We start from the raw sequence: 56,512 nt of genomic DNA on the forward strand, positions 1-56,512 counted from the left end.
GCCCGGCCATCACGCCATAGGCGCCGTCGAACTTGCCGCCGGTCGGCTGGGTGTCGAGATGGGAGCCGGTCATCACCGGCGGCCGGGACGGATCGCGGCCCTCGCGGCGGGCGAAGACGTTGCCGAGCTGGTCGACCTTGATCGTGCAGCCCGCTTCCTTCGCCCAGCGCACGAACAGGTCGCGCCCCTGCCGGTCGAGATCGGTCAGCGCGATGCGGCAGACGCCGCCCTTCTCCGTGCCGCCGATCTGGCCCAGCTCCATCAGGCTCGACCACAGCCGGTCGTGATCCACACGCAGATTGGGACGGTCGCTGGCGGTCATGGGCTACGGACTCCGGGGTGGGACAAGCCCAGACCATAGCAAATGCCAGCCAGCGAAACGAAGCGCTTGAGCGCACCTGCGTCGTCTTGCATGGGTTGGGGCCAGGAGGAAATTCATCGCATGCTTCCGCTGTCCGACACGCTCGTTCTCGACCTGACGCAGGTCATCGCCGGCCCCACCGCCGGCCAGATCCTGGGCGACATGGGGGCCGACGTGATCAAGGTCGAGCCCCTGAACGGCGAGCACTTCCGGCCGCATTTCGGCGGAGCGTGGGTCCCCTCGATGAACCGCAACAAGCGGGGCCTGGCGATCGATCTGCGCACGGACGGCGGCAAGGATGTGCTGATGCGGCTCGTCAAGAAGGCCGACGTGTTCATGGAAGCCTTCACCCCGGGCGTTATCGACAAGCTGGGCTTCGGTTGGGATGTCGTCTCCAAGGTCAATCCGCAGGCGATCTATGCCTCGATCTCGGGCTACGGACAGACCGGCCCCTACGCGCCGCGCGCCGGCTACGATCCCTGCATCCAGGCCGAGATCGGCCTGATGGATGCGACCGGCCCCTACCAGGGCGAGATGTGCCGCGTCGGCACCGCGCCGATCGACTATTCCACGGGCCTCGCCTGCGCCGGCGGCATCGCCTTCGCACTGCTGCACCGGATCAAGACCGGCAAGGGCCAGCGGCTCGACCTGTCGCTGTTCGACGTCGGCATGCACCTGATGAGCCACTGGATCACCAACCACGGGCTGACCGGCGAGAACCCGGAGCGCATGGGAACCTCGAACACGATCCTCTGCCCGCTGCGCGTCTTCCCGACCAAGACGCAGCCCGTGTTCGTGGCCGGCACCAACGACGCCTTCTGGCGCCTCCTCTGCACCGCGCTCGGCCGGAAGGACTGGCTGGACGACGAACGCTTCAAGACCAACGCCGGCCGCGTCGCCCATCGGGCACTCCTCGAAGGGATGATCGAAGCCTATTTCCTCGAGCACACGGCCGACGAGCTGCTCGAAAGACTGATCCCCGCCGGCATGCCCTGCTCTGCCGCCTACAAGGTGAGCGACGTGATGGCGAGCGAGCATGCCAAGGCGCGTGGCAGCGTGCTGGAGATCGACTATCCGGGCATCGGCCCGGTGAAATCGGCCGCCAACCCGATCAAGCTCTCCGCTGCGCCTGTGGAAACGCGCCAGAAGTCGCCCGCCGTCGGCGAACACACGGTCGAGATCATGCGCGAGGTGGGCTATAGCGATGACGAGATCGCCACCCTCAAGACGGCCAAGGCCATCGCCACGACCTGAGGTCCTCCCGTGAAGATCGTCTATTCCGAGAAGCACGCGCAACACGATCCGCAGCACTTCGTGGTGCGCGGCACCAAGCAGCGCAGCGCCGAGCAGCCCGAACGCGCGACGCGCCTGCTGACGGCCGCCACGGAAGCGGGACACACGATCCTGTCGCCGCGTTCCTATGGTCCGGCACCGGCGGCCACCGTGCATACGCCGGATTATCTCGACTTCCTGCAGATCGCCGCGCGCGAATGGGCCAAGCTGCCGGGTGCGGGTCCGGAAGTGGTGCCCAACGTCCATCCGGCACGCGCCCATGCCTCCTATCCGAAGGCGCTGGCCGGCCGCGCCGGCTGGCATCAGGTCGATACGGGCTGTCCGATCGGGCCGCATACCTGGGAGGCCGCCCTCGCCGCCACCGAGGTCGCCGCCACCGTGGCCGACATCGTGCTGGAGGGCGAAAGCCACGCCTACGCGCTCTGCCGCCCGCCGGGCCATCACGCCTATGCCGACATGGCCGGCGGCTTCTGCTTCCTGAACAACACGGCGGTCGCGGCGCAACGCCTGCGCAGCCGGCACGAGCGCGTGGCGATCCTCGATGTCGACGTGCATCACGGCAACGGCACGCAGGGCATCTTCTACGAGCGCGACGACGTGCTCACCGTCTCGATCCACGCCGATCCCGACCACTACTATCCCTTCTTCTGGGGCCACGCCCGCGAGCAGGGAGACGGCAAGGGCCAAGGCTTCAACCTCAACCTGCCGCTGCCGCTCGGCTCGCCGGACGCGCCGTGGCTCGAAGCCGGCGACAGGGCGCTGGCGCGCATCAAGGAATTCCAGCCGACGGCGCTCGTGGTGGCGCTCGGCCTCGACGCCAGTGAGAGCGACCCGCTGCAGGGGCTCAAGGTCACCGGCGCGGGCTTCCACGCCATGGCCGAGAAGATCGCGCGCCTCGGCCTGCCGACGGTGCTGGTCCAGGAAGGCGGCTATCTCGGCGACGATCTCGGCCGCAACCTCGTGCAGTTCCTGGCCGGCTTCGAGAAGGGACGCAGCTAGCGGCTCATGCTCAACGCGGCGGCGGCCAGCTCCGCGATCGCAACGTCGCGCTTCGGTATGGCGCCGTCCTCCAGCATCCAGACGACGGACAGGCCGGCCAACGCGAGCGTCCATTGCAGCAGGCGGGTGCGATCGAGTGACGCCATCTCGACGATCACATCGACCTGACGGATGAATCGGTCCGGTCTCAGCGCGATCTCGTCGTCTGGATTTCGCAGGAGATTGACGTAGTCGAAGGTGCGCTCACCGAGGAGTCCCTTGGGATCGATGGCGATCCAGCCACGCGCGCCCGCATCCAGCACATTCTCGTGATGGATGTCGCCGTGCAGCACACGAGGCTCGCGCTGGTTGGCCAGCAGATCGCGGGCAACGGTGCGGGCCCCGGCGATCAGCTCCCCGCGATCCGATGCCTCCAACAACGGCGCGAACCAGACCTCGAGCGGCACGAGGTCGGCAGGCGGCGGCGCTCGATGATCGTGCAGACGTCTCGTAGCGACGCAGAGGATGCGCGTCGCCTCGTCGTCCTTGTCGCCGCCCGCCCGGGCCATCGCAGCCAGCGAACGCGAGCCGGTGGCGCGTTCGAGCAGCAGCACGCCGTCATCCTGGGCCAGCACATGGGCCGCGCCATTGCCGCTCCACCAGGCCATCAGCCTGCCGCCGCGCTTCTCTTCCGGTTCGTGCGCGATCTTCAGCATCGCCGGCACGCCAGCGCAGCGTACGGGCAGGAGAAGACTGCTGCGGGTCTTCAGCGGCTCGCCGTCGGCCTCGAGAGTCCAGCGCGCAAGCCAAAGTGCGGGGTCTACCGGCTCAATCCCCGCCATTCCCGCCGACGACGTAGACGGTGAGTTTCTCGGGCAGCGTGTCGTGCGCCACCTCGATGGTGCGGCGATCGGGCCAGATGAAGACGGCGTCCTGGTCGCGCATCAGTTCCTCGAAGCGCGCGACCTGGCCGCGTCCCCAGTAATGCATGGGCAGCACGATGCGCGGCTGGATCTGGCGAACGACCTCGACCATCACCGGCAGGCCGACCGTGTAGGCGCCGTCGATCGGCACCATCAGCACGTCGATGCGGCCGAGCTCGTCGAGATGGTCCTTGGTCAGCCGGTGATGCAGGTGGCCGAGATGGGCGATGCAGAGATCGCCGATGGTGAAGGTGAAGATCGAGTTGCCGTTGATGCGCGCCGAGCCGCCGCCCCAGTCGCGCGCGTTGGTCGGCAGGTTCGCGACCTTGAGATCCTTCAGCTCGACGTCGTGGCGCGCCTCGGTGTCGCCGGCCTCGGTCGGCCAGCCGCGCAGCACGTAGGTGATCCCCTCCTCGGGCGTGTCGGTGTAGTGGGTGGAGTGCGCATTGTTCATCGTCACGATGTCGGGCTTGCGGCCGAAACCGTTCAGCCCGTTGTAGTCGGTGATGGCGCGCACGCCCTGCGGCGTGTCGATCTCGAAGCTGGCATGGCCGAGAAAGGTGATGATGGCGCGGCTGGCCGTATCCGCCGCCATCCGCGCGCCGTCGAGCGAGGCCATCTGCACGCCGCGGCCCTGCAGGGTGGGACCGAGTTCGACCAGGTTCTTCGAACAGCGGGCCAGCGCGGGGCCCGTCAGCAGGGCGAAGGCGGTGGCGCAGAGGGCGGCGAGGGACAGACGAAGAGTCATGGAGCCTCCGGAACAGGATGGCAGCTTCTCTCCGGATGCACTCGATATGCCAGCCCTTAGTCCCGTTGACTCACGATTGTGAAGCAACTAGAACAAAACAAGAACATTAATCCTCAGCCCGTTCCACCCGACCTGACGAGGGGGCGATGCCGGTCATTTCCCCGAATGTCTTTGCTTCTCCTGTTTCCCGGGCCGTTGCGGCCAACGACGCGGCTGCGTCGGTGCCGGCGACCTTGCGCGAAAAAGTGCGCCGGCTCGAGAGGGCGAACAGCGTCCAGAGGAGCGGCCGCGCCGCCTCGGTGAAGCTGGGAATTCCCGCCATCGACTCCCTGCTGCCCGAAGGCGGGCTGCTGACCGGCGCCCTGCACGAGATCGAGGCCGGCCCCGGCCCTTCCGGCCGCGTGGCACCGCACGACGGCGCCGCCCTGGGATTTGCGGCCCATCTGCTCGGCCGCTTCGGGCCGGGCACGATCCTGTGGTGTCGCCGCGCCGCCGGCCCATCCGACGCCATGCCCTACGCACCGGCGCTGTCTTCCTGGTTCGAGCCGGCGCGCCTGCTGATGGTCACGGCGCGACGCGACGAGGATCTCTTCTGGGCGATGGAGGAAGGGCTGCGCTGTCCCGGCATCGCCGCCGTGCTGGGCGAGACGCGCGCGTCCGATCCGACCGCCGGCCGCCGCCTGTCCCTCGCCGCCGAAAAGAACGGCGTTCCTGCCCTGCTGCTGCGCGCGCAGCCCGGAGCCCCGCAAAGCGTGTGCGCGACGCGCTGGCGGATTGTCTCCGCTCCCTCGGCCTCGACGCCGGGCCTCACCGATGTCGGTGCCGCGCGCTGGCGCGTGGAATTGCGGCGCAACCGCTTCGGCACGCCGTCCGCCGACGAAATCCCGTCCTGGCTCCTGGAGTGGAACGATGAAACGCATTGTCTCGCTGTGGTTCCCCAAGCTCTCCACGGACCGGCGGGCGCGCGCTTCGAAGAAAGACTGGTCGGATAGGGCTGCCGCCACCGTCGTCTGGCACGAGGGCTGCCCGCGTCTGGTCGCCATCAATCCGCACGCGCGGGCCGCCGGACTCCGTCCGCGCATGCGGCTGGCCGATGCGCGCGCGCTCCTGCCGGATCTCGTGACAGAGGCGGGCGAGCCGCAGGCCGACCTGCGTCTGGTCGAGGCGATCGCGGGCTGGTGCGACCGCTACACGCCCTGGGTGGCGATCGATCCGACGGGCGGCGCGCTCGCCCCGGACGTCGAAACGGCCTGCAGTGCCGGCGGATTCGGCGGCGATGCCGGCCTGCTGCTCGACGTGACCGGCTGTACGCATCTCTTCGGCGAGGGCGAGAGCGGCGAACGGGCGCTGCTGGCCGATCTGGTCACGCGCCTCAGCCGCCGCGACCTCTCGTGCCGGGCCGCGATGGCCGACACAGCAGGCGCCGCCTGGGCGCTGGCCCGCTTCGCCGAACGCCAGGCCGATCTCTTCTGCCCCGCCCGCGGCCAGCGCGATGCTCTCGCCGCCTTGCCGGTCGAGGGGCTGCGCCTTGAGCCGCCGATCCTGGAGACCCTGCTGAAACTCGGCCTGCGCCGCATCGGCGATCTCTACCCCATGCCGCGCGGGCCGCTCGTCCGCCGCTTCGGCGACCAGCTGCTGCGCCGCGTCGACCAGGCGCTGGGCACACTCGACGAACCGATCGAGCCGCGCCGCCTGCCGCCCGCTTTCCGCACGCGCCTCGCCTTCGCCGAGCCGATCGGCCGGGCCGAGGATATCGCCGCCGCGACCAGCCGCCTTCTCGCCGCCCTGTGCCGGCAGTTCGAGCAGGCCGGCGTCGGTGCGCGCCAGCTGGAGATCGCGCTCTACCGCGTCGACGGCTCGGTGGACCGCACCTCGATCGGCACCAGCCGGCCCAATCGCGACAATCCGAAACTGATGAAGCTGTTCGAGGAGAGGCTGGGCCAGCTCGATGCCGGCTTCGGCGTCGAATTGATGATCCTCTCCGCGCCCGAGGTCGAGGCGTGGAGCGGCACGCAGGACGCGCTCCCGGACCAGGACTCGCCCGGCATCGCCTCGGGCATGGACGGCACGATCGATCTCGCCGACCGGCTGGCGCTGCGCCTGGGTGCGGAGAATGTCGTGCGGCTGCTGACCCGCGACAGTCACCTCCCCGAGCGCGTCCAGATCGCGGCCCCCGTTTCGTCGAGCCCTGCCGCCGAGGGGGCGTGGCGCCGAATCGCGAACCTCAAGAACGCGCGGCCGACGCGCCTGCTGCAGCGACCCGAACTCGTCGAGGTCACCGCCTTCGTCCCCGACGATCCCCCTTCGATGTTCCGCTGGCGGCGGCATGCGCACCGCATCGTGCGCGCCGACGGGCCAGAGCGCATCGCCGACGAATGGTGGCGGCCGAGGCCCGACGGCAGTCGCCCGCCCGCCGCCACCCTGCCGCCGGTGCGCGACTATTACCGCGTGGAAGACGATGACGGCGGCCGCTTCTGGCTGTTTCGCGACGGGCCCTATCAGCCCGCCGCCAACGGCCAGCCGACGGCGCGCTGGTTCCTCCATGGTTTCTGCGCCTGAAGGGGGTGAGGGAAATGGAAGACGCAACAGAGACGGCAAAGGCGACGAACAAGCGCGGCATCACGCTCACCATTCGCGGCCTCGACACCGCGATCATCGACCGCCTGAAGGTCCACGCGCGTGCCAAGGGCCGGTCGCTCGAGGCCGACCTGCGCGACCTGCTGACCTATGCGTCGGGCCAGCCGCTGGTTCTCGACGCAGTGGCCGAGGCCGACCGCATCGCCGCGATGACGCCGCCGGCGCGCGTCGCCCCGATGGGAGGCGGCAAGTGATCGTCGTCGTCGATCCCGGCGTCGCCATCAAATGGTTCGTCGAGGAGCCGCTGCGACCGCAGGCGCGTTCGTTGCTGGCCAACCGGCACGAGGTGATCGCGCCCGACATCCTGATCGCGGGTGTCGCCGAGCTGGCGTGGAAAAAGACGACAAGCGGCGAGATCACGGTGGAGCAGGCCGAGCCCATCGTGCGCAACATCGCGCTGCCGTCCTTCGTCTCGGCCTTTGTCGAATCGCCGCAGCTACGCAATCGCGCGCTGGCCATCGCCCTGCAATGCAGTCGGCCGGTGCACGAATGCTTCTATGCCGCCTGCGCTGAATCGGCCATGGCCCCGCTGGTCAGCGCCGACGAGGAATTCCTGCAGGCGCTGAAGAACGAGGGCATTCCAGTACGCGTCGTACCGCTCGCCCGGGCGGATGAACTCATCGATCCCTGAGCCATGGACTACGCCGAGCTGCAGGTCACGACCAATTACAGCTTCCTGCGCGGCGGCTCGCATCCCCAGGAGCTGGTCGAGCGGGCGATCGAACTCGGCCATACCGCCATCGGAATCACCGACCGCAACACGCTGGCGGGGGTGGTGCGCGCGTTCGCGGCCTCGCGCGACGAGGAGAACCCGAAGGATCCGGCGTGCGACAGGATCAGGCTGCTGGTCGGCAGCCGCCTCGAGACACGCGACGGCTGCTCCCTGCTCGTCTATCCGACCGATCTCGAGGCCTACAAGCGCTTGTCCCGCCTGCTGACCCTGGGCAACAGGCGCGCGGAGAAAGGCCAGTGCGACATCGGCTTCGAGGATCTCGCCGGACATGCCGAGGACCTGCTGGCGATCGTGCTGCCGCCGCGCCGGCCGGAGGAACCCGCCTTTCTCGACCGGCTGCAGAAGCTTGCGGCGCTGTTCGCCGGCCGCTGCTATCTCGCGGCCTCCATGCTCTATCGCGGGGACGATGCGCGCCGCCTCGCCCTGCTCGACGATCTTGCGGACCGGCACGGGATCAAGCTCGTCGCCACCAACGACGTGCACTATCACGTGCCCGAACGACGCGCGCTGCAGGACGTGGTGACGGCCATCCGCCTCGGCTGCACCGTCGAGGCGCTGGGATTCCGCCGCTTCGCCAGCGCCGAGCGGCATCTCAAGTCTTCGGCCGAAATGGCGCGCCTGTTCCGCCGTCATCCGCACGCCATCGCCGCCACGCAGGAAATCGTGCAGCGCTGCTCCTTCTCCCTGCGGCAGCTCACCTATCAGTATCCCGTCGTCTACGAAGGCGGCGAGACGCCCATGGACAAGCTCATGCGCCTGACCTGGGAAGGCGCGAACTGGCGCTATCCCGGCGGCGTTCCCGAGAAGGTGGCGGGTACGATCCGCAAGGAATTCGCGCTCATCGACCTCAAGAAGATCGCGCCCTACTTCCTGACAGTGCATGAGATCGTGATGGAGGCGCGCCGGCGCGGCATCCTCTGCCAGGGCCGCGGATCGGCCGCCAATTCCGCGGTCTGCTACTGTCTCGGCATCACCTCGGTGAATCCCGACGAGACGGACGTCCTGTTCGAGCGCTTCCTGTCGAATTCCCGCAACGAACCGCCCGACATCGACGTCGATTTCGAGCATGAACGGCGCGAACAGATCATCCAGTGGATCTACGATACGAAGAGCCGGCACCGCGCCGCGCTGGCGGCCACGGTGATCTCCTTCAGGAGCCGCAGCGCCATCCGCGAGGTCGGCAAGGTGCTGGGCCTCTCGCCCGACACGGTGGGGGTGATGGCCGACACCGTCTGGGGCATGGGCGCCAGCGGCGTGAAGGCCGAACATGTGCGCGAGGTCGGCCTCGATCCGGCGGACCCGCGCATCATGCTGGCGCTCGAACTGTCGTCCGACCTGTGCGGCTTCCCGCGCCATCTCTCCCAGCATGTCGGCGGCTTCGTGCTGACCGAGGACCGGCTCGACGAACTGGTGCCGATCCAGAATGCGGCGATGGAGAACCGCACCGTCGTCGAGTGGGACAAGGACGATCTCGACGCTCTGGGGATCTACAAGGTCGACGTGCTGGCGCTCGGCATGCTGACCGCGCTGCGCAAGAGCTTTGCCCTCGTCGAAAAGCATTACGGAGAGAAGCTCACGCTCGCCATGCGTCCGGACGACAAGAATGTGTACGAGATGCTGTGCCGGGCAGACTCGGTGGGCGTCTTTCAGGTCGAGAGCCGGGCGCAGATGTCCATGCTGCCGCGCCTGAAGCCCCGGCAGTATTACGACCTCGTGGTCCAGGTGGCGATCGTGCGGCCTGGCCCCATCCAGGGCGGCATGGTCCATCCTTACCTGAGGAATCGCGCCAATCCCGACGCCGTCGACTATCCCGGGCCAAAGCTCAGGAAGGTACTCGAGCGAACGCTGGGCGTTCCCCTGTTCCAGGAGCAGGCGATGCAGATCGCCATCGACGGGGCGGGCTTCTCGCCGGAGAGGGCCGACGAGCTGCGTCGCGCCATGGCGACGTTCCGGCACAACGGCACCATCTACAAGTTCAAGATGCCTTTCATCGAGGGCATGAAGAAGAACGGCTACGGAGAGGATTTCGCCGAACGCTGCTTCAAGCAGATCGAAGGCTTCGGAGAATACGGCTTCCCCGAAAGCCACGCCGCCAGCTTTGCCATCCTGGTCTATGCTTCGTCCTACGTGAAGCACTACTACCCGGAGGTCTTCGCCGCGGCGCTGCTCAACTCCCAGCCGATGGGATTCTACGCGCCCGCCCAGCTGGTGCGCGATGCGCGGGAGCATGACGTCGACGTGCGCCCCCCCGACATCAATGCCAGCGACAGCGACTGCACCCTGGAGCCGGGAAAGAGCAATCGCTGCGCCCTGCGGCTTGGCTTGTGCCAGGTGACGGGGCTTTCCAAGGAGGCGGCCGATCAACTGGTCGCGCGACGCGGCGACCAACCCTATCGCGATCCCGCCGACCTGTGGCGGCGCAGCGGCCTCACCAAGCGGCAGATCGTGGCGCTGGCCCGGGCCGACGCCTTTGCCTCCCTGGGGCTGACGCGCCGCGACGTGTTGTGGGCGGTGCGCGGCTTCCCGGAGGGACAGTTGCCGCTGCTCGACACGCAGCCCGAAGCACGCGACCTCGAGCCCCCCGTCACCCTGCCAAGGCTGACCCTCGGCGAGCAGGTGGTGGACGACTACAGCAGCTTCTCGCTGTCCCTGCGCTCGCATCCGATGGAACTGCTGCGCGCGACCTTCGCGGAGCATGGGTTCTCCAGCACCGAGACGTTGAAGACGGCGAAGAACGGCGCGCTTCTCACCCTGGCCGGCCTCGTGCTGGTACGGCAGAGGCCGGGAACCGCCTCGGGCGTGGTGTTCGTCACCCTGGAAGACGAGTTCGGCGTGGCCAACCTCGTGGTCTGGCCCAAGGTGTTCGACTCCCATCGGCGTATCGTGATGGGGGCGCGCCTGATGGGCGTGCGCGGCCGCGTCCAGTGCGAGGGGAAAGACGACTACAAGGTGATCCATCTCGTCGCCGAGGAAGTGTGGGATCTCTCGGCCGATCTCGATTCGATCTCGGAACTGGACCTGTTCCACCTGACCAATGGCCGTGGCGACGCCGTCGCCACGGGCTCAAACGATCGCCGGGTGAAGACGCCGGAAGCCAACGCGACCCGCCACCGCTCGAGCCGGAGCGGTACCGCCAAGCCGGATTACGACCGCAACCGCATCGTGCTCGAACGGCCGAAGATCAGGATCGCGTCACGCGACTTCCACTGAAGCCGCCGCCCACCCTGCTTCGTCTCGATCGGGCCCTACTTCGTCTCGATCAGGAGTGACAGAAGACGCCGCATCGTCGGCATCAGGAACAGCATGATCGGGAACGCGACCATCCAGGACGCCATCCACGATTCCATCCAGCGGGCGAACATGCCCGGCTCGAAGCCGATGGCGCGAATCGTCGCGATTCCGGAAACCAGGAAAGTCATGACGAAGGTCAGCGCCAGCGGCATGGCGATGTGCATCGTACGGGCAGGGAGTTTCTTCACGGCGGGCCGGACAATATGGTACGGGCTTGGACCTCGTCCATCCCCGTCGCGGAAGCCCTCCCATGTCCCTTGCCCTCCCGTTCCAGACCGCCAAGCAGCTCGCCGCTGCGGTCCGGAAGAAGAAGATCGGCTGCCTGGAACTGCTCGACCTCTATCTGAAGCGGGTCGAGGCCTACAATCCCGAACTCAACGCCATCATCGCGACCGACATCGAGGGCGCCCGCAAGCGCGCCAAGGCGGCGGACCGCGCCGTCAGGGCCGGCAAGAAGCTCGGCCCCCTGCACGGCGTGCCCATGACGATCAAGGAATCCTTCGACGTCGCGGGTTTCCCCACCACCTGGGGCGATCCGGCCTTCAAGGACACGGTCGTCCAGCAGAACTCGCTGGTCACGCAGCGCATGCTGGATGCCGGCGTCACCCTGTTCGGCAAGAGCAACGTGCCGCTGAACCTCGCCGACTGGCAGAGCTACAACGAGGTCTACGGCTCGACCAACAATCCCTGGGATCTCGGCCGCACGCCGGGCGGCTCCTCGGGCGGCTCGGGCGCGGCGCTGGCCGCCGGCCTCACCGGCATCGAGGCGGGCAGCGACATCGGCGCCTCGATCCGCAACCCGGCCCATTATTGCGGCGTCTGGGGCCACAAGCCGAGCTGGGGCGTGGTCTCGCCGAAGGGCCATGCGCTGGCCGGCGCCGTCGCCTATGGCGATATCGGCGTGGTGGGGCCGCTGGCCCGGGGCGCGGAGGACCTCGAGATCGCGCTGACGGCGATGGCGGGCCCCGATTCGATCGACGGCCGTGGCTGGACGCTCAGCCTGCCGCGCTCGAAGAAGACGAAGCTGCGCGACTTCAAAGTGGCGGTGCTGCTGACCGATCCCAATGCCGAGGTCGACGATTCGGTGCAGGAGCAGATTTCGAAGCTCGCGGCCTTCCTCGCCAGGAACAAGGTCAAGGTGAGCGACAAGGCGCGGCCGGCCATCGACACGACGGAACTGAACGACGTCTATATCCGCCTGCTGAGGGCGGCGACCTCAGGCCGCATGAGCGACGCGGTCTACGAGCAGGCCGTGAAGGATGCGGCCAGCCTGCCGGCCGACGACATGAGCTACTTCGCCCAGATGCAGCGCGGCAATTCCCTGCCGCACCGGAGCTGGCTGCAGCTGAACGAGAAGCGTCACAAGATGCGCTGGGCCTGGGATGCCTTCTTCCAGGACTACGACCTGATGCTCTGCCCTGTCGCCGTGACGGCGGCCTTCCCGCACGACCAGGCGGGCCTGCGCCACAAGCGCACGATCGTCGTGAACAACAAGAAGGTGCCGGTCGTCGACCAGATCTTCTGGGCAGGCTACTCCGGCGTCACCTGGCTGCCGTCGACCGCCGCCCCGATCGGCCAGAGCAAGGAAGGCCTGCCGATCGGCGTGCAGATCATCGGACGCCAGTACGGCGACTACGAGTGCATCCAGTTCGCCAAGCTGCTGGAGAAGGAATATCGCGGCTTCGAGCCGCCGCCGGCCTATAGCTGAGCCCAGGAGACAGAATGTCCAAGGATATGGATCTCAAGAAGCACATCCGCTCGATTCCCGACTTCCCCAAGCCGGGCATCCTTTTCTACGACATCTCCACCCTGCTCGCGCATCCCAAGGCATGGCACACCACGATCGAGCGGCTGGCCGATCTCATCCGGCCGCACAAGCCCGACGTGCTTGCGGGCATCGAATCACGCGGCTTCCTGCTGGCTGCGCCGCTGGCGCTGGCGCTGGGCACGGGCTTCGTGATGTTGCGCAAGAAGGGCAAATTGCCGGGCATGACCGTGCGCCACACCTATGCGCTCGAGTACGGGACGGACACGATCGAGATCCAGCAGGATGCGGTGCACAAGGGCGCACGCGTCGTGCTGGTCGACGACCTGCTGGCGACCGGCGGCACGATGGCCGCTGCCGTCGAACTGCTGGAAAGCGTCGGCGCCGTGGTGCCCACGGCCGCCTGCATCATCGAGCTGACCTTCCTCGAGGGTCGCAAGAAGCTGAAGCCGCCGGTCGAAACGCTGCTGCAGTACGACAGCTAGACGCGCGGCACCGCTTTCCGCTCCGCCGCCAAACCGGCTAGCATGGCGGCGGGAGGAACCAGATGTTCTCAGTGTCCGCGTGCTTCTCCGAGACCTATGCGGAGGCGCGCCCCAAATTCTGCGCCGCCGCGGCCGAGGCCGGCGGCTCCCTGCGGTCATGGCTCAATCCCAAGGCACGCGGGCCGGGCGGCGAGCGGCTGTTTCTGGATACGGCGCGCTTCGGTGCGGCCGACGCCGCGAACATGCTGGTACTGATCGCGGGAACGCACGGCGTCGAAGGCCACTGCGGTTCGGGCGCCGAGATCGCGTGGCTCAAGTCGGGCGGCCCGGCCCGGCTCCCGCCCGACACCGGCGCGCTGCTCATCCACGCGCTCAATCCGTATGGTTTCGCGTGGACCCGCCGCGTCACCGAAGACAATGTCGATCTCAACCGCAACTTCGTCGACCACGACAAGGGCTACCCGGGCAACGACGGCTATCTCGCCATCGCCGACGCTGTCCTGCCGCTGGCCTGGGACGAAGTCAGCCGGGCCGAAACGGAACGCGTGTTCGCGGCCTATGCCCAGAAGCACGGCGCCTTCGGCCTGCAGGGCGCGCTCAGCGGCGGCCAGTACACCCATCCCGACGGAATCTTCTTCGGCGGCACGACCCCGACCTGGAGCAACCGGACGGTGCGTGCCATCGCCCGCGAGGAACTGTCGCGGGCCCGCCGCGTCGGCATCATCGACTTTCACACCGGCCTCGGCCCGTTCGGACATGGCGAGCTGATCTGCGCCGTGTCGTCCACCGCCAGGTCCTTCGCCCGCGCCAAGGCCTGGTATGGCGAGGAGATGACCTCGCCCGAAGGCGGCACCTCGACCTCGGCGGTCGTCGTCGGGGTCATGACCGACGCCTTCCCGCAGGAACTGCCCGATGCCGAGGTCACATCGGTCGCCCTGGAATACGGCACCTATCCCGTGCCCGAAGTGCTCACCGCCTTGCGCGGCGACAACTGGCTGCATCATCGCGGCGATCTCGGCTCGGAACAGGGGCGGGCTCTCAAGGCCGACATCAAGGAGCGCTTCTTCCCTGCCGGCGACAAATGGCGGGAGATGGTCTGGGCGCGTGCCGATCAGACGATCGGCTGGGCCCTCAAGGGGATGACCGGGGGATGAGCCTCGCCGAGGCGAGCGGGGATACCGCGCGGCAGAGGCTGCAGAAGGTCCTGCAGCAGACGCCGCTGTTCGCCGATCTCGATCCCGAGGCTCTGAAGGTCGTCGAACGCGAATTGACGCTGCTGGTGCTGCCTGGGGGCGCTTCGCTCTTCCGCGTGGGCGAACCCGCCGATGCGGTATATGTCGTCACCAGCGGCTGCCTTGGCGTCTTCCGCCACGAATCGCAGGCCGAAGCACTCGAACCGATGCTGATCGCCGAGGTTCCGCCCGGCAACCTGGTCGGCGAGATGTCGCTGCTGTCACAGGGCAAGCGAACGCGCAGCGTCGCCGCACTGCGCGACAGCGAAGTCTGGCGGCTGCCGCAGACCAGCTTCAACGCGCTCACCTCGCATCACCCCGAAGTGCTGCCGGCACTGATGCGCAGCGTGGTTTCGCGCAATGCCGCCGACGCCGACGCGGGCAAGCGTCGCCGCCAGCCGCGAACCTTCGCCCTGCTGCCGAGCGGGCCTGACGTTCCGGCGGCGCGGTTCGCCGTCCTGCTCGCCAATGCACTCGGCCGCATCGGAAACCAGGTGCAGATGCTGGGATCGGAATCGCTCGACCAGGAACCGGAATGGTTCGCGCGCTGCGAGATGGAATCGTCGTTCGTGCTCTACCGTGCCGATCCGACGTTGACGCCGTGGACCGAACTCTGCCTGCGCCAGGCCGACTGCCTGGTCGTGATGCGCAATGCCGACAACGATGCTCCGACCAGGGTGCCGTTCGAGATCGAGACGGCGCAGAGCGGCGCGGTCTTCCATCGCCGGCGCGAGCTGGTGCTGCTGCACGAGGGGCGGGATCCCGGCGCGGGCTCGACCGCGCCCCTGCTGGCGGGCGGCCTCTACGGCCATCACCACCATGTCAGGCTCGATATCCATGCCGATGTCGACCGGCTGGCCCGGATCCTGACCGGGCACGCCGTCGGCGTCGTCATGGCGGGTGGCGGCGCGCGCGCCTTCACCCATATCGGCGTGGTCAAGGCGTTGCGCGAAGTCGGCGTGCCGATCGACCTCGTCGGCGGGACCAGCATGGGGGCCATCGTCGCCGCCGGAGTCGCCTCGCGCTGGAACGACGAGGAGCTCGACGTGCGGTTCCGTCGGGCCTTCGTCGACAACAACCCGCTCAGCGACTACACGGTCCCCCTGATCTCCCTGTTCGCTGGCCGGCGCGTGACGCGTCTCCTGCGCATGGCCTTCGACGAGAAGGACATCGAGGATCTGATCCTCCCCTACTATTGCGTGACCGCAAACCTCACCACGTCAAAGGCCGACATCCACACTGTCGGACGGCTGTGGCGGTGGCTGCGGGCATCTGTGTCGATCCCCGGCGTGATGCCGCCGTTCAACGAAGCGGGCGAAGTCCATGTCGACGGCGGTGTGATCGACAATTTCCCGGTACGCGCCATGCAGCGGCTGGGACGCGGCATGACGATCGGCGTCGACATCGACACCGGCGGTGCGCTGGCCGCCGGTGAGGGCGTCATGGAACCGTGGTCGGCGTGGGAGTTCTTCAGCCGCCTCATCTGGAAGCGCAACGAGACCCTGCCCATTCCCTCGATCGTGCGCATCCTCCTGCGCTCGGCCCTGGTCGCCAGCACCTCGCGCGCCGCAGAGGATCGAAGCGCCGCCGAACTCCTGATCGTGCCGCCGATGACCCATATCGACCTGCTCGACTGGACCAGCTTCGACGCGGCCATCGAGGTCGGATACCGCACGACGATGGAGGCCATCGAGAAGGCCCGCACCCTCCCCGTGGGCGCGCGCCTCTTCCTGGCGTGAGTCGCGGCCCTTCCTGACGGCGCCGCAGCCGTGCTGCTTCTCTTTTACCCCACGGTTAACTACAAAGACTCCATGACGACAACCAGCGACCGGCTCACCGCCACCTTTTCCGCGCTTGCCGACCCGACCCGCCGGGCCATCCTGGCCCGGCTCGCGCTCGGCGAGACCTCGGTCGGGGAACTGGCCGAGCCGTTCGACATGTCACTGCCGGCGATCTCGAAGCATCTCAAGGTGCTGGAACGCGCCGGCCTCATCGCCCGCGGACGCGACGCACAGCGCCGCCCCTGCCGTCTGGCGGCCGCGCCCCTGCAGGAGATCTCCGACTGGGTCGCCAGCTATCAGCGCTTCTGGGAGCAGCGGCTCGACCGGCTCGAGGCCTATCTGGAACAGAACCAGCCGGGCCCGCCGTCCCGACGGAAAGGGAAACGGACCGATGCCCGCAAGAGCAGGTGAGGCAAAATTTCAGAAGCGGGAGATCCGGCGGAACCGGATCCTGCCGGCCCCACGCGCGCCGATCTTCCGCGCGTTCATCGAGTCGGATGGAGGCAGGATGTGACGAACGGCGACGCGCGGCATCTCGCGACCCTGCGGGACCTCAACCGTGAGTTCGTCCGGTCGGTCGACCAGGCCGATGTGCAATGGTTCGACCGCAACCTGTCGCAGGACTTCTTCAACACCAATCCCGACGGCACGCTGATCGACCGGGCGGCCTTCCTCGCGCAGATCGGGCGCGGATCGCCGGTGAAGGGTCTGCGCGAGCATGACGTGAAGATCCGCCTGCTGGGCGACTTCGCGATCATCCACGCCCGCACCAGCTTCACGAGGGCCGACGGCACCCCGGGCGGCGGCTGGTACACCGACGACTGGCGACTGGAGGCGGAGGGCTGGCGCTGCGTGTCGGCCCACGTCAGTCGCTCCTGACCCCCTCGGACGCCCTGTCGCGCGGTCCTGCCGCCGATACGTCACTGGCTGCCTGGCGCGTTGTATTCGCGTGCTTCGTGTCGGCGGTCTTCGCCTGGGGCTTCGGCTTCTACGCCCACGGCATCTATCTCGTCGAACTGCAGCGCCAACACGGCTGGTCGACCGGCTTCATCTCCTCCGTGGTCACCGCGCACTATGTCCTGGGCGCCTTCCTGCTGCCGCGTATTGCCGAAGCGATCGGACGCTTCGGTCCGCGCGCCGTCTTCCTGACCGGGCTATCGATTACGACCGCGTCGCTCCTGCTGCTGCCGTCGGTCACCCAACCGTGGCAGCTCGTCGCGCTCTACATCGTCATGGCGCCGGGCTGGAACGCGACCAGCGTGGCGCCGATCGCCGCCACCGTCGGCCAGTGGTTCGACCGCAAGCGCGGCCTCGCCCTCAATCTCGCGCTGAGCGGCGCCACGGTGGCCGGCCTCGCCGTCACGCCGGTCCTGCTCGCGGCGATCCCGCGGCTCGGCTTTGCCGATGCGGAGCGGCTGCTGGTCGCGATCGGCATCGTCCTGGCCGCCGGCAGCGTCGCCCTGTTCGTGCGCAAGGGCCCCCTGTCACCGAAGCCCGCGACCGTGCGCACCCATCGGCTGGCACCGATGCGCCAGTGGCATTTCTGGAGCATTTCCGCACCCTTCGCCTTCGTCCTGCTCTCGCAGGTCGGCTTCCTCACCCATCTCGTCCCGCTGGTCACGGCACGTTCCGAAGGCGGCGGCCCGTCGATCGATCCCGCGCTCGCCGTCGGCATCAACGCCGTGACGGCGCTGGTCGGCCGCCTCCTGCTGGGTCTCGTCATCGACAGGCTGGAACCGCGACGCGCTTCGGCGATCTGCTTCCTGGTGCAGGTCGGCGCCATCGCGGTGCTGGCCTGGGCGCAGGCGCCGCTGCTGGTCTACGGCGCCTGTGCCGTCTACGGCCTCTCGGTCGGAAACAACATCACCCTGTCGCCGATGATCGTTCAGCGGGAGTACACGCCCGACCAGTTCCCCGCGATCGTCGCGTTGTCGACGGCGGTGGTGCAGACCCTCTATGCCTTCGGTCCCGGCCTGCTCGGCATCCTGCGCGATCTGTCGGGCGGTTACGGACTGCCTCTTTTTCTCTGTATGGCCCTCAACATCGCCGCGGCGGCGCTGATCCTGGGGCGTCCCCGCCGGCCGGTTCGGCCAGCCTAGGACAGGAACTTCAGGCCATTCACGACCTTGTCGATGGTCTTTCTCGGTGCATGCACGCCTATGCCCACGAAGTTCATGGCATCCGCCGGTGCCACGGCGACCACCGCGCGGTTGTCGGCATCGTTGGTCGTCCCGAACATCGGCTCGATGTAGATCGCCGGCACCAGTTCGCGCGAGAGCGCGCGCTGATGGGTGCGCTGCAATTCTTCCAGCGTGGCCCCATAGACGAACATCGGCTCGCGGATCAGCGCGGTGTAGATCCGGCCCGCCGCATCGCGATAGGGCTCGCCCATCAGATGGGCATGCGTGCCGGCGAGACCGCCTGCCAGGAAAGCGGAAACGTTGGCCATCTGCCAGGCAGCCAGGTCCTTGCGCAGGATGAGGGCAGTCTTGGTTTCGTAGATCATGCCGCCCATATGAGGCATGCTGGCGCCACCGTCTTGAACATTCGTGCATGTCCACCGACCAGATACGCCTCGACCAGCCGACCGACGGTCTTCAACGACTGGCGGCGCGGTTCAGCGGCCACGCCTACGACCTGCACCGGCACGAAACCTACGGCATCGGCCTCACCCTCTACGGCGTGCAGCAGTTCCATTATCGCGGCAGCCTGCGGGCGAGCCGGGCACGGCAGGTGCTGGTGCTGCATCCCGACGAGCCGCATGACGGCCATGCCGGCGAAGGCGGCGCCTTCGCCTACCGCATGCTCTATCTCGATCCGGCGGCGATATCGCAGGCGCTCGACGGCGCCGGCCCGCCCTACGTGGCGGAACCCGTGGCCCATGACGAGGCGACGGCCCGTGCAATCGACGAGGCCTTCGTCGACTTTCCCCGGCAACTGGAGCCGATTGCCATCGACGCTCTGATCGGCCGCTTCGCCGACCTGATGGTCCGGCGCAGCGACGGCGAACGGCGCCGCTCCCGCCGCAACGTCGCGCTGCGCGCGGTGACACGCGCCCGCGATTTCCTGGTGGCCGAATCGCACCGCGTGGTCGGCTCGGAAGAACTCGAACGCGTGAGCGGCCTCGACCGGTTCGCGCTCGCCCGACATTTCCGCTCCGCCTTCGGCACCTCGCCCCATCGATTCCAGACCGGCCAGCGGCTGATGCGTGCGCAGGCGATGATCGCCGAGGGTGTTGCCCTGTCGGAAGCGGCGGCCGCGGCGGGCTTCGCCGACCAGAGCCATCTGACCCGTCATTTCGCGGCCCGCTTCGGCGTTACGCCCGGCCGTTGGGCCGCCCTTTCGCGCCGAAGTTAGAGAAGGTAGCGGCCTTCCGCGTCGAGCGGATCGGTCGCGAACCAGCCCCGTCGCAGGCCCGCGAGAACGGTCGTCATCATGGGCCGGGCCAGCGGCGCCTGGCAGGCGTGCGGCATCACGAGATCGCGCAGCACGCCCAGCAGATGGCCATCGGACTGGAAGAACGGCGTCAGCAGGTGACTGACGCGGCGATAGAAGCGAGTGGGTGGTCCGCGGCGCTGGGCGAACAGCTCCATTGCCCGGGGCAGATCATCCGCCTCGGCGAGGCTGCGCGCCAGCGCATGCGCATCGAGCAGGCCGAGATTGGCGCCCTGCCCGAGTTGTGGACTGGTGCCGTGCGCGGCATCGCCCATGAACAGGACCGGGCCGTCGTTCCAGCGCGGCAGGGCGACATGCCGGTAGGTCGCGCGGGAAAAATCGTCGGCCGCGACCGCATACTCGATCGTCGGCCCGGCCTCCGGCCACAACCACAATGCCTCGTCGCGCACCGTGTCGAGATCGAGCGGAAGATGCGCGGCAAGGTCTGCGACAGGAAGGCTCCAGAACATCGTGAGCTTGTCCGGTGCCACCGGCAACAGGCCCATCATCATCGTCGAGCCGGCCACGCGCTGGCGAAGAAGTCCCACCGCGCCGAACGCCTGGCTGTCATCGACCGTCGTCCAGATGCAGCCCCACGGATAGAGCGGCGCCCGCGCGGCCGGCATCAGCCGCTCGCGCAGGAGAGAGTGCGCGCCGTCGGCCACGACCAACAGATCGAACGGGCCATGGCGGCCGCCCAGCGCATCGACGGCGATCGCCCGCGCGCCCTCACGCACGACATCGATGATCTCGGTGTCGGTGACGAGGCGAACACCAGACGCGAGCAGACGATGATGGAGAAGGTCGAACAGGACCGACCGGCGAATGCCGAGCCCGAACGCCTCGGGATGCAGATCGCCGTAGGCGAGATCGAGGACAGGTCGTCTCTTCTGGTTCTCTCCGAACAGACCGTCGATGCGGGCACCTGCCGAGAGCGCGGCCTCAACCAGGCCGAGGGCACGCAGCACGGCGAGGCCGGTGGGTTGCAGCAGCAAGCCGGCGCCCACCGGTCGCGGCTCCCGGAAGCGCTCCAGCACGCTGACGCGGTGTCCCGAATCGGCCAGGAAACTCGCGGCCGCCTGACCGGCGACGCCGCAACCCATGATACCGACCTCCAGAGACCTCAACGCCATGGATCATCCTAGCCGGGAAACCGGCCCAACGAAAAAGGGTGGCCCGCAAGCCACCCTTCGATCCTTCGTGTCGGAGGACGGCGATCAGAGACCGCCGTTCACGACCAGGCACTGGCCGCTGACATAATCGCTGTCGGGGCTGCAGAACAGATAGACCGAACCCGCCGCTTCCTCCGGCAGGCCACCGCGGCCGAGCGGGATCATCTGGTTCATGGCCGCGATCCGGCCACCCTGGACGCCGATCTTGACCTTGCGGCCCTGGACCTCGATCTCGCCGGACTCGCCCTGGCTGAGCGGCTGGGTGAGGCGCGTCTGGATGTAGCCGAAGGCCACGGCATTGACCGTGACGTCGTAGCGGCCGAACTCCTTGGCCAGCGTCTTGGTCAGGCCGACGATGCCCGCCTTGCCCGCCGAATAGTTCGACTGGCCGGCGTTGCCGTTGACGCCCGAGGTCGAGGAGATGTTCACGACCTTGCGCACGATGCGCTTGCCCTCGGCGCGCTCCTTCTCGACCGCATCCTTGAAGTGCAGCTGGAAGGCCCGGAGGATCCGGAACGGCGCAGTCAGGTGGACGTCGAGGATGGCGTACCACTGCTCGTCGCTCATCTTCTGGATGACCGAGTCCCAGGTGTAGCCGGCATTGTTCACGACGACGTGGCAGCCGCCGAAGGCATCGACCGCTGTCTTGACGATGCGGTCGCCGAAGTCCGGCTTGGCGACGTCGCCGTTGCACATCACGGCCTTGCCGCCCATCTTCTCGATCTCGGCGACCGTCTCCTTGGCGGGCGCGTCGTCGATGTCGTTGATCACCACGCTGGCGCCGTCGCGCACCAGGCGCAGCGCGATCTCTTTGCCGATGCCGCGTCCCGAACCGGTGACGATCGCCACCTTGCCATCCATCTGACCCATGTCTCTCTCCTTCGTCTTCGGTCGCGACTTAGGCCAGCGCGACCGTGGCGCTGCCCTGAAGCGTGTCTTGGCCGTTCTGGTTGGTGCACCTGACCTCGAGATCGACCAGCTTCTCGCCGTCCTTCTCGCGCTTGCCCGTGACCTTGCCGCTGACGGTGATGACGTCGCCCACCCAGGTGATCGAGGTGAAGCGCGTGCCGAGGCCGCGCACCTGCTTCTGCGGCACCCAGGAAGTGACGAGACGTCCGAGGAAGGCCATCGACAGCATGCCGTGGGCGAAAACGTCCTTGAACCCGAACTTCTTGGCGAAGTCGATGTCGACATGGATCGGATTGTGGTCGCCCGAGCCGCCGCAGTAGAGGGCGAGCTGGTGACGGCTGATCGGCGGCAGAACCAGCGGCTTGAGTTCGTCGCCGACCTTCACGTCGGCGAATTTCGGAGCGGTTGCGGTAGCCATGATTGCCTCCCTACTTCTTGCCGGCGTCGGGGTTGCGAACGACGGTGACGCCGCGGCCCTTGGCCAGCAGCTTGCCCGCCTGGTCCTTCATCTCCATCTCCTGGACGACGAACCAGAGCGCGCCGCCCTTCTTGTCGTAGATGTCGACGACCTTTTCCTGACAGGTGACGACGTCGCCAACCACGACGGGGGCGAAGTACTCGAAATGCTGCTCGCCGTGCAGGATCAGGCCGATGTCGACGTTCAGCAGGCGCAGCAGTCCGCCCTTGTTGGGATCGTCGGCCTGCAGGGCGCGCAGGAAGGTGAGCGGCGCGGTGATGCCGCGATAGCCCGCCGCCTTGGCCGCGGCCTCGTCGGAATAGATCGGGTCTTCCTCGCCAATGGCCTTGCAGAACAGCTTGATCTTGCCGGCCTCGACCGTTGCGGTGAACGGCTTGAACTCGTGGCCGATGAGCTTCTTGTCGAGCTCCATGGATGTCTCCTCCGGGGCTTGTGCAAAGAAAAGCCCTCTCCCCGACCGCTCGAGTCAGAGAGAGGGCTTCGCGTTTCGTGACTACTCGTAGCGGCCGACGATCGCGACGCTCGAGACGTTCTCGCGCGGCGCGCCGCCGAGATTGTGCGTCATGCCGATGCGCGGGTCCTTGAGCTGGCGGGCGCCGGCGCGGCCCTGGAACTGCAGGTACATCTCGTACAGCATACGCAGGCCCGAGGCGCCGATCGGATGGCCGAAGCACTTCAGGCCGCCATCGATCTGGCAGGGGATCGTGCCGTCGGCGTCGTAGAAGCCGTTGAGCACGTCCTTCCAGCCCTCTCCGGGCTTGGAGATGTGCAGGTCTTCCATGGTGACGAGCTCGGTCACCGAGAAGCAGTCGTGCACCTCGAACATCGAGACTTCCTTGCGCGGATCCTTGATGCCGGCCTCTTCATAGGCCTTCTTCGAGGCGATCCGCGTGGTGTGGAAGTAGCTGCCGTCCCACGAATTGTGGCCCGACTCCGAGCCGTTCGAGACCGACAGCTGCAGCGCCTTCACCGAGACGATGTTCTGCTTGCCCATCGCCTTGGCGATTTCCGGCGTCGTCACGATGGCTGCGGCCGCGCCGTCCGACACGCCGCAGCAGTCGAACAGGCCGAGCGGCGAGGCAATCATCGGCGCGTTGAGGATGGTGTCCATCTCGACGGCCTTCTGGAGATGGGCCTTCGGGTTCTTGGCGCCGTTCTGGTGGCTCTTCCACGAGACGTGGGCGATCGCCTTCTTCAGGTCCTCGCCCGAGACGCCGTGGGCGGTCATGTAGGCGGTGGCGAGCTGGGCGAAGTTGCCCGGCGCGGTGCCGTTGGCGTTCCAGAGCTGTTGCAGCGGCGCGCCGCGGCCGCCCGGCAGACCACCGTAGCCGGTGTCCTTGAGCTTCTCGACACCCAGGGCGATCGCGATGTCGGCCGCGCCCGAGGCGACGGCGTAGCAGGCCCCGCGGAAGGCCTCGGTGCCCGAGGCGCACATGTTCTCGACATGCGTGACCGGGATGTTGGGCAGGCGCAGCGTGGTCGACATCGGGATGCCCGACTTGCCGACATGCACCTCGTCGATCGCGGTCGAGAACCAGGCGGCATTGAGCTGCTTGGGGTCGATGCCGGCGTCGGCGATGGCTTCCTTGTAGGCCTCGAGCATCAGCTCCTCGGCGCCGCTCTCCCAGCGTTCGCCGAACTTCGAGCAGCCCATTCCGAGGATTGCGACCTTGTCCTTGATACCACGAGCCATTGCAGGTCTCCTTGGTGGTGAGGTTGAACTCTTGAAACTAACGGAACTCTTTGACCGGGAAGGCGATCCGGGCCGAAAGGCTCAAACCGGGGCCGCCTTCCAGAAGTAACGCTTGAAGCCGCCGCGCATCTGGTCGTTGTCGCGGATGCGGAAGGTCATGCGCATCTTGGCGCCGACCTTCACCTGTTCCTTGTCGCTGTCCGTGAAGTCGGCCATGAAGCGGCCACCCTCCGGGAAGGTGATCATGCCGTAGTAGGCCGGCGGATCGGGCGAGAAGGTGAGCGAGTCGGCGGTGAACGACATCACCGACGCTTCGAGGCCCGCCATGTTGTACGGCTCCTGGCTGTCCATCGCGTGGCAGTTCGGATTGACGCAGACCGGCGTGCGCGGGAACTGGACCGTGCCGCAGACTTTGCACTTGCCGCCCACCAGGGCGTAGATCATGTCGCGCTTGCGCCACAGGATCGACAGTGCGGTCTTCTTGTCGAATTCGGCGCGCATGCCCTTGTCGATCGGCAGCATGTCGTTGAAGGCGAGGAACTTCATGTAGTTCTTCTCTTCCTTCCGGCGCGCCATCCAGCCCGACAGGCCCTTGCGCTTCGGCAGCTTGGCGTTCTCGGGCGTGACCTCGAACACCAGCACGTCGACGCCCTGACCGAAGGCCACGATCATGATCTTGTCGCCGGCCTTCGCCGTCTCAAGCGCGTCGACCAGCATGACCAGCGCGTGCGCGCAACCGGTGTCGCCGAGATTGGCGCCCAGCAGGTCGCGCACCGCTCCCTCGCCGACGCCGCAGATCTTCGCCATCTGCTTCGGTACCGCCGGCATCAGGCTCGGCATGATGAAGTGCGTGATGTCGGAGCCCTTGAGCTTGCAGGCGGCGAGCGCCGCCTTGACCGCCGGCGGGACGATCTTCGAGTAGCCCTCGTCGCGGATCCAGCGCTCTTCCCAGCCATAGTCGAACTCGGCGTCCTCGCCGCGGAAATGGTCGACGAAATCCATCGAGACCGAGTGGTGGCCGACCAGCTTGGCGATCACGTTCTCGGTGCCGCAGAGCAGCGCGGCGGCGCCGTCGCCGTAGTTCAACTCGGTGTTGGAGGCGACCCGGGTCAGGCGCTTGTCCGCCGCCGCCACCAGCGTCGGCTCACCGCCCTTGGAGGCGTTGAGGCCCGCGATCAGCGCGGAGGTGCCTGCCTTCTGCGAACCGCCGACGTCGGAGGCCAGCAGGTTCTGCTCGATGTTGAGCGCCGTGCCGATCACGCCCGCGTTCTGGCGGTCCTTGAAGGGGTGCGTGGTGGAGGCGAAGTAGAGGTTGCGGACGTCCTCGGCCTTGTGGCTGGTCAGGCAGTCGCGCGACGCCTCGACCGCCATGGTGATCGAGTCCTCGTCCCAGTTGGCCATGGAGCGCTCGCCCTTGGCGAGGCCGCGCAGCCCCGGGGCGAACCACTTGTTGGCGTCATAAACAGCCTGACGGTTGAGACGAAGGCGCGGCACATAAGCGCCATAGGCCACGATTCCGACCATCGTATCACTTCCTCCACCTGGTCCGACCGCAGTCGGTTCATAAACGAGCGTTTATGGAGTCGCTCTTAGCGCGGCTGCCCGTTCCGGGCGAGCCGCTTTTGATTCAGACCGCCGAACTTGCGGAATTATCTTCCAGTCTGCGGAACGCCGCCAGCCGGTGGCATCTCGCGAACCAGGTTCCGGTAACCCGCCCCCTCGGGGATGTGCAGGAACTTCTTGCCGTCGCGTGCTTCGACCCAGGGCAGCACCGTGACGATCTTCCGTGCCTTGGCCGCGGCGATCGCCCCGGCGACCGTCTTGCCCTCGGCCAGCAACTCGAGATTCTTGGTCGTCGCGTGGACGAGCGTGCGCTTGCCCGCCACGGCCTCGTCGATCGCTTCCTGCGGACCGATCCAGACCGAGTCGGTGGATTCCGAGCCGTCATGCAGCGCGACCTGGTCCTCCGGTGCTTCCGCCAGGAAGAACCAGGTGTCGAAGCGCTTCGGCACGAAGGTCGGCGTGATCCAGTGCGCATAGGGCGTCATCAGATCGGTCGCGATCTCGAGATCCTCGGCCTCGACCAGATCGACGATGCTCGCCTCGTCCTTGGCGAGCTTGGCGCGCCAGCGCTCCTCGATCCCCTTGAGGTCGGCGGCCCCGATCAGGGCGCGCTGGCCGCGCTTGCGGGCCAGCAGGACTCCGCATTCCTCGAACGCCTCGCGCACGCCGGCGACGCGGAACTTGAGTTCGGCATCGTCGATCCCGTCGGCGCCACCACACCGGGCCCGCAGCGACTTGTCGCCATCGGCCTCCTCGAGCTTGCCGCCCGGGAAGACCAGCGCCCCGGAGAAGGAATCGATCTGATGGTGCCGCACGACCATGAACACTTCGAGCGGAGAGCCCGCATCGCCTGGCTGGGACGGTCGCAGCAGTAGCACTGTCGTGGCGGGACGCGGCGGCGGCGCCTCTTTCTTCGGTTCGTTCATGTCTTCCTGCATTCGTGTGACGGCGAAGTGTCCCATACAAGCGGCGACAGTGCCAATGGGCGGGTGTATCCTGACAGCGTCCATTCCGCTCTGAAGGAGCACATCATGACCCTCTCCACCAACGGCCCCCTGCCCCCGAATCTCGCGGAGGGACTGAAGGTCCTGCGCGCCAAGTGGGGATGGATCGTCGCCCTGGGCGTGGTGTTCCTGATCGCCGGGTTCATCGCGGTGGGCAGCGCGGTCGCGGCCACGGCATCGGCGGTGATGATCATCGGCATCATGATGATCATGGGCGGCGCCGCCGAGATCGTCGCGGCCTTCAGCGTCAAGGGCTGGGGCAAGTTCGCTGTCTGGATGCTGCTCGGCCTGCTCTATGTCGGCGCCGGCTTCATCGCCATCATGAACCCCTTCGCCGCCGCCACCATCCTCACCCTCTTGTTGGGCGCCGCCCTCGTGGCCGGCGGCGTCCTGCGCATCTTCATCGCCTTCAGCATGAAGGCGGCCGGCAAGCCCTGGGGCTGGATCGTCGTCTCCGGCCTCGTCACCCTGCTGCTGGGCGCGATGATCATCGCCCAGTGGCCGGCCTCCAGCTTCTTCGTGCTGGGCATCTTCCTCGGCATCGACCTGATCTTCATCGGGTCGGGCTGGGTGACGATGGGCCTCGCGCTGAAGAACCGTCCCGCCGCCTGAGGCGCACTGGTTCCGGGTCGGCTACTTCCGGGTCGGCTACTTCCGAGTCGGATCGTCGGCGACCTGCACCAGCAGCTTGCCGAAGTTCCGGCCCTTGAGGAGCCCCATGAAGGCCTCGGGCGCGTTCTCGATGCCCTTCACGATGTCCTCGCGGTACTTGATCTTGCCGGCCTTCACCGCGGTCGGCACTTCCTTCCAGAAGTCGGCCATCTGGCCGAAATGATCCGACACGATGAAGCCGGTCACGGTGGCGCGCTTGATCAGCAGCAGGCGCCAGTCGGGCCCGGGGTTCATCTGCATGTCGTTGTAGGTCGAGATCAGCCCGCAGAGCGGCACGCGCGCAAAGTCATTGAGTTGCGGCACGACCGCCGCCTGCACCGCGCCGCCGACATTCTCGAAGTAGATGTCGATGCCCTTCGGGGCCGCCGCCCGCAGTTCCTTGAACAGGTTGCCGCCAGCCGCGCGATAGTCGACGCAGGCGTCGAAACCCAGTTCGTTCACGACGTAGTCGCACTTGTCCTTGCCACCGGCGATGCCGACCGCGCGGCAACCCCGGAGCTTGGCGAGCTGGCCGACCACCGAACCGACGGCGCCGGACGCCGCCGAGACGACCACGGTCTCGCCCGCCTTGGGCTTGCCAATCTCCATCAGCCCCCACCAGGCCGTCATGCCGGGCATGCCCAGTACCGACAGGGCGGTCGAGAGCGGCGCGGCCTCGGGGTCGAGCTTCATGGTCATGTCGCCGGTCGAGCAGGCGTAGCTCTGCCAGCCGGCATACTCGACGACATAGTCGCCTTCCTTGAAGCGGGGGTTCTTCGACTTCACCACTTGGCCGACCGTGCCGCCGACCATCGCGTCGCCGAGATTGACGTTCGAGGCGTAGCCCTTGGCCTCCGCCATGCGGCCGCGCATGTAGGGATCGAGCGACAGCCAGATGGTGCGCGAGAGATATTCGCCGTCCTTCGGCTCGGGGATCGGCTGGTCGACGATCTCGAAATTGGCGGGCGTCGGCTCGCCCTGAGGGCGCGACTTCAACAGCACGCGACGATTGGTGGCCATGGCATCCTCCGCTTGTTTGCGGCACGTTACCACGCCCATGAAGACCCGCGAAACGCTGCGCCTCGTCCTTTCCCTGCTGGTTCTGCTATGGAGCGGCGCCGTGACCGCCCAGCCCCTCACCGCCGACGAGCGCGCCCTGATCGACGCCGTCCAGCGCAACGACGTCGAGACCGCGCGACGCCTGATTGCCGCCGGCACGAACGTCAATGCCCAGGACGAAAACCGCGACAGCGCCTTCCTGCTGGCCGGCGCCCGCGGGCGGCTGGAAATCCTGAAGCTCACCCTGCAGGCCGGCGCCGACCTCCGGAGCACCAACCGCTACGGCGGCACCGCCCTCATTCCGGCCTGCCATTACGGCCATGTCGAGACGGTGCGCGAGCTGCTGAAGACCGCGATCGACGTGAACCACGTGAACCGGCTCGGCTGGACCGCCCTGCTGGAGGTCGTGATCCTGGGCGATGGCAGCGCACCCTATATCAAGATCACGCGCCTGCTCCTCGCACGCGGCGCCGACGTCAATCTTCCCGACAAACAGGGCGTCACGCCGCTCGGCCACGCACGACAGCGGGGCCAGCGCGAGATCGCATCGATCCTGGAGGCCGCCGGTGCGCGCTGAATGACCAAGCCCCGTACCTATGTCTGTCTTCCCGGCGCCTGGATGGGCGCGTGGTCGTTCCAGTTCGTCGTCGAAAGGCTGCGCGCCGCCGGTCATGACGCCCGCGCCCTGCCCTTTCGCGGCGTCGGCGAGCGCGCGGCCGAACTCTCGCCCGAACTCGACAACGACGTCTTCCTGGCCGACACGATCGCCACGCTGGAGAAGGAAGACCTGCGCGACATCGTGCTGGTCGGTCACAGTTTCGGCAGCCTGATCGCCACCCTCGTCACCGACCGGATCCCCGAACGGATCGGCCATCTCGTCATCATCGACGGCGGTATCGCGACCGACGGGCAGTCGATCTTCGGCCGCATCCCGCCCGAGATCGTGGCCAAGCGGAAGAAGCTGATGAAGGTGGTGAACGACACCGAGGTGCTGCCCTTCGCGCCGGTCGGCAGCCTGATCATCGACGACCCGGTACTGGCAGCCTGGACGCACCGCCATCTCACGCCGCATCCGGTCGCCTGCTACACCAAGCCGATCACGCTGCACAATCCGGCGGGCAACGGGCGACCCATGACCTACGTCGCCTGCACCAGGCCACGCTATCCGGTGTCGGCCGGCATGCACGAGAAGGTCCAGACGATGCCGCACGTCCGATACCGCCCGATCGAAGCCGGCCACAACTGCATCATCTCCGCGCCCGATCTCGTGACGGCGGAGCTGCTGGCCATTCCGCGCTGAGCAATATCCCGTCGTCCCGAGCGGAGCGCAGCGACGTCGAGAGACCGCTTTTCCGACGCACGCTCGGTCGAAGCGAAAGGAGATCCCTCGACTGCGCGCCTGCGGCGCTCCACTCGGGACGACGGAGTGGTCAGAACGGCTCCTTGTACGGCCGCAGGTCGATCTCGTGCGTCCAGGCGCTGCGATGCTGGCGGTGGAGGTGCCAGTAGCTGTCGGCGATGGCGTCGATGTTGAGCAGACCGTCCGGTCCGGCCTTCTCGGCGCGGTCGGGCATGCGCGAGAGGAGCCGCTCGCCCTCGATGCCGCCGTCGATGATGGCATGGGCGACATGGATGCCCTGCGGACCGAACTCGCGCGCCATCGACTGCACCATCAGCCGCAGCCCGCCCTTGGTCGCGTTGAACGCCGCAAATCGCGGCCGGCCGCGCAGCGAGCCCGACGCGCCGGTGAAGATCACGGTGCCGCGCCCCAGCGGCGCCAGCCGGCGCATGGCTTCCCGCCCGAACAGGAAGCCGGCGAAGCAGCCGACACGCCACGAATCCTCGAAATGCTGTGCCGTCATCTCGCGGAAATCGACTGCGGCGTTGTTGCCCATGTTGAACACCAGCAGATCGGCCGGCGCGCCGTCCGCATCCTCCGCCATGGCCTTGTCGAACAGCGCGACGACCTCCTCCTCCTTGGTGCCGTCGACCACGATCGCCGTGGCAGAGCCGCCGGCGTTACGAATGCCCAGCGCGACCTTGTCGATCTTCGGACCCGTCCGGCCCGCCACGAGCACGTGGTATCCCTCTTTCGCAAAGCGGCGGCTCGCCGCCGCGCCCAGTCCGCGCTCGGCCCCCACGCCCAGCACCACCGCCTTCGTCCTCTTCGCCATGTTCGCTCCTCGCAACACCGTTGCTCCGAACTTGTGGTGTTCAGGGAGTCTTCGCTACGGTCGCTCGCATGAAATTAGCTCCGTACCCCATGATCGATCTCGACCTCGCGGCGCCGCTCGATCGCCATCCCGCCACCGTGCTGCCGGACTGGATCGACTGGAACGGCCACATGAACGTGGGCTACTACGTCGTGGCCTTCGACAAGGCGACCGACACGCTCTGCCAGCAGTTCGGCTGCGGCTGGGAGTACACGCGCGACAAGATCGGCATGACCTTCGTGCTCGAGGCGCACGTGACCTACGACCGCGAGGTCAAGGAAGGCGATCCGCTGCGGATCACCACGCAGATCCTCGACCATGACGCCAAGCGGCTCCACTTCATCCACATGATGTATCACGCGAAGGAAGGCTACCTCGCTGCCACCAACGAGCTGATGCTGATGAACATCGACTACCAGACCCGCCGCTCGGCGCCGTGGCCGGACTTCGCCATGGAGCGCATCGAGAAGCTTGCGGCCGCCCATGCCGCCCTCCCACGGCCCACCCAGGCCGGCCGTCTCATCGGAATCAAGAAGAAGTAACAGCGTCCATGCTTCAGTCCCTGCCGTACGAGCTTCCCGAACTGATCACCCGCGCCCCGCTCGACACCCATCGCTCGACGGTTGTCCCCGAATGGGTCGACTGGAACGGTCACATGAACGTGGCCTTCTATGTGGCGGCCTTCGACCAGGCCTCCGGCGCGTTCATGCGCAACATGGGGCTGGGCCGCCGCTACGTCGATGGCAAGCTCGGCATGACCTTCGTACTGGAGACCCATGTCACCTACGACCGCGAGGTGCGCGAGGGAGCGCCGCTGCGCTTCACGACGCAACTCCTCGCGCGCGACGCCAAGAAGGTCCATCTCTTCCACGAGATGTACCATGCCGAGCAGGACTATCTGGCGGCGACCAACGAGACGATCGTCATGAACATCGACTACCAGACACGGCGGTCGGGCCCGTGGCCGGTGCCAGTGACCGAACGCCTCGACGCACTCTGGGAGACTCACAAGCTTCTGCCCAAGCCGGCCAAGGCGGGACGCGTCATGAGCCTTTCGAAGAAGAGCTAGCGAGTGCGGCCAGCGCCTCGCCGCTCAGGCGGTAGGGCAGCCAGTTTCGGATCCAGCGATAGCCCAGGCGCTCGTAGAAACCGCGCGCCGGGTTCCAGTCGAGCACGTTGAGGTCGATGCGCTTGTAGCCCTTGGCCACGCATTCGCGGGCGAGGGCCCGCATCAGTGCGCGCGCCACGCCGCCGCGGCGCTCCTCCGGGATCACCCAGATGTCCTCGATGAAAATGCCGCGTGCCGCGGTCCAGACGGAATAGTTGAACGTGTACAGGATGAAGCCGACGGGCTTCGCTGCGCGCTCTGCGATTAGGGCGGCGAACTGCGGATTCTCGCCAAAGCCGTCGCGCGCCAGGGTCTGCGGCGTCGAGCCGACGGCATCGGGCTCGTCCTCGTAGGTCGCGAGATCGACCGAGAAGCGATGCAGCGTGTCGACGTCGTCGATCGTGGCCGGCCGCACCAGGAGCGTCCGCAGATCAGACGGCAAGATAGCCTCCATCGACCGGCAGGATGGCGCCGGTGATGTAGCTCGCCGCGTCCGAGCACAGGAAGACCACCGGACCCGCCAGTTCCTCCGGCTGGCCGACGCGCTTCATCGGCACGTGCGCGAGGAAGCCGTCCAGCTTCTTCGGATCGGCGCGCGTCACTTCCGTCATGGCCGTGGCGATGATGCCGGGCGCGAGAGCATTCACGCGCACGCCGTCGGGTGCCAGTTCGCTGGCCAGCGCCCGCGTGAACTGGGCGATCGCGCCCTTCGAGACCGGATAGACGCCGCTGCCCGCCGGCGCGACGAACGAGTTGATCGAGGCGATGTTCACGATGCTGCCCTTGGTGTGCTTGAGCTGCTCGACGAAGGCCATGGTGACGTTGAACGGCCCCTGGACATTCACCTCCATGGTGCGCTCCCAGCGCGCCCGCCCGTCCGGCGCGGTCAGCCCGCCGCGCAGGAAGATGCCGGCGTTGTTCACCAGGATGCTGATCGGGCCGACCAGCAGGGCGATATCCTGCGCAAGCTTGCCGCAGCTCTCCTCGTCGGTGACGTCGAGCGCATGGCCGCGCGCATCTCCGCCTTCCCTGACGATGCTGTCGGCGATGGTGCGCGCCGCATCGAGGTCGATGTCGGTGACGATGACGCGGGCGCCGGCCGCGGCCAGGCCGCGCGCAATGGCGGCGCCGTTGCCGCGGCCGGCACCGGTGACCAGTGCGATCCGGCCTGTGAGCGTGTCCTTCATGCGTCCTCCATCGTCTCGCGGGCGGCAGCGAGCGCTTCATACAGCACTTCGTCACCGACATGATTCGCCAACAGAAGGATCAGTCGCGCGTCGAAGGCACGGCACTGGGCATCGTCGAGATCGCGATGAGCCTCGACGATCGCGTTGTAGGCGTCGTCGGGTCGCGCAAGGTTGAGCGTACGGCGCAGCGCGCCGGTCGTCGTGTCGGCCATCGCCGCCTCCTCAGCCGTTCCCGGTGGCCCGCCGCATCGCCGCCCCGATCGCGGCCGCGTCGAAGCGGCGCCAGCGCGCGGCGACGTAACGGTCGGGCCGGATCAGGTAGGTCGTGCCGGGCCGGGCATCGTAGCGCTCCCGGGCGAGCCCGTCCCCCACGATGCGCACACCGGTCGCACCGGGCGGGATGCCGGCAAGGGGCGTGTCCTGGTCGGCGAAGGCGAGCACGGTGAAATCCCGTCCCAGCCGGTCGACCAGCCAGGATCCGCCTTCACGCCCCACCGGGGCATCGAGCATCGCCTGTCCCGGCGCGGGCCCCCGCGCCCAGTCCGTGTCGTCATCCGGCGTGTCCAGCGGCGAACCAGCCTGGCTCGTGGGTACGGACAGCCGGCCGCTGTTGATCAGCGCGCGGGCGAAGGGGAAGTCGCGGGCGAGTGCCAGCGTGGCGTCGCGGAAAGCGCGCGAGGCCGGAAACTTCGGCGTGATGAAGTCGGTGCTGCGGGTCGAGTTCAGTATGTTCTCGCGGGCCGCCGCACGCCGCTCGCTGCAGTAGCTGTCGAGCAGCGACGCCGGCGCGGCCTTGCCGAGCACCATCGCCAGCTTCCAGGCGAGATTGTCGACATCGGCGATCGCACCATTGCCGCCGCGCGCGCCGAAGGGCGAGACGACGTGCGCGGCATCACCCGCGAAGATTACCCGGCCGTGAACGAAGCGCTCCATCATGCGGCAGGTGAAGGTGTAGACGCTGGTCCATTCGTGCTCCCAGCGCGCGTCGGGACCGAACATCTGGCGCAGGCGCCGGTCGATGTTTTCCGGCTTCTTCTCCTCTTCCGGATCGGCGTCCGGACCGAGCTGGAAGTCGACGCGCAGCACGTTGTCGGCCTGGCGATGCAGAAGGACCGAATTCGTTGGATGGAACGGCGGGTAGAACCAAAAGCGCCGCTCCTTGGGCAGTTCGCTCAGGAGCCTGATGTCGGCGATCAGGAACCGGTCGTGGAAGACCTCGCCGGGATAGGGAAGATTCAACAGGTGGCGCACGGTGCTGCGGACGCCATCGCACGCGACCAGCCAGTCCGCGCCGAGCGTGTAGCGCCCGTCCGGCGTCTCGACTTCGACAGCGACGCCCTCACCGTCCGGTGTGACCGCCACCACCTTGTTCCGGAAGCGCAGCTCGACCAGAGGCTCGGAGAGGCAACGATCGTAGAGATACTCCTCCACGTAGTACTGCTGCAGGTTCACGAAGGCCGGGAACTTGTGGCCGGGCTCGGGCTGCAGGTTGAAGCGGAAGACCGGCTTGTCGTGAAGATAGAGTTCGCCCTGCTCCCAGGTGATGCCCTTCTCCACCATTCGGGACGCGACACCGAAGCGGTCCCAGATCTCGAGACTGTGCTTGGCCTGGCAGATCGAGCGGCTGCCGAGACTCACCGTGTCGTCCTCGTCGAGCACCACCGAGGGCACGCCGCGCTGGGCCAGCGCCAGCGCCAGCGTAGGGCCAGCCATGCCAGCCCCCACGATCACGACCGGCCGTCGTCCGCCCCCGCCGTCGAGTTCGGCGGGCCGGGTGTACGGGTAGTGCCGGTATTCGTACGACCCCATCGGGAAGCGGATCAGGCGCCCTTTTCGAGCGCCGCCCACATCTCTATGTCGCGTTCGGCGGTCCAGATGCGCGGATGGTCGAGACCCTTGGCCTCGTCGTAGGCGCGGCTCACGTCGAAGGGCATGCAGTGCTCGAAGATGACCCAGTTGCCGTAGCGCGGCTGCAGCGCGGCCATCGCCTTGTCGTAGGCCTGCTTCAGCGAATCGCCGGCCTCCGCGCTCTTCGCGACCGCCTGATAGAGTTCGCTGAGGAAGGCCTGCGTTCCCGCGATTCCTTCCTCGACGGGTCCTTCGCCGATCAGCGCGTCGCCACGGCCCGGCACCAGCGCTTCCGGCCGGAGATCGCGCAGCTTCTGCAGGGTCTGCGGCCAGTCCTTGTAGTGGGCGTCGCCGCAATAGGGCGTGGCACCGTACTCGACCAGATCGCCGCTGAAAAGGGTCCGCTCCTCGGGCAGCCAGACGATGGTGTCGCCCTTGGTATGGCCGCGGCCGGCATGGATGATGTCGACCTGCAGCTTGCCCAGCCACAGGGTCATGCGGTCGTTGAAGGTGATGGTGGGCCAGGTCAGTCCGGGAATGGTTTCGGCCGCCTGGAAGAGGCGCGGAAAGCGCTGCAGCTCGGACTTGTAGTCCTGGGCGCCGCGCTCGACGATCATCTCGCGCGTCGCCTCGCTGCATATGATGTGTTCGGGACTGTATCCGCTGGCACCGAGCACGCGCACGGCGTGGTAGTGCGTGAGCACCACGTACTTGATGGGCTTGTCGGTAACGGTGCGGATGCGCTCGATCACCTGCTCGGCCATTTTCGGCGTCGCCTGGGCATCGATCACCATCACCGCGTCGTCGCCGACGACGATGCCGGTATTGGGATCGCCTTCGGCCGTGAAAGCATAGGCGTGCTCGGACAGGCGGCTGAAGGTGATCTTCTTGTCCGTCATATCCGCTTGTGAGGCAAACGCCTTGGCCATCGATACTCCCCCGTTCTGGTTGGCGTGACCCTATGCAGCGGCCGGCCGGGAAGTCAAAGCGAGGCTGTGCACAGGGCGATCAATCATCGACGTACTTGTGGTACCCGCCACGGTCGCCCGTCCGGACCGTCACGTCGAAAGTGTCGCTGTCGCGCTCCATCTTGAGCTTCACCACGGAGCCGGCCGGGCCGATCGCCCAGAGCTTGCGATAGAAGTCGGCCACGTCGTCGAGCACCTCGCCGTTCAGCGCATGCAGGATATCGCCGCGCTGCAGCCCGGCCTTGTCGGCGGGTCCGCCTTCGGAGATGCCGCCGACCACGAGCTGGCCCATATGTTCCACGGTGTAGATGCCAAGCCACGGGCGCGGCGGCGTCGAAAGCCGTCCATGGGCGACGAGTTCGTCGAAGATCGGCTTCAGACGGTTGATCGGCACGTACATGTTGCCCGGAAAGGCGGGCGAGCCGGGACCGAGCGCCTCCTGAACCAGCAGCGAGCCCACGCCCAGCAGTTCGCCCTGCAGGCTGATCAGCGCCGACCCGCCCCACAGCGGATAGGCGGGCACGGTGAAGATGGCGCTGTCGAGCAGATATTCCCAATAGCCCGCGAATTCGCGGCGGCCGGCGACCTTGACCTTAAGCGCCGCCTTCTCGCCGCCCAGCCCGGCCACGTAGGCCTCGGCGCGCAGGGTCAGACTGTCGGAGTCGCCGAAGCGCATCGGCTTCAGCCGGATCGGCTCCTCGGTCCGCACGAGGCCGAACCCGCTTTCGTAGTCGTAGCCCACGATTCGGGCCGGGAGTTCGTTTCCATCGATATCGGTGATCGTGACGGTGTCGGCTTCCATGATGAGGTAGCCGATCGTGAGAATCAGGCCATCCTCGTCGACCACGATGCCGTGGCCTTCACGCTCCGTGCCCAAAGTCTGGGCGGAGCGGCGGGTCTCGGGAATCGTCGTCTTAACGCCGACCACGGAGGACAGCACTTCCGATACCGGCAACGGCAGGTTCGAGCCTCCGCCGGGAGTCCGGGCGATCACGCCCTCCTCCCCGGGAGGCGGCCAGTGGCCTGCACCATTGGCGGAACCGTTCAACCCTCGGGCCATCCGCACACCTCCGCGCGCACCAAGCGCGTCCACAGTCTCAAAGATAGGCGTCCGCCGCCCCGATTGCTATATGACGGTTCATGGCGCCCCCCGCCGATCCGTTCGAAATCACCGATGACCCCGCGCCGGCCGATCCGGTCCCGGCGAGGCGCGCCGTCGCGCCCACGGCCCATCTCGAGGGATTGAACACCGAGCAGCGGCAGGCGGTAACGCACGCTGGCGGGCCCCTGCTGGTGTTGGCCGGTGCCGGCACGGGCAAGACCCGCGTGCTGACGACCCGCATCGCCCATCTGCTGCTCACCGGGCAGACCCGGACCTCGCAGATCCTCGCCGTGACCTTCACCAACAAGGCCGCCCGCGAAATGCTCGATCGCGTGGCGAGCCTGATCGGCGGCGCGGCGGACGGCATGTGGCTCGGCACCTTCCACGCCATCGGCGTGCGCGTGCTGCGCCGCCATGCCGAGCTGATCGGGCTCAAGAGCAATTTCACCATTCTCGACACCGACGACCAGACGCGGCTCATCAAGCAGCTTCTGCAGGCCGAGGGGATCGACGACAAGAAATGGCCGGCGCGGATCCTCTCCGGGATCATCCAGCGCTGGAAGGACCGCGCCCTGCCGCCGGAAAAGGTCACGGGCGACGACGCGGGCGAGTTCGCCAGCGGGAAGGCCGCCGACATCTACCGCCAGTACCAGGAACGCCTCGCCGAGGTGAATGCGGTCGATTTCGGCGACCTGGTGATGCACTGCGTCACGCTGTGGCAGAAGCATCCGGACATCCTCGCCATCTATCACCGCCGCTTCCGCCACATCCTGGTCGACGAGTATCAGGACACCAACGTCGCGCAGTATCTCTGGCTGCGACTGCTGGCGCAGGGCACCCCGAACGTCTGCTGCGTCGGCGACGACGACCAGTCGATCTATGGCTGGCGCGGCGCCGAGGTCGGCAACATCCTGCGCTTCGAGAAGGATTTTCCCGACGCCACCATCGTGCGGCTGGAGCGCAACTATCGTTCGACGCCGCACATACTGGCGGCCGCCTCGCATCTCATTTCCCACAACGAGGGCCGGCTCGGGAAGACGTTGTGGACCGACGCCAAGGAAGGCGAGCGCATCTCGCTGCGCGGCGTCTGGGACGGCGACGAGGAAGCGCGCACCATCGGCGAGGAGATCGAGGCCCTGCAGCGCGACAAGCACAAGCTGTCGCAGATCGCCATTCTGGTCCGCGCCGGCTTCCAGACCCGCGAGTTCGAGGAACGGTTCATCACCATGGGCCTGCCCTATCGCGTGATCGGCGGCCCGCGCTTCTACGAGCGCCAGGAAATCCGCGACGCGCTGGCCTATTGCCGCGTCACCATCCAGCACGACGACGATCTCGCCTTCGAGCGAATCTACAATACGCCGCGCCGGGGCCTGGGCGAATCGGCCCTGCGCACGCTGCGCCTGATCCAGCGCACCCAGAAGATCTCGCTGTTCGAGGCGACGCGGCGCGCGCTCGAGACGGACGAACTGAAGGCACGGCCGCGCAAGTCGCTGGGCGACCTGATCCGCAATTTCGAGCGGTGGCGCGCCATGCTCGACGGCATGAGCCATGTCGAAGTCGTCGAAACGATCCTCGAAGAGTCGGGCTACACCGACATGCTGCGCATCGACCGCTCACCCGAGGCCGAGGGCCGGCTGGAGAACCTGAAGGAGCTGGTGAACGCCCTGCAGGAATTCGACTCCCTGCCGGCGTTCATGGAGCACGTGGCCCTGCTCACCGACATGGCGTCCCGCGACGATACCGACATGGTGAGCGTGATGACCCTGCACGCCGCCAAGGGGCTCGAGTTCGATACCGTGTTCCTGCCGGGCTGGGAGGAAGGCCTGTTCCCCAACCAGCGCGCGCTCGACGAGAAGGGCGCTGCCGGGCTCGAGGAAGAGCGTCGGCTGGCCTATGTCGGCCTCACCCGGGCACGCAAACGCGCCTACGTGTCGTTCGCCGCCAATCGCCGCGTCTTCAACCAGTGGCAGGCCGCCATCCCCTCGCGCTTCCTGCGCGAGCTGCCGCCCGCCCAGCTCGCCGAAAGCAGCGACGCCGGCCTCTACGCGACCTATTCCGCCGGCCATCACGGCGGCCTGCGCGACCACGCCAGCGGCTTCGAATACGAGAGCCTCGGCGTCTCCGGCCGGCGCGGCCGCTACCGTGACGAGACCGCCGATGACCGTCGCGCCATCGACGGCGACCGGGTCGATCTCAGCATCGGCCAGCGCGTCTTCCATCAGAAGTTCGGCTACGGTCGCATCGTCGCCGTCGACGGCAACAAGCTCGACATAGAATTCGAGAAAGCCGGTTCGAAGAAGGTGCTCGACAGTTTCATCGAAGCAGCCTGATCAGAAGCTACAGGAGAGAAACGCCATGTTCCGCCGCTCTGCCCTCGTCCTCGGCTCGGCCCTGGGTCTCGTGCTCGCTTCCGGCGCCGCCTTTGCGCAGACCGGCAAGGTGACGGTCGTGACCTCCTTCTCCAAAGACGTCACCGACCCGATCAAGAAGGCGTTCGAGAAGGCCGTGCCCGGCGCCACGCTTGAGGTGCAGAACCGCAACACCAATGCCGGCGTGAAGTTCATCGAGGAAACCAAGGGCAACAACCAGGTCGACCTGTTCTGGGCCTCCGCACCGGACGCCTTCGAGGTGCTGAAGGGCAAGAAGCTGCTCAGCGCCTACAAGCCCAAGGCGACGGGCATCGCCGAGAAGGTCGGCTCCTATCCGGTCAACGACAAGGACGGCTTCTATTCAGGCTTCGCCGCCTCGGGCTACGGCATCATGTGGAACGAGCGCTACGTAAAGGCCAACAAGCTGCCGACGCCCAAGGAATGGCAGGACCTCGCGCAGGCGCCCTACTTCGACCATGTGTCGATATCCGCGCCGTCGCGCTCGGGCACGACGCATCTCACGATCGAGACGATCCTGCAGGGGGAGGGCTGGGACAAAGGCTGGCGCACGACCAAGGACATCGCCGGCAACCTGCGTACCGTAACCGACCGCTCGTTCGGCGTGCCGGAAGCCGTGAACTCGGGCCAGGTCGGCTATGGCATCGTGATCGATTTCTTTGCCTTCTCCTCGCAGGGCGCGGGCTTCCCGGTGAAGTTCGTCTATCCGTCTGTGACGACCTTGGTGCCGGCCAATGTCGCCGTCGTTGCCAACGCGCCGAACAAGGCGGGCGCCGAGGCCTTCATCGAGTTCCTGCTCTCGCCCACCGGCCAGGAGGTGCTGCTGGAGCCGACGATCCGCCGCCTACCGGTGCGCCCGGAGACCTACGCCAAGGCGCCGGCGGACTATCCCAATCCGTTCAAGGACAAGAACCTCCAGGGGTTGCTCACCTTCAACGCCGAATTGTCGGAAGGCCGTACCGCGGCGGTCGACACGCTGTTCGACCAGCTCATCACCTTCCAGCTCGAGCCGCTGAAGGCCGTGACCAAGGTGCTGCACGAGGTCGATGCGGCGCTGAAGAAGAAGGACAATGCCCAGGCCCGCGCCCTCGCCAAGGAAGCCCGCGACCTGATCGCCGCCATGCCGATCACCGAGGCCCAAGCCGCCTCGCCCGAGATCAAGGCCGCCTTCACCGGCGGAAAGGAAAAGTCGTCGCGCCAGGCCGAACTGGAACAGCAGTGGGCGGCCTTCGCCAAGGAGAAGTATGCCGCGGCGAAAGCCAAGGCCGACGAGGCGCTGAAGCTGGCGCGTTAGTGCGTCGGATATGACTCAAGGGTCCTTCGCTGCGCTCAGGATGACAGCGTTTGTTGCATCGACGCACTGCGCCAGGCCCGGCAAGTTTGTCATCCTGAGCGCAGCGAAGGACCTTTCCTTCGTTTATAGGCAAAGCGAATGACTTCGATTCGCTCGCCCGGCCAGATCGCGCTCGCACTCGCCATCGCGCTGTTCCTCGGCGTCTTCCTGATCGTGCCGGTGGCGACGGTGGTCTACGTCGCCTTCACCGAGAAGGGCGGCGGTGGGCTGACGCTCGTGAACTTCCTCGACTTCGGGCGCACCGACCTGTTCGTGCGCTCGTTCTGGAACTCGGTCTACGTGTCGGCGATGACCGTCGTCTGGGCCTCTGTGCTGGCGCTGCCGCTGGCCTATCTGACGACACGCTTCGAGTTCCGCGGTGCCATGCTGGTGCAGACGCTGGGCTTCCTGCCACTGATCATGCCGCCGTTCGTCGGCGCAGTGGCGATGCAGCTCCTGTTCGGCCGCAACGGCTCGGTCAACCTGCTCCTCGACGAATGGTTCGACTTCAAGATCGGCTTCATGGAAGGGCTGAACGGGGTCATCTTCCTGCAGGCCATCCACTATTTCCCGTTCATCCTGGTCAACCTCTCGGCGGCCCTGCGCAACATCGATCGCAGCATGGAGGAGGCGGCGCAGAACCTGGGCTCGCACGGGCTGCGGCTGTTCCGCCGCATCGCGTTGCCGCTGGCGTTGCCGGGCTACATCGCCGGCGCCAGCCTGGTGTTCGTCAAGGTGTTCGACGACGTGGCGACGCCGCTGCTGCTCAACGTCAAGGAGATGCTGGCGCCGCAGGCCTATCTGCGCATCACCTCGATCGGCATCGACGATCCGATGGGCTACGTGATCTCGGTCGTGCTGATCCTCGTCGCGGTGGCCACCATGTGGGCAACGGCGCTGGTCATGAAGGGCAAGGATTACGCCACGACCCAGCGCGGCGGCGGCGGCCTCGCCCGGCGGCAACTGAAGCCACGGGAGCAGGTACTGGCCTATGCCGTCGTGATCCTGATCCTCGCGCTGGTCCTCGCGCCGCATGTCGGGCTGGTGCTCCTGTCCTTTGCCACGGTCTGGTCCTTCAGTCCCCTGCCCGACGGCTACACGCTCGCCCACTACACGCGCGTGCTGGGCGACAGCTCGGTCTACATCAAGAACACGCTGCTCTATGCCGGCCTCGCCGCCGCCATCGACGTGGTGATCGGCGGCGCCATCGCCTACCTCGTGCTGCGCACCCGCCTGCCCGGCCGGCAGTGGCTCGATTGGGCTGCCAGCACCGCGCTCGCGGTGCCCGGCGTGGTGCTGGGCATCGGCTATCTGCGCGCCTTCTACGGCGTCAGCCTGCCCGACGGCACACCGCTCGCGACGCTCTGGATCGTGATCGTGCTGGCCATCGCCATCCGCCGCCTGCCCTACGCGCTGCGCGCCGCCTACGCGGCCCTGCAGCAGATCTCGGTTTCGCTGGAAGAGGCTGCCGAGAACCTCGGTGCCACCAAGGCGCGCACGGTGCGCCGGGTCGTGATCCCGCTGATGACCGGCGGTCTGCTGGCCGGCTTCGTGACCAGCTTCGCCACCGCTGCCGTCGAACTGTCGGCGGTGCTGATCCTCGTGCAATCCAATTCGGATGCGCCGCTGGCCTACGGGCTCTACGTGCTGATGCAGACGCCGGCGGGACGCGGCGCCGGCGCGGCGCTGGGCGTCATCGCCGTGCTGATCGTGGCGATCTGCATGTGGCTGTCGCAGCTCGCAGTCGACCGCTCGCAACGTGCCCGGGGCATGGATATATGATGGACATGACCATGTCGAAACCGGCCCGGGCCGTGGGAATCGAGATCAGCGGGGTCAACCTCTCCTACGGGTCGACCCACGTGCTGAAGGACATCGCGCTCTCGATCCGGCCCGGCGAGTTCTTCGCGTTCCTCGGCCCGTCCGGTTGCGGCAAGACCACCCTTCTCAGGCTGATCGCGGGTTTCGCCCAGGCACAGACCGGCCAGGTGCTGCTCGACGGCCAGGACGTGGCGCCGCTGCCGCCGTGGAAGCGCGACGTCGGCATGGTGTTCCAGAGCTACGCGCTGTGGCCGCACATGACGGTGGCGAAGAACGTCGCCTTCGGTCTGGAGGAGCGCCGCCTGCCGCGCGGCGAGATCGACCGCCGGGTCGCACAGGCGCTCGAACTGGTCGGCCTCTCCGCCTTCGCCGAGCGCCGGCCCGCGCAACTCTCGGGGGGCCAGCAGCAGCGCGTCGCCGTGGCGCGCACCATCGCCATCGAGCCCAAGGTGCTCCTGCTCGACGAGCCGCTGTCCAATCTCGACGCAAAGATGCGCGTCAGCGTGCGTCGCGAACTGCGCGCGCTGCAGCAACGGCTCGGCCTCACCACCATCTTCGTCACCCACGACCAGGAGGAAGCCAACACGATCTGCGACCGCATCGCGGTGATGGACGGCGGAAAGATCCAGCAGGTCGGCACGCCGATGGAGCTCTACGAGCATCCGGCCAACCTGTTCGTGGCGAACTTCCTGGGCTCGGCCAACATCCTCGACGAGAAGTCGGGCGTGCCCATTCCACCGGGCAAGCGCCTGGTATTCAGGCCCCAGCATGCCGCCCTGTCCGCGCCCGAGAGCGCGGCGTTGCGCGGCCCGGTCACCCACCGCGAATTCCTCGGCGCGACCGTGCGCTATGGGGTGCGTCTGGGCGAGAGCGAAGTCCTGATCGAGACGCCGTTCCAGTCCGGCAGCGAGCTGCGCAGCGTCGGCGACCAAGTGGGCGTGGACTTGCCCCCCCGGCGCATGCTCTTCCTGCCGGCATGAGCGCACTGAAATGAGCACCGTACGCAAGGCAGGCTTCGTCGCTCCGGCGGCCGAGCGCGCCGCCTGGGAAACGCTCCTGGAAGAACGGCTGAGTGAAGATGGCTTCATCGTCGCGAGCTGCGAGGTGTCGCGCGACGGCCCGTGGCGCATCGACGTGTTCGGTGAGGGCGAGGAGGCGCTGGTGACGGCGGCGATCGAGGCCGCCGCACAGGCCCTCGGCGTGCCCGTACCGGACTGGCGCTGGGAAGCGCTGCCCGACATCGACTGGGTGGCCGAGAACCAGCGCTCGTTCCGGCCCTTTTCCGTCGGCCCCTTCTGGGTCCACCCCTCGCATGTCGGCGAGGGCCGCCCCGCCGGCCTGCTGCCCCTGCGCATCGACGCCGGCCTCGCCTTCGGCACCGGCACGCACGCCACGACGCGCGGCTGCCTGGAGATGCTGGCCTCACTCGATCCGGCAGAGACGCAGAACGCCGTCGATGTCGGCTGCGGCAGCGGAATCCTCGCAATCGCCATGGCCAAGCTCTGGCAGCGGCCGGTCATCGGCGGGGACAACGACGCCGAAGCGGTCGAGGTCGCGCAGGAGAACGCAGGACTGAACGGCGTTCCCGAGCTTTGCTCCTTCTTCGTTTCCTCGGGCCTGCAGGCCCCTCAGCTTTCCGGCCGCGCGCCCTACGACCTGATCGTCGCCAATATCCTGGCGGGGCCCTTGCTCGACCTGGCGGACACTTTCGCCGGCTCGGTCCGTCCGGGCGGGCGCGTGCTGCTGAGCGGCCTGCTGGTGGAGCAGGCAGCCAGCATCCTCGCGACCTACGGCAGCCGCGGTTTCGTTTTCGAGCGCCGGATCGACCGGGAGACAGGCGGCGCCTGGTGGCGCAGTCTGGTTCTGCGGCGGAGCTGAGGCACAAAGCGAAAGGGCCGGCTTTCGCCGGCCCTCGTACGCTTACGCTTACGCTACTCTACAGTCGGCTACGCCGCGCGGCGCAGGTTCTGGTTGGCCGCGGTGACCGGGGCGGCGACATGGTCGAATGCCGGGGTCACGCCTTCGGCCGCCTCGCGCACCGCGAAGTCGATGTCCGCCCGGCACAGGCCGAGGTCGGCCAGTTCGCGGTCCGTCATGCGATGCAGCTGGGCCTCGGCGGCGCGCAGCTTCAGGTCGGCCTTGATCCCGGCGGTAAGGCGGCCGTACTGACGGCCGAGCCACAGGATTGCGTCACCGAGGCCGTTGGCCAGCATTTCGGCGCGGGCATAGCGGGCCCGCAGCTCGATGACGCGTCGGTCGACGGTGAGGCCGAACTTGGAATTCGCGTTTCCCCCCGCCGGCGCAGTTTCGCTGGTCAGATCCTTAAAGGTCCGAATCGGCTGGGTCATCATGAGTCTCTCCTTTATTGTGCGATGCGAAAGTCGATGCTGCATCGCACTCAGCAAATATAGAGCCTTGAGTTGCAACAATAAGTGCAGAGCCTGAAGGTTCGATATGCACTGAACGCATGGCGGACTATAATTTAGCATTTCGCACGTGCGAAAGAACAGAAATTGCTCAATTTGCCTGTCCTGACCGCCCCGCGTAGGGTCGCGGAATCATGACTTCTGCTCCAGACGATGTGTTGGCCCTACTCCGCAAGCATGGCCGCACCACCGACCCGGCCGCCCTCGATTCGCTGATGCGCGGGGTGGCCGCCGCCCCCGAAAGCCTGTCCGGTCCGGAATGGATTGAACTGGTCGATTCCGCGCCTGACGCCGAAATGACCAGGGCGCTGACTGCCTGGCGGGCAGCACTGGCCGCCGGCGAAGACGGATTGGACGCAAGCCCGGCCCCGGCCTCCCGGCTGGCCGACCTGCGTGCGGAACTGAAGCGACGGGGCCTCGACGGATTCGTCGTGCCGCGCGCCGACGAGCACCAGGGCGAGTACGTGCCGCGCCGCTCGCAGCGTCTGGGCTGGCTGACGGGGTTCAGTGGCTCGGCCGGTCTCGCCATCGTCTTGGCCGACAAGGCGGCGATCTTCATCGACGGCCGCTATACCCTGGCCGTCCGCGATCAGGTCGACGTCGCGGCATTCGAACCGCACCAGATCCCGGAGCAGTCGGCCGAACAATGGATCGCCGACAACCTGCCCAGGGGCGGCAGGCTGGGCTTCGATCCGTGGCTGCAGACGATCGACGGCTACGACCGCTTCGCCCGAGCCTGCCAGCGTGCCGGCGGCAGCTTCGTGCCGGTCGAATCGAACCCCGTCGACAGCGTCTGGGCCGACCGGCCGCCGGCGCCCCTCGCACCGGTCTTGCCGCACCCCGTCGAATTCGCGGGCGAGACCAGCGAAAGCAAGCGCGGCCGCATCGCCTCGACGCTGACCGCCCGGAACGCCGACGTCGCGCTGATCACTGCGCCTGACTCCATCGCCTGGCTGCTGAACGTGCGCGGCGGCGACGTTCCGCGCACCCCGTTCGCCCTGGGCTTCGCGCTGATCCACACCGACGGCCATGTCGACCTCTTCATGGACCGCCGCAAGATTCCCGACCGCACCATGGCGTGGCTGGGCAATGCGGTGACCCTGGCGCCGCCCGAGGATCTGGGCAACGCCCTCGACCTGCTGGGCAAGGTCGGCAAGCGTGTCCTCGTGGAGACTTCGACCGCCCCGTACTGGGTATCGACGCGGCTGCAGGCCGCAGGCGCGTCCATCGTGCGCGACGCCGATCCCGTCTCGCTCCCCAAGGCCTGCAAGAACGCCGTCGAACTCGAGGGAATCCGCGCCGCCCATCGCCGCGACGGCGCAGCGGTGAGCCGCTTCCTCCACTGGCTCGACCGTAAATCGGGTACCGGCGTATTACGCGAAATCGAGGTGTCCGACCGGCTGCAGGCGCTGCGCCAGGAGACCGGCCTGTTGCGCGACCTCAGCTTCGACACGATCTCGGGTGCCGGTCCGAACGGGGCCATCGTCCACTATCGCGCGTCGGAGGCCACGGAACGCACGCTCGAACCCGGCAGCCTCTACCTTGTGGACTCCGGCGGCCAGTATCGCGACGGCACCACCGACATTACCCGCACCGTCGGTATCGGCACGCCCTCCCCCGAGATGCGCGACCGCTTCACGCGGGTCCTCAAGGGCCATATCGCGCTGGCCAGTGCACGCTTCCCGGTCGGCACGACCGGATCGCAGCTCGACGTATTGGCGCGCTATGCCCTCTGGCAGGTCGGGCTCGACTACGACCATGGCACCGGCCACGGTGTCGGTGCCTACCTGTCGGTGCACGAAGGACCGCACCGGATCTCGAAGATGCCGAACTCGATCGCGCTCCAGCCCGGCATGATCGTCAGCAACGAGCCCGGCTACTACAAGACCGGCGCCTACGGAATTCGCATCGAGAACCTCGTGGCCGTGAAGGCAGTCGACATCGAGGGAGCCGACCGCAAGTACCTCGAGTTCGAGACACTCACCCTGGCGCCGATCGATCTCGCCTGCATCGAGCCGTCGCTGCTGACCGAGGCCGAGAAGCGGTGGCTCAACGACTATCACCGCCGCGTGCGCGAGACGGTCGGCCCGAACGTCGATGCGGAGACGCGGACGTGGCTCGACAAGGCGACGCGGGCGATCTGACCTTTTTCGTGCCGAGCTGAACCACATCACCTCGTCCCGAGGAGGCCCGAAGGGTCGTCTCGAAGAACGGGCTACAGACGATGTGATCGTTCCCACCCGTCGAGACGCTCACTGCGTTCGCTCCTCAGGGTGAGGCCATGGTTTGGAAATTCGAAGCGGTTCAGCTTTTTCTGGAACGACGCCCGCTTCTTTGGGCACTCAAGCCACGGACTACTCGCTCAGCTTCACCCACTCCGCTTCGGTCAGGGTCTGAACGCCCAGTTCTGCAGCCTTGCGTGCCTTGGAGCCGGCATTCTCGCCGACCACGACCAGACTGGTTTTCTTCGACACCGAGTCCGTGACCTTGGCGCCCAACTCCTCGGCGCGGGCCTTTGCGGCATCGCGGGTCATGGTCGAAAGTTCGCCCGTGAAGACCACGATCTTGTCCTTGAGCTTGGCATCCGCCGCGACCACGCGGCGCTGGACCGGCTGGACGCTGAGCTGCTTCAGCAGGTCCCGGATGATCTCGACATTGTGGCCTTCCCCGAAGAAGGCGCACATCGCGTCCGCAGTCGTGACGCCGATCTGCTCGACGTTGCACAGCCGGCCGTAGCTCGGTCCGACGGTTGCGGTGGCCTTCTCCTTCTTCGCCGGTTCGGGATGCGCCTTGCGCTCCTTCACGGCCGCCAGCATCTCGCCCAGCCAGGTGTCGGCATCGCCGTATTCTTGGGCGAGGATCTTGGCCGTGGCCTCACCGATCAGGGGAATGCCGATCGCATTGATGAACCGGTCGAGCGAGATGGTGCGGCGGGCCTCAATGGCGGCCAGCAGGTTGCGCACCGAAAGGTCGCCCCAGCCCTCACGTTTCCTGATGTCGCGCTCGTGCCCGGACAACCGGAATATGTCGCCGGGCACCTTCAGCAGTCCGTCGTTGAAGAAGTTCTCGATGTGCGTGCCGCCAAGCCCCTCGATGTCGAAGCAATTGCGCGACACGAAGTAGCGCAGGCGCTCGACCTGCTGGAACGGGCACTCCAGCCCGCCCGAGCAGCGCCGCACCACGCCGCCCTCCTCGGCCTTCACCTCGGTCTTCAGCGGACAGGGGCAGTGGGTTGGGAAATGATACTTCCTTGCATTCTTCGGCCGTTCGTCCGCGATGAAGCCCAGGACCTGCGGGATGACGTCGCCGGCGCGCTGGATCGTCACCATGTCGCCCACGCGCACGTCCAGCCGCTCGATCTCGTCGGCATTGTGCAGCGTGGCGCGCGCCACCATGACGCCCCCGACATTCACCGGCTCCAGTTCGGCCACCGGGGTGAGCGCCCCCGTGCGGCCCACCTGGATGTTGATGCCGTTGAGGCGAGTGCGTGCCTGTTCCGCGGGGAACTTGTGAGCCGTGGCCCAACGCGGTGCGCGGCTTACGAAGCCCAGTCTCTCTTGCCAGTCGATGCGGTCGATCTTGTAGACGACGCCGTCGATGTCGTAGGGCAGCGACGGCCGTTCGACGCCGATCTTCTCGTAGAAGGCGCGTACCTCGTCGGGTGTCCGGCAGAGCTTCGTCAGGGGATTGGTCTCGAACCCCCACCCCCGCAGCAGCTTCAGATACTCGGTGTGGGTCTTCCACGTCCGCGGCTCCGCCTCGCCCCAGGCGTAGGCGAAGAAGCGCAAGGGACGCGAGGCCGTGATGTCGGCATCGAGCTGGCGCAGCGAGCCGGCCGCGGCATTGCGCGGGTTGGCAAAGGTCTTCTCCCCCGCCTCCTCCTGCCGCCGATTCAGCGCCTGGAACGCCTTGCGCTCCATGTAGACCTCGCCGCGCACGTCGATCGATTTCGGGAACCCGTCCTTGCCATGCGCCTTCAGGGTCTGCGGGATGTCCTTCACCGTCCGCAGGTTGGCCGTCACATCCTCGCCCGTCGTGCCGTCGCCCCGCGTCGCGCCCTGCACGAACTCCCCATCCTCGTAGCGCAGGCTGATCGAGAGGCCGTCGATCTTGGCCTCGCAGCTGAATGCAATCTCGTCCTCGGGCCCGATGTTGGTCTCGCGCTCCAGGCCGCGCCGCACACGGTCCAGAAAGTCCTGCAGCTCCTCGTCGGTGAAACAATTGTCGAGCGACAGCATCGGCCGGCGATGCGTGACCTTGGCGAAGGCCGTCGTCGGCGTGGGCGCGACGCGTTGCGTCGGACTGAACATGTCGACGATCTGCGGAAAGCGCGCCTCGATCGCCTTCAGCCGCTGGCGCAGACCGTCATACTCGGCGTCGGAAATCTCGGGCGCGTCTTTCTCGTGATAGAGCTTGTCGTGACGGACGATCTCCTCGGCCAGCCGCTTGTGCTCGCCACGCGCCTGACGTTCGGTCAGCTTGTCGACCTTGAGAGCCGCCACGACCTTCGCCGCACGGGACATCGTTCTTCTCCTAGCCTGCCGCCGCGAGCAGGCGGTCGGCCGCTGCACGCGCCTCGACCGTCACCTCCGCGCCCGACAGCATGCGCGCGATCTCCTCGCGGCGCCCCTTGGCATCGAGCGCCAGCACGTCGGTGCTGGCGGCCGTCCGCGTCGTCGTCTTCCGGATCAGCCAGTGCCGGTCGGCGACCGCGGCGACCTGGGGGGAGTGCGTGACCACCAGCACCTGAACGTCCCGGGCGAGCCGCTTCAGCCGCTCGCCCACGGCGGCCGCGGTGGCGCCGCCGATGCCCGAATCGACCTCGTCGAACACGATGGTCGGCATATCGCCGACCTTGGCCAGGCACACTTTCAGCGCCAGCAGGAAGCGCGAGAGCTCGCCGCCCGAGGCGATCCTGGCGATCGGCGCCGGCGGCGCGCCCGGATTGGTCGAGACCGTGAACTGCACCCGGTCGGTACCCGCCGCCGACCACTCCGCTTCGGGCAATGCCATCACTTCGGTGACGAACTTCGCGCGTTCCAGTTTCAGCGGCGCCAGCTCGGCGGCAACGGCCTTGTCGAGCCGGGCCGCGCCCTTGCGTCGGGCGGCCGCCTGGGCGTCGGCCGCAGCGACATAGGTTGCGCGGGCGGCCTTTGCCGCACTGGAGAGCTTCTTCAGTCCCGCCTCGCCGTCGTCGAGCGCGGCAAGCTGGGCAGAGAACTTCTCGGCGAGCGCCGCGAGGCCGGCCACGGCGACATTGTGCTTTCGGGCCACAGCCCGGAGCGCGAACAACCGCTCCTCGATCTTCTCCAGCCGAGCCGGATCGAACTCCAGCGCGTCACGCGCCATCTCGAGCTGGGCCTGCGCCTCGGTGGCCTCGCTGAGCGCCCGGTCGAGCGCCGCGAGCGGTGCGTTCAGCCGGCCCCCCGCCTTGTCGGCATGGCGCTCGATCAGTCGGTGCGCGGTCCGCAGGCTCGCGACCGCGCCGCGGCCCTGCTCCAGTTCGCTCAGCGCCTGGGTGACGGCCTCGCCCAGCGCGCTTCCGGCCCGCATGAGCTGGCGTTCGCTGGCCAGCGTTTCCTCATCGTCGGCCCTGGGCGCCAGGGCATCGAGTTCCTTGACGGCGTGACGCAGGAATTCCTCGTCGCGCCGCGCTGCGTCGGCAGCGGCCTGCGCGTCGGCATGCGCCTGCTCGGCGGCACGCCAGGCTGCCCATGCGGCCGCCACGGCGGAGGCCTGCTTCTCGAGGCCGGCGAAGGCATCGAGCGAGCCGCGATGCGTCGCGGTGTCGAGCAGCCCGTGCTGCTCCATCTGGCCCTGGATCTCGACCAGCGTCTCGCCCAGCCGCCGCAGCAGGGCCACCGAGGCCGGCTGGTCGTTCACGAAGGCGCGGCCGCGCCCGTCGGCGCCGATCATGCGGCGCAGGGTCACGACGTCCTCGCCGTCCAGCCCCTGCTCCGCGAGGATCGTCCGCGCCGGATGATCCCGCGGCAGGTCGAAGGAAGCGGCGATCGACGCCTGCGTCGCGCCCCGCCGCACCACGCCGGATTCGGCACGCGCGCCCAGCGCCAGGCCGAGCGCATCGATCAGGATCGACTTGCCGGCGCCGGTTTCGCCGGTCAATGCGCCGAGGCCACCATGGGCAAAATCGAGGTCGAGTTTCTCGATCAGCACGAAATCGCGGATCGAGAGCGTGGCGAGCATGCCGGACGGTCAGAAAATGCTGGAGAACCAGCCGCGCTTCTCATCGGCCGGCCGAGGACCCTCGCCGGTCATCAGGAAGTAGCTGTCCTGATACCATTCGCTGCCGGGGAAGTTATAGCCCAGCACGGCGGCGGCTTCCTGCGCCTCGCTCTTCACGCCCAGCGAGAGGTAACTCTCGACCAGACGGTGCAGCGCCTCGGGCACGTGCGTCGTCGTCTGGTAGCGTTCGATCACCACGCGGTAGCGGTTGATGGCGCCGACATACTGCTGGTTCTTCTGGTAGTAGCGGCCGATGTCCATCTCCTTGCCGGCGAGATGGTCGATGCACAACTCGACCTTGAGCCGGGCGTCGCGCGCATAGGGCGTCTCCGGGAAACGCTTCACGACTTCGGCCAGCGCGTCGAGCGCCTGCTGCGTCATGCGCTGGTCGCGGCCGATGTCGGAGATCTGTTCGTAGAAGCAGAGTGCCTTGAGATAGTAGGCGTAGGGCAGGTCGCGATGGCCCGGATGCAGCTGGATGAAGCGATCCAGCGCGATGATGGCCTCGTCGTACTTGTTCGACTGGTAGTAGGCGAAGGCGGCCATGATCTGTGCCTTGGTGGCCCAGACCGAATAGGGATGCTGCCGGTCGACTTCCTCGAAGTTCTTGGCGGCCGTCTTGTACTCCTGCTGGCCGAGCGCATCGAGACCGCGATTGTAGAGCTGTTCGACGGGGCGCTCGACGTACTTGTCGTCGTCCGAGCCGCAGGCGGACAGGCCCAGCACCGCCAGCGAGAGCGTCAGCCCGGCAACGATGCGTCGTCCCTTACTCACAACCAACTTCGACATGTCCCATCCGTGCTACTTCGGCCCGGCGCGTTATATCACGCGCCAGCGAAAAAAAGAGGGGCCGATGGCCCCTCGAGAAGATGCGTGGATACCCGAAATTCCGGCGTCAGTTGGCTTGCCGCCGCAGGAAAGCCGGAATCTGCAGATCGTCGTCGTCGCGCGCGGGCTTCGCCCGCTCCGTGACGTCGAGGCTGATCGAGGTCTGGACCGGAGCCGGACGCGACACAGGCGCCTTGGGTGCCACCGGCACGACGTTTTCCGGCGCGGTGCGTGCAACCGGCTCGGCCGGCGGCGCGGCGGGTGCCGTGGCGGCAGGCTTCGGCGCCGAGAACGCGCCGGTGATGCGCTGGAAGAGGTTGGGCGCGCGGCTGTCGGTGGCCGGACGCGCGGTCACCGGACGCGTGACCGGCTCGGCGCGGACCGGCGCCTTGGCCGCGGGACGGCTGACGCGCCAGTCGTTCTCGTCGACCAGCGGACGCTGGGGGGCGGCCGCGACGGTCGCGGGCGCGGGCGCAGGCGCCGCCACCGGAGCCGGCGCAACCGCGACCGGAGCCGGAATCGGTGCCGGAGCCGGCGCGACGGGGGCTTCCATCACCGGCTCCTCGACCGGTGCTTCGTATACCGGCGCAGGTGTCGGCATCGACGTCATGATGGGGGCAGCCGGAGCCGCCGCAGCGACCGGGGCCGCGACCGGCGGAGCCGGCGGCGCCACCGCCACCGGCGGCGCGACAGGAGCCGCCGGCATCGCGGGGGCCGGAGCCGGCGCCATGGCGGCGGCCGGCATGGCCACGCGACCGACCGGCGCGGCCGGACGGCTGAGCGCCGGCTGGCCCGTCTGCATCGGACGGTTCATGTCGAGCGACAGGTAGTTCGGCGCGGGCTGCTGCGCGGCCATCGCGGCGATTCCGGTGGCGACCACCGACACGCGCATGCGGCCTTCCATCCCGGCATCGAAGGTCGAGCCGAAGATGATGTTGGCGTCGCCGTCGACCTCCTCGCGGATGCGGTTGGCCGCTTCATCGACTTCGTGCAGCGTCATGTCGAGGCCGCCGGTGATGTTGATGAGCACGCCCTTGGCGCCCTTCATCGAATGGTCTTCCAGCAGCGGGTTGGAGATCGCCGACTCGGCGGCGACACGGCTGCGATCGGGGCCCTCGGCCTCGCCCGTGCCCATCATCGCCTTGCCCATCTCGCCCATGACGGTGCGGATGTCCGCGAAGTCGAGGTTGATCAGGCCCGGCATGACCATCAGATCGGTGACGCCGCGCACACCCATGTGCAGCACGTCGTCGGCCATCTTGAAGGCGTCGGCGAACGTCGTCTTCTCGTTGGCGATCTTGAACAGGTTCTGGTTGGGGATGACGATCAGCGTATCGACGACCTTCTCCAGCTCCGTGATGCCCTGCTCGGCCGACTGCATGCGGCGGCGGCCTTCGAAGTGGAACGGCTTGGTCACGACGCCGATGGTGAGGATGCCCTGCTCGCGCGCCGCGGCGGCGATGACGGGCGCCGCACCGGTGCCGGTGCCGCCGCCCATGCCGGCGGTGACGAACACCATGTTGGCGCCGTCGAGAAGCTGGAGGATTTCCGGCAGCGCCTCTTCGGCGGCCTGGCGGCCGACCTCCGGACGGGCGCCCGCGCCGAGACCCTGGGTGATGGTGATGCCGAGCTGGACGCGCCGGTCGGCGAGAGACTGGCTGAGCGCCTGCGAGTCGGTGTTCGCGACGATGAACTCCACGCCCTCGAGCGCGGCGCTGATCATGTTGTTGACGGCGTTTCCGCCCGCGCCACCGACACCGACGACGGTAATGCGCGGCTTAATCTCGGACTCCGTCTGAGGGAGACTGAGGTTGATGGTCATTCGGTTTTCTCCACGCAAACGAGGGGTTATCTGCTCGGAGCAACGGCGTGGGCCTCCCGTTTCGTCAGAAACCCTTCACCGCCACCGGCTTTTTCTTGTCTTTATGTCTATAGCCTGTGGGATTTGCCTCATCCCGCACAACATATTGCCTAAAAGTTTTCTCGAATCCAACTACCGATCCGGCCGATCCGACTCGCCGGCGCTTCGCTCGACGCCGGCTGGGCCTGAGCGACCGCGTGGTTCTGGAGCGCGAAGGAGAGAAGTCCGGCAGCTGCGGAAAATGCAGGCCCGCCGGTCGAATCCGCGAGTCCCGCCAGACGCAGCGGCGCGCCAGTGCGGACCTTCTTGTTGAGAATCGCGGCCGCGACTTCGGGGACGCCGTCGAGTTGGCAGCCGCCGCCGACCAGAACGGCGCGTCCACCGGCCAACTTATCCACACCGGACGCTTCGAGTCGGCTGCGCACGAGCTCGAACGTCTCCTCGACTCGCGGACGAATGATGCCGACGAGAATCGAACGCGGAATGTGGTTGGGCCGCGTGCGGTCCTCCTCGCCGATCAGCGGCACATCGATGATGTCGTACTCGTCGTTGGGCTTGATGACGGCACGGCCGATCTGGGTCTTCATCCGCTCTGCATGAGCGACCGGCGTGGACAGGCCGCGGGCGATGTCGCGCGTGACATGCTCGCCGCCCACCGGGATCGAATCGACATGGACCAGGTGGCCTTCGTAGAAGACGGCGATCGAGGTCGTGCCGGCGCCCATGTCGATCAGGGTCACGCCGAGGTCGCGTTCGTCGGAAACCAGCGAGCTGAGGCCCGCGGCATGGGCCGCAACGACGCGATCGGCGATCTCGAGATGGGCGCGCCGCACGCAGACCTGCAGGTTGCGCATCGCGCCGCTGGCGGCGGTCACCAGATGGACATCGACGCCCAGCCTCTCGCCGAACATGCCGCGGGCGTCGCGCACCGGCGTGCCGTCGACGGTGTAGCCGATGGCGGCCGAGTGGATGATGTCGCGGTCGGCGGTCTCGGCCGGAAGCTGGATATGCTGCTGGACCCGGCGCACGTCGCGCTCGCCGATTTCGTGATGCCCGATCGCCACTTCGAGACTCTGATTGTGGGACGCCGCCGATCCGCCGCTCACGCCCACGATGACGTCGCGGACCTGCTCGCCGCACATCTCCTCCGCCGTCGACACCGCCGAGGAGATCGCCCGGGTGGCGGCCTCCATGTCGACGATGTTGCCGGAGCGCATGCCGAGAGCGGGCTGGTGGCCGATGCCGACTACGCGAAGTCCCTGGCCATCGACCCGGGCCACGAAGCACACGACCTTGTTGGTGCCGATGTCGAGCGCCGCAATGACGCCATTTCTCGTCTTCGCCACGATGTCCCCCGTCTACGCGTACACTTCCGTTTTCTTGATTCTACGCTGGCCCCGGCGTTCCGTCGCCAGGATTGCGCTTCCTGAGATAAAGTTTGTCGGGCAGCCGCAGATCGACGACGCCGAACTCCCGCGACAGCAGCTTGTGCTGCCCGTCGAGCTTCGCGAGATGCTGAAGAGCCGCGACCGCATCCTCTTCCGGCAGCCAGATCTCGACGCCGTTGTTCAGGATCAGATTCCAGCGGCGCTGCCCGACCCACACGGCGGAGCGAAGCTGCTGCGCCACGGTCGGCTCGTAGGTGAGCAGCAGCAGCAGATCGCCGACATGATCGGGCGCGCCGGGCCCGCCCAGCAGCAGCAGCTTCTCGGCGCCCGGCGGCATGCGGCTTGCCCGCACGGTGCGGCCGTTGGCGTCGATCAGCGTGTACTCGCTGCCGTTCTGCCAGATGGCGACGGCGCGGCGTTCCTTCATCGTGACGTAGAGCGTGTCCGGCAGGCGACGCTCGACCGTCGCCCACTCGACCCAGTCGATCGCCTCGAGTCGCTTGCGGGACGCCTGCAGGTCGATGCCCAGCAGCGAATCGCCGCGGCTGACGTTGAGGGCCGCGAGCAGGTCGGCGCGCTCGACGTAGTCGCGCCCCTCGACGGTGACGTCCGCGAGCTTGAACGGGGTGATGGCGCCGACGACGCTGTGCGATATCGCCTCGAGCCTGTTCTGCGCCTCGACCAGCCAGCCTTCACGCCAGGCCCACCAGCCGCCTCCGCCGCCGCAGCCCAGCAGCAGGACGATGGCGCCCAGAAGCACCGGCTGCTTCCAAAACGGACGGGCAGCCTTGCGGACCGGTCCGCGCTTCTTGCGACGGTCGTAGTCGCGCTTCGGCGCGGCGCCGGCCTTGGGCGTGGCGGTCTTCTTCGCGACGCTCATGTGGGATGCCTCGCGTGCTCGACCATCCAGGTCATCAGCTGGGACCACGAGATACCGGCCCACTTCGCCTGTTCGGGCGCCAGCGACAGCGGCGTCATGCCGGGCTGGGTGTTGAGTTCGAGGATGACGAGGCCGGAGGTGCCGGGCTTCGAATCGTCCCAGCGGAAATCGGCGCGGCTCAACCCGCTGCAGCCAAGCTCCTGGTACGCCGCCAGCGCCCACTGCTTGGCGGTTTCGTATACATCCTCGGGAACCGGCGCCGGTACGAGGTGCTCGGTGATGCCGTCGGTGTACTTGGCTTCGTAGTCGTAGAAGCGGGTTCGCGGACGAAGCTCGGTGACGGCGATCGGCTTGTCGCCCATCACGGCCACCGTCAGTTCCCGTCCCGGCACGAACTTCTCGATCAGCACGCGCTCGCCAAACGCTGCTTCCGCCGCCTCCACCGCGGCCAGGTTGTCGCCGTCGCGCACGATATGGACACCGATGCTCGAACCCTGATCGATGGGTTTTACCACATAAGGCCTCGGCATGGGATCGCCGGCAGCGAGCGTGCGGCGCTCGATCACACGGCCCTCCGCGACACGCAGCCCGAGCGATGCGAAGATGTGCCGGGCCAGCGGCTTGTCCATGGCAATGGCCGAAGCGAGCACGCCGGAGTGCGTATAGGGCACACGCATGATCTCGAGCACGCCCTGGATGCAGCCATCCTCGCCGTAGCGGCCGTGCAG

At 67.4% G+C, this 56,512-nt stretch carries 54 protein-coding genes (2 of these 54 only partly in view); 26 read left to right on the forward strand and 28 right to left on the reverse strand.

Annotated elements, in window-relative coordinates; genetic code table 11:
- Positions 1-322: the beginning of a Zn-dependent hydrolase gene (locus LJ725_RS20240; protein ID WP_230552572.1), read on the reverse strand. 920 nt of this gene lie to the left of the window's left edge; 322 of the gene's 1,242 nt are visible here — the first part of the coding sequence; the start codon lies at positions 320-322; the stop codon falls past the left edge of the window.
- A gap of 120 nt (positions 323-442) precedes the next feature.
- On the opposite strand from LJ725_RS20240, the gene LJ725_RS20245 reads away from it, so the two are divergent.
- The gene (locus tag LJ725_RS20245) at positions 443-1,615 is read left to right on the forward strand and encodes a CaiB/BaiF CoA transferase family protein (protein ID WP_230552574.1); all 1,173 of its coding nucleotides are present in this window, start codon (positions 443-445) and stop codon (positions 1,613-1,615) included.
- Between the two features lie 9 nt (positions 1,616-1,624).
- Positions 1,625-2,653: a histone deacetylase family protein gene (locus tag LJ725_RS20250; RefSeq protein WP_230552576.1), complete on the forward strand. Its 1,029-nt coding sequence runs from the start codon at positions 1,625-1,627 to the stop codon at positions 2,651-2,653.
- Here the strand turns inward: LJ725_RS20250 and LJ725_RS20255 are convergent.
- A complete protein-coding gene (locus LJ725_RS20255; RefSeq protein WP_230552578.1) occupies positions 2,650-3,474 on the reverse strand; it encodes an aminoglycoside phosphotransferase family protein in 825 nt (274 codons plus the stop codon). The two genes, LJ725_RS20250 and LJ725_RS20255, sit on opposite strands and share 4 nt — an antisense overlap.
- Complete coding sequence (locus tag LJ725_RS20260) at positions 3,461-4,303, reverse strand: MBL fold metallo-hydrolase (protein ID WP_230552579.1); 843 nt, start codon at positions 4,301-4,303, stop codon at positions 3,461-3,463. The genes LJ725_RS20255 and LJ725_RS20260 overlap by 14 nt, the downstream gene beginning before the upstream one ends.
- A gap of 146 nt (positions 4,304-4,449) precedes the next feature.
- Between LJ725_RS20260 and LJ725_RS20265 the strand changes: the two genes are divergently transcribed.
- The 5 genes from LJ725_RS20265 to LJ725_RS20285 are packed head-to-tail and all read left to right on the forward strand — an operon-like array spanning position 4,450 to position 10,883.
- Positions 4,450-5,295, forward strand: a complete 846-nt coding sequence (locus LJ725_RS20265; RefSeq protein WP_230552580.1) for an ImuA family protein — start codon at positions 4,450-4,452, stop codon at positions 5,293-5,295.
- Positions 5,213-6,862 (forward strand): Y-family DNA polymerase, encoded by a 1,650-nt coding sequence (locus tag LJ725_RS20270; protein WP_230552581.1) that lies wholly within the window; start codon positions 5,213-5,215, stop codon positions 6,860-6,862. The genes LJ725_RS20265 and LJ725_RS20270 overlap by 83 nt, the downstream gene beginning before the upstream one ends.
- Positions 6,863-6,876: 14 nt before the next feature.
- Positions 6,877-7,134: a FitA-like ribbon-helix-helix domain-containing protein gene (locus LJ725_RS20275; protein ID WP_230552582.1), complete on the forward strand. Its 258-nt coding sequence runs from the start codon at positions 6,877-6,879 to the stop codon at positions 7,132-7,134.
- Positions 7,131-7,571: a type II toxin-antitoxin system VapC family toxin gene (locus tag LJ725_RS20280; protein ID WP_230552583.1), complete on the forward strand. Its 441-nt coding sequence runs from the start codon at positions 7,131-7,133 to the stop codon at positions 7,569-7,571. The genes LJ725_RS20275 and LJ725_RS20280 overlap by 4 nt, the downstream gene beginning before the upstream one ends.
- Positions 7,572-7,574: 3 nt before the next feature.
- Positions 7,575-10,883, forward strand: coding sequence for an error-prone DNA polymerase (locus LJ725_RS20285; RefSeq protein WP_230552584.1), 3,309 nt, complete (start codon positions 7,575-7,577; stop codon positions 10,881-10,883).
- 35 nt (positions 10,884-10,918) lie between these two features.
- On the opposite strand, the gene LJ725_RS20290 is transcribed toward LJ725_RS20285, so the two are convergent.
- Complete coding sequence (locus LJ725_RS20290) at positions 10,919-11,152, reverse strand: DUF2798 domain-containing protein (RefSeq protein WP_230552585.1); 234 nt, start codon at positions 11,150-11,152, stop codon at positions 10,919-10,921.
- 62 nt (positions 11,153-11,214) lie between these two features.
- Here LJ725_RS20290 and LJ725_RS20295 point away from each other — a divergent pair, with 62 nt between their 5' ends.
- From LJ725_RS20295 to LJ725_RS20325, 7 genes are all read left to right on the forward strand, one after another.
- On the forward strand, positions 11,215-12,672 hold the full coding sequence (locus LJ725_RS20295; protein WP_230552586.1) for an amidase: 1,458 nt from the start codon (positions 11,215-11,217) through the stop codon (positions 12,670-12,672).
- Positions 12,673-12,686: 14 nt separating this feature from the next.
- Positions 12,687-13,214, forward strand: coding sequence for an adenine phosphoribosyltransferase (locus LJ725_RS20300; RefSeq protein ID WP_230552587.1), 528 nt, complete (start codon positions 12,687-12,689; stop codon positions 13,212-13,214).
- 62 nt (positions 13,215-13,276) lie between these two features.
- Positions 13,277-14,368, forward strand: a complete 1,092-nt coding sequence (locus tag LJ725_RS20305; RefSeq protein WP_230552588.1) for a M14 family metallopeptidase — start codon at positions 13,277-13,279, stop codon at positions 14,366-14,368.
- Complete coding sequence (locus LJ725_RS20310; RefSeq protein WP_230552590.1) at positions 14,365-16,185, forward strand: patatin-like phospholipase family protein; 1,821 nt, start codon at positions 14,365-14,367, stop codon at positions 16,183-16,185. Before LJ725_RS20305 ends, LJ725_RS20310 begins: the two co-directional genes overlap by 4 nt.
- Before the next feature lie 72 nt (positions 16,186-16,257).
- The gene (locus LJ725_RS20315; RefSeq protein WP_230552591.1) at positions 16,258-16,638 is read left to right on the forward strand and encodes an ArsR/SmtB family transcription factor; all 381 of its coding nucleotides are present in this window, start codon (positions 16,258-16,260) and stop codon (positions 16,636-16,638) included.
- Between the two features lie 99 nt (positions 16,639-16,737).
- A complete protein-coding gene (locus LJ725_RS20320) occupies positions 16,738-17,106 on the forward strand; it encodes a nuclear transport factor 2 family protein (RefSeq protein ID WP_230552592.1) in 369 nt (122 codons plus the stop codon).
- A 77-nt stretch (positions 17,107-17,183) separates the two neighbouring features.
- Complete coding sequence (locus LJ725_RS20325) at positions 17,184-18,326, forward strand: MFS transporter (RefSeq protein WP_230552593.1); 1,143 nt, start codon at positions 17,184-17,186, stop codon at positions 18,324-18,326.
- On the opposite strand, the gene LJ725_RS20330 is transcribed toward LJ725_RS20325, so the two are convergent.
- Positions 18,323-18,751, reverse strand: a complete 429-nt coding sequence (locus tag LJ725_RS20330; protein ID WP_230552594.1) for a DUF2000 domain-containing protein — start codon at positions 18,749-18,751, stop codon at positions 18,323-18,325. The genes LJ725_RS20325 and LJ725_RS20330 overlap by 4 nt on opposite strands.
- A gap of 29 nt (positions 18,752-18,780) precedes the next feature.
- Here LJ725_RS20330 and LJ725_RS20335 point away from each other — a divergent pair, with 29 nt between their 5' ends.
- Entirely contained in the window at positions 18,781-19,584 is an 804-nt protein-coding gene (locus tag LJ725_RS20335) for an AraC family transcriptional regulator (RefSeq protein ID WP_230552595.1), read from the forward strand.
- Here LJ725_RS20335 and LJ725_RS20340 read toward each other — a convergent pair.
- The 7 genes from LJ725_RS20340 to LJ725_RS20370 form a co-directional block, all read right to left on the reverse strand.
- Positions 19,581-20,795: an FAD-dependent oxidoreductase gene (locus tag LJ725_RS20340; protein WP_230552597.1), complete on the reverse strand. Its 1,215-nt coding sequence runs from the start codon at positions 20,793-20,795 to the stop codon at positions 19,581-19,583. The two genes, LJ725_RS20335 and LJ725_RS20340, sit on opposite strands and share 4 nt — an antisense overlap.
- Positions 20,796-20,879: 84 nt before the next feature.
- Entirely contained in the window at positions 20,880-21,704 is an 825-nt protein-coding gene (locus LJ725_RS20345) for an SDR family NAD(P)-dependent oxidoreductase (protein WP_230552599.1), read from the reverse strand.
- A 28-nt stretch (positions 21,705-21,732) separates the two neighbouring features.
- Positions 21,733-22,161 (reverse strand): MaoC family dehydratase, encoded by a 429-nt coding sequence (locus tag LJ725_RS20350; protein ID WP_230552600.1) that lies wholly within the window; start codon positions 22,159-22,161, stop codon positions 21,733-21,735.
- Positions 22,162-22,171: 10 nt separating this feature from the next.
- Positions 22,172-22,633 carry a MaoC family dehydratase N-terminal domain-containing protein gene (locus LJ725_RS20355; protein ID WP_230552601.1) on the reverse strand — a complete coding sequence of 154 codons (462 nt, stop codon included), beginning with the start codon at positions 22,631-22,633 and terminating at the stop codon, positions 22,172-22,174.
- Positions 22,634-22,714: 81 nt separating this feature from the next.
- Complete coding sequence (locus LJ725_RS20360) at positions 22,715-23,914, reverse strand: acetyl-CoA acetyltransferase (RefSeq protein WP_230552602.1); 1,200 nt, start codon at positions 23,912-23,914, stop codon at positions 22,715-22,717.
- Between the two features lie 81 nt (positions 23,915-23,995).
- Positions 23,996-25,438, reverse strand: coding sequence for a hydroxymethylglutaryl-CoA synthase family protein (locus LJ725_RS20365; RefSeq protein ID WP_230552603.1), 1,443 nt, complete (start codon positions 25,436-25,438; stop codon positions 23,996-23,998).
- Positions 25,439-25,563: 125 nt separating this feature from the next.
- Positions 25,564-26,403 (reverse strand): NUDIX hydrolase, encoded by an 840-nt coding sequence (locus tag LJ725_RS20370; protein ID WP_230552604.1) that lies wholly within the window; start codon positions 26,401-26,403, stop codon positions 25,564-25,566.
- A 105-nt stretch (positions 26,404-26,508) separates the two neighbouring features.
- On the opposite strand from LJ725_RS20370, the gene LJ725_RS20375 reads away from it, so the two are divergent.
- A complete protein-coding gene (locus LJ725_RS20375) occupies positions 26,509-27,093 on the forward strand; it encodes an HdeD family acid-resistance protein (protein WP_230552605.1) in 585 nt (194 codons plus the stop codon).
- A gap of 36 nt (positions 27,094-27,129) precedes the next feature.
- Here the strand turns inward: LJ725_RS20375 and LJ725_RS20380 are convergent, their stop codons facing one another.
- A complete protein-coding gene (locus LJ725_RS20380; protein WP_230552606.1) occupies positions 27,130-28,152 on the reverse strand; it encodes an NADP-dependent oxidoreductase in 1,023 nt (340 codons plus the stop codon).
- Positions 28,153-28,189: 37 nt separating this feature from the next.
- On the opposite strand from LJ725_RS20380, the gene LJ725_RS20385 reads away from it, so the two are divergent.
- Both LJ725_RS20385 and LJ725_RS20390 read left to right on the forward strand, forming a co-directional pair.
- The gene (locus LJ725_RS20385) at positions 28,190-28,768 is read left to right on the forward strand and encodes an ankyrin repeat domain-containing protein (protein ID WP_230552608.1); all 579 of its coding nucleotides are present in this window, start codon (positions 28,190-28,192) and stop codon (positions 28,766-28,768) included.
- Positions 28,769-29,491, forward strand: coding sequence for an alpha/beta fold hydrolase (locus tag LJ725_RS20390; protein WP_230552610.1), 723 nt, complete (start codon positions 28,769-28,771; stop codon positions 29,489-29,491). It begins immediately after the preceding gene.
- A gap of 130 nt (positions 29,492-29,621) precedes the next feature.
- Here LJ725_RS20390 and LJ725_RS20395 read toward each other — a convergent pair whose 3' ends face one another.
- On the reverse strand, positions 29,622-30,365 hold the full coding sequence (locus LJ725_RS20395; protein WP_230552611.1) for an SDR family NAD(P)-dependent oxidoreductase: 744 nt from the start codon (positions 30,363-30,365) through the stop codon (positions 29,622-29,624).
- Between the two features lie 68 nt (positions 30,366-30,433).
- Between LJ725_RS20395 and LJ725_RS20400 the strand changes: the two genes are divergently transcribed.
- Complete coding sequence (locus LJ725_RS20400) at positions 30,434-30,946, forward strand: thioesterase family protein (RefSeq protein WP_230552612.1); 513 nt, start codon at positions 30,434-30,436, stop codon at positions 30,944-30,946.
- 8 nt (positions 30,947-30,954) lie between these two features.
- Entirely contained in the window at positions 30,955-31,473 is a 519-nt protein-coding gene (locus LJ725_RS20405; protein WP_230552613.1) for a thioesterase family protein, read from the forward strand.
- On the opposite strand, the gene LJ725_RS20410 is transcribed toward LJ725_RS20405, so the two are convergent.
- From LJ725_RS20410 to LJ725_RS20435, 6 genes are all read right to left on the reverse strand, one after another.
- Positions 31,448-31,954 carry a GNAT family N-acetyltransferase gene (locus LJ725_RS20410; RefSeq protein WP_230552614.1) on the reverse strand — a complete coding sequence of 169 codons (507 nt, stop codon included), beginning with the start codon at positions 31,952-31,954 and terminating at the stop codon, positions 31,448-31,450. The two genes, LJ725_RS20405 and LJ725_RS20410, sit on opposite strands and share 26 nt — an antisense overlap.
- Positions 31,944-32,699 (reverse strand): SDR family NAD(P)-dependent oxidoreductase, encoded by a 756-nt coding sequence (locus LJ725_RS20415; RefSeq protein WP_230552616.1) that lies wholly within the window; start codon positions 32,697-32,699, stop codon positions 31,944-31,946. The genes LJ725_RS20410 and LJ725_RS20415 overlap by 11 nt, the downstream gene beginning before the upstream one ends.
- Positions 32,696-32,911, reverse strand: coding sequence for a DUF2783 domain-containing protein (locus tag LJ725_RS20420; protein ID WP_230552617.1), 216 nt, complete (start codon positions 32,909-32,911; stop codon positions 32,696-32,698). Before LJ725_RS20420 ends, LJ725_RS20415 begins: the two co-directional genes overlap by 4 nt.
- A gap of 10 nt (positions 32,912-32,921) precedes the next feature.
- Positions 32,922-34,508 (reverse strand): FAD-dependent oxidoreductase, encoded by a 1,587-nt coding sequence (locus LJ725_RS20425; protein WP_230552618.1) that lies wholly within the window; start codon positions 34,506-34,508, stop codon positions 32,922-32,924.
- 11 nt (positions 34,509-34,519) lie between these two features.
- Complete coding sequence (locus LJ725_RS20430; RefSeq protein ID WP_230552619.1) at positions 34,520-35,476, reverse strand: MBL fold metallo-hydrolase; 957 nt, start codon at positions 35,474-35,476, stop codon at positions 34,520-34,522.
- Positions 35,477-35,555: 79 nt separating this feature from the next.
- Positions 35,556-36,509, reverse strand: a complete 954-nt coding sequence (locus LJ725_RS20435; RefSeq protein ID WP_230552620.1) for a S1C family serine protease — start codon at positions 36,507-36,509, stop codon at positions 35,556-35,558.
- Positions 36,510-36,655: 146 nt separating this feature from the next.
- Between LJ725_RS20435 and LJ725_RS20440 the strand changes: the two genes are divergently transcribed.
- The 5 genes from LJ725_RS20440 (at position 36,656) to LJ725_RS20460 (ending at position 44,036) form a co-directional block, all read left to right on the forward strand.
- Complete coding sequence (locus tag LJ725_RS20440; protein ID WP_230552621.1) at positions 36,656-38,947, forward strand: ATP-dependent helicase; 2,292 nt, start codon at positions 36,656-36,658, stop codon at positions 38,945-38,947.
- Positions 38,948-38,972: 25 nt separating this feature from the next.
- The gene (locus LJ725_RS20445) at positions 38,973-40,298 is read left to right on the forward strand and encodes an ABC transporter substrate-binding protein (protein ID WP_230552623.1); all 1,326 of its coding nucleotides are present in this window, start codon (positions 38,973-38,975) and stop codon (positions 40,296-40,298) included.
- Between the two features lie 138 nt (positions 40,299-40,436).
- The gene (locus LJ725_RS20450; RefSeq protein WP_230552625.1) at positions 40,437-42,119 is read left to right on the forward strand and encodes an ABC transporter permease; all 1,683 of its coding nucleotides are present in this window, start codon (positions 40,437-40,439) and stop codon (positions 42,117-42,119) included.
- Positions 42,120-42,130: 11 nt separating this feature from the next.
- A complete protein-coding gene (locus tag LJ725_RS20455) occupies positions 42,131-43,138 on the forward strand; it encodes an ABC transporter ATP-binding protein (RefSeq protein WP_230552626.1) in 1,008 nt (335 codons plus the stop codon).
- 10 nt (positions 43,139-43,148) lie between these two features.
- Positions 43,149-44,036, forward strand: coding sequence for a 50S ribosomal protein L11 methyltransferase (locus tag LJ725_RS20460; RefSeq protein WP_230552628.1), 888 nt, complete (start codon positions 43,149-43,151; stop codon positions 44,034-44,036).
- Between the two features lie 68 nt (positions 44,037-44,104).
- Here the strand turns inward: LJ725_RS20460 and LJ725_RS20465 are convergent, their stop codons facing one another.
- Positions 44,105-44,509 carry a DUF1127 domain-containing protein gene (locus LJ725_RS20465; protein ID WP_230552630.1) on the reverse strand — a complete coding sequence of 135 codons (405 nt, stop codon included), beginning with the start codon at positions 44,507-44,509 and terminating at the stop codon, positions 44,105-44,107.
- 209 nt (positions 44,510-44,718) lie between these two features.
- Here LJ725_RS20465 and LJ725_RS20470 point away from each other — a divergent pair, with 209 nt between their 5' ends.
- Positions 44,719-46,728, forward strand: a complete 2,010-nt coding sequence (locus tag LJ725_RS20470) for an aminopeptidase P family protein (protein WP_230552632.1) — start codon at positions 44,719-44,721, stop codon at positions 46,726-46,728.
- Between the two features lie 210 nt (positions 46,729-46,938).
- On the opposite strand, the gene ligA is transcribed toward LJ725_RS20470, so the two are convergent.
- The 7 genes from ligA to LJ725_RS20505 form a co-directional block, all read right to left on the reverse strand.
- On the reverse strand, positions 46,939-49,107 hold the full coding sequence (gene ligA / locus LJ725_RS20475) for an NAD-dependent DNA ligase LigA (protein ID WP_230552633.1): 2,169 nt from the start codon (positions 49,105-49,107) through the stop codon (positions 46,939-46,941).
- A 10-nt stretch (positions 49,108-49,117) separates the two neighbouring features.
- A complete protein-coding gene (gene recN, locus LJ725_RS20480; protein ID WP_230552634.1) occupies positions 49,118-50,788 on the reverse strand; it encodes a DNA repair protein RecN in 1,671 nt (556 codons plus the stop codon).
- Positions 50,789-50,797: 9 nt separating this feature from the next.
- Positions 50,798-51,616, reverse strand: coding sequence for an outer membrane protein assembly factor BamD (locus tag LJ725_RS20485; protein ID WP_230552635.1), 819 nt, complete (start codon positions 51,614-51,616; stop codon positions 50,798-50,800).
- Between the two features lie 106 nt (positions 51,617-51,722).
- Positions 51,723-53,477, reverse strand: coding sequence for a cell division protein FtsZ (ftsZ, locus tag LJ725_RS20490; RefSeq protein WP_230552636.1), 1,755 nt, complete (start codon positions 53,475-53,477; stop codon positions 51,723-51,725).
- Positions 53,478-53,626: 149 nt separating this feature from the next.
- Positions 53,627-54,862, reverse strand: coding sequence for a cell division protein FtsA (gene ftsA, locus LJ725_RS20495; protein WP_230552637.1), 1,236 nt, complete (start codon positions 54,860-54,862; stop codon positions 53,627-53,629).
- 40 nt (positions 54,863-54,902) lie between these two features.
- Positions 54,903-55,784 (reverse strand): cell division protein FtsQ/DivIB, encoded by an 882-nt coding sequence (locus LJ725_RS20500; protein ID WP_230552638.1) that lies wholly within the window; start codon positions 55,782-55,784, stop codon positions 54,903-54,905.
- Positions 55,781-56,512 carry the 3' portion of a D-alanine--D-alanine ligase gene (locus LJ725_RS20505; protein WP_230552640.1) on the reverse strand. 198 nt of this gene lie beyond the right edge of the window, so 732 of the gene's 930 nt are visible here — the last part of the coding sequence; the start codon falls outside the window, past its right edge; its stop codon occupies positions 55,781-55,783. Before LJ725_RS20505 ends, LJ725_RS20500 begins: the two co-directional genes overlap by 4 nt.

The organism is Reyranella aquatilis (assembly GCF_020880995.1).
In the GTDB taxonomy this organism is placed as follows: domain Bacteria; phylum Pseudomonadota; class Alphaproteobacteria; order Reyranellales; family Reyranellaceae; genus Reyranella; species Reyranella aquatilis.

Coding starts and splice junctions, on each gene's coding strand:
- LJ725_RS20340 (WP_230552597.1), bottom strand. CDS start 20,795: ATGGCGTTGAGGTCTCTGGAGGTCGGTATCATGGGTTGCGGCGTCGCC.
- LJ725_RS20345 (WP_230552599.1), bottom strand. CDS start 21,704: ATGGGTCAGATGGATGGCAAGGTGGCGATCGTCACCGGTTCGGGACGC.
- LJ725_RS20465 (WP_230552630.1), bottom strand. CDS start 44,509: ATGATGACCCAGCCGATTCGGACCTTTAAGGATCTGACCAGCGAAACT.
- LJ725_RS20430 (WP_230552619.1), bottom strand. CDS start 35,476: ATGGCCAAGGCGTTTGCCTCACAAGCGGATATGACGGACAAGAAGATC.
- LJ725_RS20360 (WP_230552602.1), bottom strand. CDS start 23,914: ATGGCTCGTGGTATCAAGGACAAGGTCGCAATCCTCGGAATGGGCTGC.
- LJ725_RS20470 (WP_230552632.1), top strand. CDS start 44,719: ATGACTTCTGCTCCAGACGATGTGTTGGCCCTACTCCGCAAGCATGGC.
- LJ725_RS20335 (WP_230552595.1), top strand. CDS start 18,781: ATGTCCACCGACCAGATACGCCTCGACCAGCCGACCGACGGTCTTCAA.
- LJ725_RS20455 (WP_230552626.1), top strand. CDS start 42,131: ATGTCGAAACCGGCCCGGGCCGTGGGAATCGAGATCAGCGGGGTCAAC.
- LJ725_RS20300 (WP_230552587.1), top strand. CDS start 12,687: ATGTCCAAGGATATGGATCTCAAGAAGCACATCCGCTCGATTCCCGAC.
- LJ725_RS20460 (WP_230552628.1), top strand. CDS start 43,149: ATGAGCACCGTACGCAAGGCAGGCTTCGTCGCTCCGGCGGCCGAGCGC.
- recN (WP_230552634.1), bottom strand. CDS start 50,788: ATGCTCGCCACGCTCTCGATCCGCGATTTCGTGCTGATCGAGAAACTC.
- LJ725_RS20315 (WP_230552591.1), top strand. CDS start 16,258: ATGACGACAACCAGCGACCGGCTCACCGCCACCTTTTCCGCGCTTGCC.
- LJ725_RS20370 (WP_230552604.1), bottom strand. CDS start 26,403: ATGAACGAACCGAAGAAAGAGGCGCCGCCGCCGCGTCCCGCCACGACA.
- LJ725_RS20405 (WP_230552613.1), top strand. CDS start 30,955: ATGCTTCAGTCCCTGCCGTACGAGCTTCCCGAACTGATCACCCGCGCC.
- LJ725_RS20390 (WP_230552610.1), top strand. CDS start 28,769: ATGACCAAGCCCCGTACCTATGTCTGTCTTCCCGGCGCCTGGATGGGC.
- LJ725_RS20380 (WP_230552606.1), bottom strand. CDS start 28,152: ATGGCCACCAATCGTCGCGTGCTGTTGAAGTCGCGCCCTCAGGGCGAG.
- LJ725_RS20375 (WP_230552605.1), top strand. CDS start 26,509: ATGACCCTCTCCACCAACGGCCCCCTGCCCCCGAATCTCGCGGAGGGA.
- LJ725_RS20450 (WP_230552625.1), top strand. CDS start 40,437: ATGACTTCGATTCGCTCGCCCGGCCAGATCGCGCTCGCACTCGCCATC.
- LJ725_RS20445 (WP_230552623.1), top strand. CDS start 38,973: ATGTTCCGCCGCTCTGCCCTCGTCCTCGGCTCGGCCCTGGGTCTCGTG.
- LJ725_RS20255 (WP_230552578.1), bottom strand. CDS start 3,474: ATGGCGGGGATTGAGCCGGTAGACCCCGCACTTTGGCTTGCGCGCTGG.
- LJ725_RS20500 (WP_230552638.1), bottom strand. CDS start 55,784: ATGAGCGTCGCGAAGAAGACCGCCACGCCCAAGGCCGGCGCCGCGCCG.
- LJ725_RS20285 (WP_230552584.1), top strand. CDS start 7,575: ATGGACTACGCCGAGCTGCAGGTCACGACCAATTACAGCTTCCTGCGC.
- LJ725_RS20330 (WP_230552594.1), bottom strand. CDS start 18,751: ATGCCTCATATGGGCGGCATGATCTACGAAACCAAGACTGCCCTCATC.
- LJ725_RS20415 (WP_230552616.1), bottom strand. CDS start 32,699: ATGAAGGACACGCTCACAGGCCGGATCGCACTGGTCACCGGTGCCGGC.
- ligA (WP_230552633.1), bottom strand. CDS start 49,107: ATGTCCCGTGCGGCGAAGGTCGTGGCGGCTCTCAAGGTCGACAAGCTG.
- LJ725_RS20385 (WP_230552608.1), top strand. CDS start 28,190: ATGAAGACCCGCGAAACGCTGCGCCTCGTCCTTTCCCTGCTGGTTCTG.
- LJ725_RS20270 (WP_230552581.1), top strand. CDS start 5,213: ATGAAACGCATTGTCTCGCTGTGGTTCCCCAAGCTCTCCACGGACCGG.
- LJ725_RS20395 (WP_230552611.1), bottom strand. CDS start 30,365: ATGGCGAAGAGGACGAAGGCGGTGGTGCTGGGCGTGGGGGCCGAGCGC.
- LJ725_RS20245 (WP_230552574.1), top strand. CDS start 443: ATGCTTCCGCTGTCCGACACGCTCGTTCTCGACCTGACGCAGGTCATC.
- LJ725_RS20350 (WP_230552600.1), bottom strand. CDS start 22,161: ATGGCTACCGCAACCGCTCCGAAATTCGCCGACGTGAAGGTCGGCGAC.
- ftsZ (WP_230552636.1), bottom strand. CDS start 53,477: ATGACCATCAACCTCAGTCTCCCTCAGACGGAGTCCGAGATTAAGCCG.
- LJ725_RS20365 (WP_230552603.1), bottom strand. CDS start 25,438: ATGGTCGGAATCGTGGCCTATGGCGCTTATGTGCCGCGCCTTCGTCTC.
- LJ725_RS20440 (WP_230552621.1), top strand. CDS start 36,656: ATGGCGCCCCCCGCCGATCCGTTCGAAATCACCGATGACCCCGCGCCG.
- LJ725_RS20485 (WP_230552635.1), bottom strand. CDS start 51,616: ATGTCGAAGTTGGTTGTGAGTAAGGGACGACGCATCGTTGCCGGGCTG.
- LJ725_RS20305 (WP_230552588.1), top strand. CDS start 13,277: ATGTTCTCAGTGTCCGCGTGCTTCTCCGAGACCTATGCGGAGGCGCGC.
- LJ725_RS20265 (WP_230552580.1), top strand. CDS start 4,450: ATGCCGGTCATTTCCCCGAATGTCTTTGCTTCTCCTGTTTCCCGGGCC.
- LJ725_RS20425 (WP_230552618.1), bottom strand. CDS start 34,508: ATGGGGTCGTACGAATACCGGCACTACCCGTACACCCGGCCCGCCGAA.
- LJ725_RS20400 (WP_230552612.1), top strand. CDS start 30,434: ATGAAATTAGCTCCGTACCCCATGATCGATCTCGACCTCGCGGCGCCG.
- LJ725_RS20310 (WP_230552590.1), top strand. CDS start 14,365: ATGAGCCTCGCCGAGGCGAGCGGGGATACCGCGCGGCAGAGGCTGCAG.
- LJ725_RS20420 (WP_230552617.1), bottom strand. CDS start 32,911: ATGGCCGACACGACGACCGGCGCGCTGCGCCGTACGCTCAACCTTGCG.
- LJ725_RS20295 (WP_230552586.1), top strand. CDS start 11,215: ATGTCCCTTGCCCTCCCGTTCCAGACCGCCAAGCAGCTCGCCGCTGCG.
- LJ725_RS20275 (WP_230552582.1), top strand. CDS start 6,877: ATGGAAGACGCAACAGAGACGGCAAAGGCGACGAACAAGCGCGGCATC.
- LJ725_RS20355 (WP_230552601.1), bottom strand. CDS start 22,633: ATGGAGCTCGACAAGAAGCTCATCGGCCACGAGTTCAAGCCGTTCACC.
- LJ725_RS20260 (WP_230552579.1), bottom strand. CDS start 4,303: ATGACTCTTCGTCTGTCCCTCGCCGCCCTCTGCGCCACCGCCTTCGCC.